The organism is Streptomyces broussonetiae, from assembly GCF_009796285.1.
Taxonomy (GTDB): domain Bacteria; phylum Actinomycetota; class Actinomycetes; order Streptomycetales; family Streptomycetaceae; genus Streptomyces; species Streptomyces broussonetiae.
In genome coordinates this window covers 1,303,992-1,360,187 of sequence record NZ_CP047020.1, presented here as the reverse complement: position 1 = coordinate 1,360,187, position 56,196 = coordinate 1,303,992, and the positions used below count along the sequence as shown (strand labels likewise).

Here is a 56,196-nt window from a genome sequence, read left to right as displayed (position 1 = left end):
GGCGTCGGCCTGCACACCTTCCTGAAGCGGTGGACCACGCTGACCATGATGGTGCTGTTCGTGATGCTCAACTTCACCAGTTCCGGCGGTCTGTTCCGCCCCGAGCTGCAGAACGGCTTCTTCGGCACCCTGCACGCCTTCTGGAACGGCGCCGGCTTCGTCGAGGGCCTGCGCAGCCTGCTGTACTTCGGCGACGACGGCCTTGCCCGCAATGTGTGGACCCTCGTGGTCTGGCTGCTGGTGGGTCTCGCGGTGACCGGGATCGCGGCCCTGTACGAGCGGCCCCGGCACGCCCGGCACGCGGCCGGCCACGACGGGACCACCGCGCAGCCGCAGCCGGCCTCCGCGTCCGTAGCGCCGCACACGGCGCCGGCCCGGCCCGAGGCGCAGGCCACTGCCGAGACCGAGGAAGAGGTCGAGGAAGAGGTCGAGGAGACGGTCGGCGTCTGACCCGATGCCGACCGGGACCTCACCGCGGGCCGGGAACACCGACATCAGCCGGCCCCTGGCCGACGGCCGGAGACCCGAGTCCCGGCCGGGGACGCCGGCAGCGGCTGGAGGTGCTGGTGCCGGTTGGGGATCTCGGTGACGGTGGTGCCGGCTGGGGACCGTCGCCGGTTGGAGACCTCGGCACCGGCCACACGCCCGAGCGCTGATCGAGGACCCGCCACCGCCCACGGACGCCAGTGCTGAGCGGGCCCCGGTGCCCACCGGAGACCTGGCCACCCGCCGGGTTCATCGGTGCTCGCCGAAGACCCCGCCACCAGGCGTTCGGCCCGAGCGCCGCCCTGGGCCCCGTCACCGGCTGGGGGACGCTCGTCACCAGCCAAACGACCACCCGCCACCGCCCAGACTTCACCCTCCACCGGCCAAACCAACCCTCCACCGGCCAGGGTTACGCCCGTCACCGGCCGGAGTGGCACCCCCACCCCGGCCGCAGTCCCGCCCATCACCGGCCGGGGCTTCACTCACCGGTCAGGCTTCTGCTCGGCACTGGCCAGGGTTTCACTTTCCGGTCGGGCTTCCGTTCGTGACCGGCCGGGGCTTCACTCACCGGTCAGGCTTCTGCTCGGCACTGGCCAGGGTTTCACTTTCCGGTCGGGCTTCCGTTCGTGACCGGCCGGGGCTTCACTCACCGGTCGGGCTTCCCTTCGGCACCGGCGAGGCTCCACCCCCACCCCGGCCGCAGTCCCACCCGCCACCGGCCAAGGCCCCCCGTCGGTCACCGGCCCGGATCGGTCCGCGCCGAGGTGGGCGGAGCCCCTGTCGCTCACCTCGATGCCGAGCCGATCGTCACCACCCGTGCCCAGGCCGGCGGTGTGTCCGGCGAGTAGGCGGCATCGTTCTCGTCGTACGCGCTGCCGGTGCGTGCGAACAGTCCCACCACCGTCCGGCAGGCCGGCCGTGCCTCGGGCCAGGGGGTCTGCCCGTCGGTCAGGACCACCACCACGTCGGGCCGCGTGCGCAGGGCCCGGGCGAACCCGGTGCGCAGATCCGTGCCGCCGCCGCCCACCAGGTCGATGCCCTCCGTCCGGCACAGCGGCTGCACGGTCTGCGCCGCGGCGTCGCAGGACAGCACGGAGACCAGGTCCCGCCGCCCGCCCAGGGTCCGGCAGATGGCGGTCACCTCCAGCAGGGCGCTGCCCAGTTCGGCGTCGCTGACCGAGCCCGAGGTGTCGACGACCACACAGACCCGCGGCGGAGTGTGCCGCAGACTCGGCAGCACCACCTTGGGCAGTCCGGCCGAGCGGCGCGACGGGCGGCCGTAGCTGTAGTCGTCGCCCACGCCCGGCGCGGAGGCGGCCGAGCGGAGCGCCGAGCCCAGCAACTGGCGCCACGGCTGCGGCGGATGGAACACCTCCTCGGCCCAGCGCCGCCAGCCCTGCGGTGCGTCGCCCGGTGCGCCCTTGATGCCCTCGGCCACCCGGAACCGGACCGCGTCCCGCTCCTGTTCGCTCAGCCCGTGCGCGCCGTCGGGCCCCAGTTCCCAAGGCCGCTCCAGCCCATCGGCGCCGCTGCCGCAGTCCAGCCACGCCAGCCGTTCCACCCACGGCCCGAGCCGGAAGTGCCGTAGATAGTCCTCCATCAACCAGTCCGGAAGCAGCCCCAGTCGGTGCGGTGTGGCGGCATCCTCGGGGCACCGCAGACCGTCGCCGTACACGTCGTCGTTGATCTCGCAGTCCGCCGCGATGTTGATCCGCAGTCGTTCCGCCGGACCGCTCAGCCCGCGCTCGCGGGCGACCCGGTCGCCGCGCCCGTGATGGTCGCGCAGCAGATGTGCCACCTCGTGCACCCACACCGCGGCCAGTTCCTCCACCGGTGTGCGGTCCACGAACGCGGGGGAGACGTAGCACCGCCAGTACCGGTCGACGCCCATCGTCGGCACCTCACGCGACTCCACCGGCCGCAGCGCGAACAGCGCCGTGGCCAGATACGGCCGCACACGGGCCGCGTGCAGCCGCGCGGCGAACAGCTTGCCGAGGTCCAGCGCCCCGGGCGAGTCCGACGTCATCGCCGGGACCCGACGGTCCGCGCGGCCCGGCGGGCGGCCTCGTCGGCCCGCCGGGACAGGGACACCACCCCGGCCAGCCGCTCGACGGCCGCCGGCACCTCCCAGTCCTCCCGGCGCAGGGAGGCCAGAGTGGTCGCCGGGACGACCACGACGTCCGGTGCGCCGGTCTGCATCGCCCGCACCAGCAACGCCCAGGCCGCGTCCCAGCGGGCCCGCTCCGGCCGGGTGCGGACGGCGGCCACCACCGCGTCCAGCGCGGCCTGCCGCAGATCCCCGCGCTCGGGCAGCGCGGCGTGCGCCGGGTCGGCCAGCAGCGACTCGGGATCGGGCAGTTCCATCCGGGCCAGGCTCGCCAGCAGCTCCAGTCCGGGACCGTCCCCGACAGCGCCCCGGACCAGCAACGACAGCACGTCCCGCGAGGATCCGGCGGCGGTCGCGAAGGCGATCAGCCGCAGGGTCGCCTCCCAGCTGCGGGGCGACGGCCACGCCCCGCCCCGCCGGTTCTCTCCCTGGGGGAGCCGGTGCACCAGCCCGGGGCGGGCTACGAGGAACTCGCACACCGCGCGTCGGGCGAACGCCACCGCCTCCGGCAGCCGCTCCGGGGCGAGCCGGGGCAGCGTCGCCCGCGGCCAGGTCCCGCCGAGGCCGCGTACGACGACGTCGTGATCGTGGGTCCACTGCAGATGCACGAACCGGTTGGCCAGCGGCGGGCTCAGCTCCCAGCCGTCGGCCGCCGAGGAGCGCGGGTTGGCCGCGGCCACGATCCGTACCCCGGCCGGCAGCCGCAGAGCGCCGATCCGCCGTTCCAGCACGAGCCGCAGCAGCGCCGCCTGTACGGCCGGGGGAGCGGTGGACAGCTCGTCCAGGAACAGCAGCCCCCGCCCGGCGCGCACGAGCCGCACCGCCCAGTCCGGCGGAGCCATCGGGACTCCCTGCACGGCGGGATCGTCTCCTACGACGGGCAGTCCCGAGAAGTCGGACGGCTCGTGCACGCTCGCGATGACGGTGGTGAGCGGCAGGTCCACGGCGTCGGCCAGCTGGTTCAGTGCCGCCGTCTTGCCGATGCCGGGCTCACCCCAGAGCAGGACCGGAAGGTCGGCGGCCACGGCCAGGGTGAGCGCCTCCAGTTGGGTGTCGGCGCGCGGCTCGGTGGCCGTGACGCGCAGCAGGTCCAAGAGGGAGTCGCTCCCGACCGGTCGCGCAGCTCGGCGGCCCTGCGCGCGTCCCACAGGTGCCGGTGCAGATCGAGCCGGTAGCGCCGGTTGGGGTGCGGATGAGGATGGCCGCCGGTCCGTGCCCCGGCCGGATCCCACAGGGCGAGGCCGATCCGCTGGCCCGCATCCGCCCAGGCCGGCGGGGTACGGGCCACGAGATGCAGCGGCCCGGCCCGCCCCGAGCCGCCGTACGTGGCCAGCGTCAGAGTCAGCCCCGGGCGCAGCAGCCCGTCGGGCGCGATCCTCGGCATGTGCCAGCGCAGCAGGTCGGGAGCGAGATGGCGGAGGTCGGCGCGGAGCCGGGACGCCGTGTCCCGGCCATGGGCGCGGGCGACGGAGCGCAGATCGAGGTCGACGTCGATCCGGGCGGCGGCACAGGCCCCCGCCCAGTCACCGGCGGCCCGGCGGCCGGTGGCCAGCTCGATCATGGACGGTGGCACGGCGTACGTACGCACGCGCTGCCACAGGGAGAGCCGGGAGTCCCCGTACGCGGTGGAGGAGAGCATCAGCGCTCACCTTCCGCGGACGGGACCCCCCATCCGAACGTGGAGTAAGTCGTCATCGCGGGGATGCTAACCACGGGCCGGGCGGTGTGTCACCCGGTTTCCGGGACAACTCCGCGCGACCGGGCGCCGTTCGGGCCCGGTGCCGGGTGCGCGGCGGCCCGGGCGCGGCCGTTGGGATAGGCTGGCCGCCCGGTCGCGCATCCGTCGCGGCCCTGATTGCCGAGGAGGTGGGACCCATCACCGCTGTGTCAGCCGGGGTGCTCTCTCCTCAGGACGGCGCGGTGCACCGCAAGCGGTGACCGCGGGAGCGCCCACCGGTCGAGCGCTCCCGAAAGGCTTCAGCACCTCGTGCCCTCCCCTTCTTTCCCTTCTTTCCCTTTTCCCTCCCTTTCTGCGGTCGAGGCCGCGCTGCGCGCCGCCGGGTGCGTCTTCGCCGAGGACGAGGCGGAGTTGATCCTCGCCACCGCTCGCGGTCCGGCGGAACTGACCTCGATGGTGGACCGGCGTGTCGCCGGGCTCCCGCTGGAACAGGTCCTCGGCTGGGCCCGGTTCCACGGGCTGCGCGTCCGCGTGGATCCGGGGGTGTTCGTCCCCCGCCGCCGTACCGAGTTCCTGGTCGACCAGGCCCTGGCGCAGGCGCCGGCCGCGTCCGTCGTCGTGGACCTGTGCTGTGGTTCCGGCGCGCTCGGCGCGGCTCTCGCCACCACCCTGGACGGTGCCGAGGTGCACGCCGCCGACATCGACCCGGCGGCCGTCCGCTGCGCCCGCGACAACCTCGCCCCCTTCGGCGGCCGGGCCCACGAGGGGGATCTCTACGACGCCCTGCCCGCCGCTCTGCGCGGGCGCGTCGGTGTCCTGCTGGCCAACGTGCCCTACGTCCCCACCGCCGAGGTCCCCCTGCTGCCGGCCGAGGCCCGCGACCATGAGCCGCTGGTCGCCCTGGACGGCGGCGCGGACGGCCTCGACGTGCTGCGCCGGGTGGCCGCCGGGGCGCCCGAGTGGCTGGCTCCGGGCGGCCGCCTGCTCAGCGAGACCAGCGAGCGCCAGGCGTCGGCCGCCCTGCGGGCCTTCGCCGACGCGGGCCTGACGGCCCGTCTGGCAGTCTGCGAGGAGCTGTACGCGCACGTGGTCGTCGGCGAACTGCCCTGACCCCTACGTCAGTTGCTGTGACCGGGCGATGAGCAGGGCGACGTCGTCGTGGTTGTCGGGGTGGTGCAGGGTCCGCAGGAGGAGGTCGCAGGTCTCCTCCAGCGGGCGGCCCGGGTCGCCGAGCAGGGACAGCAGGAAGTCCAGCCGTTCGTCCAGCGAGTGGCGGCGGGTCTCCACCAACCCGTCGGTGTAGAAGACGAGTTCGTCGCCGGGCTCGAAGTCGACGGTGACGGTGGAGAACCCGATCCCGCCCACGCCCAGCGGCACCCCGGTGGGCAGGTCGAGCAGCTCCGGCGGCCGGCCGGGGCGGACCCGGGCCGGTGGCAGATGGCCCGCGTTGGCGATCCGGCACTGTCGCAGATACGGATCGTGGACGGCGTACACGCAGGTCGCGATGGAGTGGTCCAGGGCCGACGTCGTCTTGTCCAGGTGCTCCAGCAGCAGCGCCGGGTCCAGGTCGAGGGCGGCCAGCGTGGTGGTCGCCGTGCGCAGCCGGCCCATGGTCGCCGCCGCGTTGATCCCACTGCCCATCACATCGCCCACCACGAGCGCGGTGTTGCCGCCCTCCAGCGGGATGACGTCGAACCAGTCGCCGCCGACCTCGCTGGTGGCCCCGGCCGGCTGGTAGCGGGAGGCCACCTCCAGGCCGGTGGTGACCGGCGGATGGCTGGGCAGCAGGCTGCGCTGGAGGGTGAGGGCGGTGTTGCGGGCGTTCTGGTACCAGCGCGCGTTGTCGATCTGCACCGCCGCGCGGGCGGCCAGCTCCCGGGCGAGCACCACGTCGTCCTCGTCGAACGGCGCAGGATTGCGGGTGCGTTTGAGGTCCAGAGCGCCGAGCACCTCGCCGCGCGCGATCAGTGGCACCGCCAGATAGGAGTGCAGGCCCGCCCGGCCGAGCAGCTCCGCGGCCCGGGCGGAGCGGGCGATCCGCGGCAGGTCCTCGTCCTTCACCTGCTGGACCAGCACCGCCTCGGCCGAGCGCACACACTCCGTGACCAGCCGGTCCGGCTCGTACCGGGCGATCGCGCCGGGCGGATCGGCGGCCCGTACGGCCTCCGAGTCGTCCTGCGGGCGCACCGCGAGGGCCCGGATCACCGCCGGCTCCGCCGGACCCAGCGCGCTGCGCCGGCCCCCCACGACCGCGTCCAGCAGGTCCACGGCGGCCACGTCGGCGAGTTCCGGTACGGCGACCTCGGCCAGCTCGCGGGCGGTGCGGTCCAGCTCGAGCGTCGTACCGATCCGGGTGGAGGCGTCGGCGATGACGGCGAGCCGGCGCCGGGCCGCCTCCGCCTCCAGGGAGGCGCGGTGCTGCTCGGTGATGTCGACCAGGGAGGCCGCGACGCCGAGCACGTTGCCGAGCGCGTCCTCCAGGCGGTACAGCGACAGCGACCAGGTGTGGTCCTGCTCCGGGTCGGCGGGGGTGCGGCCGACGACGGGCCGGTCGATCAGCGGCACGCCGCTCTGCAGTACCCGCCGGGCCTCCGCCTCCAGGGTGTCCGCCTCCAGCAGGGGCACCACCTCCCGGAGCGGACGGCCGACCTGCTCGGCGGCCGGGAGCCCGTTGATCCGCTCCAGCGCCGGGTTCACCGAGACGAACCGCAGCTGCGGGTCCAGGACAGCCAGTCCGCTCGGTGACTGCCTCACCATCCGTTCGGACAGGGCCACGTCCTGTTCCAGCCGCCGTACGGTCGACTGGTCGGCGCAGAGTCCGAGCGCGTACACGTCACCGCGGTCGTCCAGCAGCCGCATGTTGCGGAACTCCACCAGACGGGTGCTGCCGTCCTTGTGCCGGACCGGGAAGCCGCCCGCCCAGCTCTGCCCGGTGCGCATCACATCGGCGAAGAGCTTCCCGACCAGCTCCAGGTGCCGTTCGTGGACCATGAGCCGGGCGGCGAACTCGCCGAGCGCCTCCTGCGCGGTGTACCCGAACAGCTCCTCGGCCTGCGGGCTCCACAGCACGATCCGGCCGTCGGTGTCCAGCACCACCGACGCCACGCCCAGCACGTCGAGCAGACCGCTGGGCCGCACCGGTCCGCGCACGGGCTCACCGCCCTGTGCGGCCGGAGCCTCGGCTGCACTCATGCCCTGCACCGCCTTCGCCCGTCGGCACGGTACGTCGTCCGGCGTGCCGACTGCCCTTGGTCCACCGTGCTCACACCCGACTCCCCGGCGCCTTTGCCGGATATCTCCACCATCTCTCACCACAGCCGTACGCGTCCGTCGGAGTCTGCGCGCCCGGCGCCGGCTCCTGATGCGGACATCCTGCACGCCGACCGCGCCGGCCGGGAGAGTTCACGCTCATGTTGCTCTATTGGCCTGTACATGACTACCTGGCCACGCCAGACTGTCCGCCGACCGAGTACCCCCTAAATCCCGCCCGAGGAGTCGGCCATGCCCGCGCCCGCCCGGCAACGTTGTCACGCAGTCCTCGCCGGACTCGTCACTCTGGCCACCGCCGCCGTCGTGTCCCTCGCCGCACCCGTGCCCGCGTCCGCGGCCGACAACTGGACCGAGACCGGCTCCGACCGCGCCGACCCGCTGACCGAGAGCCAGGGGCTGGCCTCCGTCGAGGTCCCGGCGAACAGCCCCAACCGGTACACCGGCATCGGCACCATCCCACTGAGCGTCTCCGTCCGCGGCTGGAACCACGTCGGCGACCCCGACGCCTCGTACAACGGCTACTACATCGAGCCCTACCAGCAGGACTCCGGCAACTCCAAGATGTACCGCGTACAGGCGCCCGACGGCACCTGGTCGGAGTACGTGCACACACTGAGCCCCGGCGAGGCCCTGAACAACTCCTGGGACGCGATCTCTCCGGACGGCCAGTGGATGCTCTCGGGCGAGTGGGGCACGATGAACCGCTTCCTGGTCTTCCCGACCCCCGGCGTCAACCCCGCCACCTCGCCCTCGGCCGATCTCCCGCAGGCCTCCACGGTCAACCTGGACCACCCCGTCCGTGACGTCCAGGGCTGCGACTTCTCCGGGCCCACCACCTTGCTGTGCTCCTCCGACGACCCCGACGGCAGCCTCTTCGGCATGACCAAGCCGCTGCTCCAGATCGACCTGTCGGCCGCGCCGAACGGTTCTTCGGACGTCACCGGCCATGTCACCGCCCTGCGCCAGCTGCCGCTGCGCAGCGGCTGCTCGGGCACCTTCGAGGTGGAGGGCATCGACTACGACCGGCGCACGGGCATCCTGCGCGTGATCGTGATGTCGCCCGGCTTCTGCATCCTCACCGACAGCAAGACGTACAAGTTCTCGCGCGGCTGAGTGCGGCTGAGTGCGGCTGAGTGCGGCTGAGTGCGGCTGGGTGCGGCTGGGTGCCGCCGGGCGCGGCTGACCCCGGCTGGGGTGTGCTCCGCGTCCGGTGGTGCTTTCCTGGGGGGTGGACGCGGTTCGGCGGGGTACCCCGTTCCACCGCAGCGCGGCCACGAAAGGAGCGATCAATGGCACACACGGAGCGGTCGCATCCGGAAACCGTCACGGTGGAGATCAGCGGCTCCAAGGAGGACGCCCGCATCGTCTTCGACGCCCTGAGGTCCTGCTTCGCGTCCGACCGGGGCGCCGAGGAGGTGCCGCAGCAACTGCACGAGACGCGGCCGATGGTGTGGCTCGGCACGTACGACGTCATGGATGAGCACGAAAGGCACTGCCCGCCGGTCCACCTCGGTGCGTCCGTCCAGGCGGACATCCAGGGCGGCTACTGGGCGGTGGACCGGTTCCGGCACACCCTGGACTCGATCTTCACCGTTCAGGAGACCTGTACGGCCTCCGGCGACCAGGAGCGGGACCTGCACCTGCGCCTGGAAAGCGCCTGACAGGGATTGAGGCAGTCCTACGACAGCGCCCCGGCCGGCTCCTCGCCGGCAGGGGCGTACTGCGCCAGCCCGTGCCCGAAGGACCAGTCGACGGACGTGTTCTCGGTGAGGGTGACCAACACGTTCTGCGGGTGCGTGCCCGTCCGCTCGTGCACCAGATCCGCGATCCGCCGGTACAGCGCGCGCTTGCGGTCCGGGGTGCGCCCGGCGCGCAGGGTGATCGCGACGAACACCACCGAGTCGTCCTTGGGTATGCCGAGGTGGTCGTCGTAGCGCAGGGTGCTGGTCACGCCGGCGTGGCCGCTCAGCACCTGGAAGCGGTCCTCGGGCGGGACGCCGAGCGTCTCCACCAGGGCGTCCTGGACGGCCTGGCCGAGCGCGTCGAGCCGGGCGGGGTCGGCGCCGAGCGCGTCGATACGGACGAGGGGCATGGCGGGACATCCTCTCGAAGCGGGTGTCGTTCCGTGCTGCATGTACATACTAGTAGGTACAGAGTGGCTGGTGTCACCCTTCGACGGTTGTGCAACTAGTTGCACAAAGGGCCGGGTGTCCTCTACAAAAAGGAGCGACGACACCCGTGCACGGAGGGCCCGATGAGCCGTTACCCGCATCTGATGACCCCGCTCGACCTGGGCTTCACCACCTTGCCCAACCGCGTGCTCATGGGCTCCATGCACGTCGGCCTGGAGGAGGCCGAGCGCGGCTTCGAGCGAATGGCGGCGTTCTACGCGGCCCGCGCCCGCGGCGGAGTCGGCCTCATCGTCACCGGCGGCATCGCGCCCAACGACGAGGGCCGGCCGTACGAGGGCGGCGCGAGGCTCACCACGGAGGCGGAGGCCGAGCAGCACCGGGCCGTCACCGAGGCCGTGCACCGCGAGGGCGGCCGGATCGCGATGCAGATCCTGCACTTCGGGCGGTACGCCTACCACCAGGACCTCGTCGCGCCGAGCCCGCTGCAGGCGCCGATCAGCCCCTTCGTGCCGCGCGAGATGACCGACGCCGACATCGAGCGGACCATCGACGACTACGCCCGCGCCGCCCGCCTCGCCCGGCAGGCCGGCTACGACGGCGTGGAGATCATGGGCTCCGAGGGCTACCTCGTCAACGAGTTCATCGCCCTGCAGACCAACCGGCGCACCGACCGCTGGGGCGGCTCCTACGAGAACCGGATGCGGTTCCCCGTCGAGATCGTCAAGCGGGTGCGTGAAGCCGTCGGCGAGGACTTCATCGTCATCTACCGGCTGTCCATGCTGGACCTGGTCCCCGGCGGCTCGTCGCTGGAGGAGGTCGTCACCCTCGCCCGGAAGATCGAGGCCGCCGGGGCGACGATCATCAACACCGGCATCGGCTGGCACGAGGCCCGCATCCCCACCATCGCCACCTCGGTGCCGCGCGGCGCCTACACCTGGGTCACCAAGAAGCTCATGGGCGAGGTGTCCGTGCCGCTGGTGACCACCAACCGCATCAACACTCCCGAACTCGCGGAGGAGTTGCTGGCCGGCGGCTTCGCCGACATGGTGTCGATGGCTCGCCCGATGCTTGCCGACCCCGACTTCGTCGCCAAGGCCGCCGCCGGCACGCCCGAGGCCATCAACACCTGCATCGGCTGCAACCAGGCCTGCCTCGACCACACCTTCAGCGGGAAGATCACCTCCTGCCTGGTCAATCCGCGCGCCTGCCACGAGACCGAGCTGGTGCTCTCCCCGACCCGGCTGAAGAAGCGCGTCGCCGTCGTCGGCGCGGGACCGGCCGGCCTCGCCTGCGCGGTGAGCGCCGCCGAACGCGGCCACGAGGTCACGCTCTTCGACGCCGCGAGCGAGATCGGCGGCCAGCTCAACGTGGCCCGCAAGGTGCCCGGCAAGCAGGAGTTCGACGAGACGCTGCGCTACTTCCGCCACCAGCTCGACACCCGCGGCGTCGACGTACGCCTCGGCACCTGGGTCACCGTCGAGACCGTCACCGGCTATGACGAGGTCGTCGTCGCCACCGGCGTCACCCCGCGCACCCCCGACATCCCCGGTGTGGACCACCCGCGCGTCGTCGGCTACCTGGACGTGCTGCGCGACGGCGCGCCCGTCGGCGAGCGGGTCGCCATCCTCGGCGCCGGCGGCATCGGCTTCGACGTCGCCGAGTACCTCACCGACAGCGGCGACAAGGCGAGCGAGGACCCGGCGACGTACTTCCGCGGCTGGGGCGTCGACCTGGGCTACCGGGCGCCGGGCGGCCTGGCCGCGCCCGAGCGGCCCGCCCCGCCCCGCCAGGTCCACCTGCTGCAGCGCAAGACCACCAAGGTCGGCGCGGGCCTCGGCAAGACCACCGGCTGGATCCACCGCACCGAGCTGAAGCACCGCGGCGTGACCATGGTCCCGGGCGTGCGCTACGACCGGATCGACGACGCCGGGCTGCACATCACCGTCGGCGAGGAGAGCACGGTCCTCGAGGTCGACACCGTCGTGCTGTGCACCGGCCAGGAGCCGCGCCGCGACCTGTACGAGGAGCTGGCCGCCGCCGGCCACAGCGTCCATCTGATCGGCGGTGCGGACGTCGCGGCCGAACTGGACGCCAAGCGGGCCGTCAAGCAGGGCACGGAGCTGGCGGCGGCGCTGTAGGGCCGCCCCGGCACGTCCCTAGGATGAGCCCATGTCACTCCCGCACGCGATCCTCACCGCCCTGCTGGAAAAGCCGTCGTCGGGACTGGAACTGACCCGCCGGTTCGACAAGTCGATCGGCTACTTCTGGTCCGCGACGCACCAGCAGATCTATCGTGAGCTGGGGAAGCTGGAGGCCGACGGTCTCATCCGCACACTGCCGGCCGAACAGCCGGCCCGCGGGCAGAAGAAGAGCTACGAGGTGCTGCCCGCGGGCCGTGCCGAACTGGCCCGCTGGACCGCCGCCGCTCAGGACCCCAAGCCGCTGCGGGACACGCTCCTGCTGCGGCTGCGGGCCTCGGCGGTGGTCGGCACCGCGGGCCTTGAAGCGGATCTGCGCCGCCATCTGGAGCTGCACCGGCGGCAGTTGGCCGAGTACCAGGAGATCGAGGAGCGCGACTTCCCGCCGGACCGGGACACCCCCGAGGACCGGCTGCGCCACCTCGTGCTGCGGGCCGGCATCGACCTGGAGACCTTCTGGACCCAGTGGCTCGGCCACGCCCTGGCCCAGTTCGCCGACCTGCCCGACGCCGACTGACGCCTGCCCGGCCGCAACGGCCGCTCGGTGCTGGTCCGGCTGCCCGATGCCGGTCCGGCTGCTCAGAGGTGGTACGGCTTCGAGCGGCGGCGCAGGAACCAGCCCGTGGCGATCACTCCGGTGCTGACCAGGGCCGCGCCGATGCCCAGTGTCAGCGGGCCGTAGTCCCGGGCGGCACCGCCCAGACCGCCCATCACGCCCCGGGACGGCGCAGGCGAGTACGTCGACGAGGTCGTCGGCGCCGAGGACGACGAGACGGTCACCGACTGGGTGCCCGCCGTGCTGCCGCTGGAGCAGACCACAACCACCGTGTACGTCCCCGGGCTCACCTTCGACCAGGCCGCGGACTGGCTGACGGACGTGCCCGTCAGGGCCGTCTGCCGTCCCTGGGCGAAGTTCGCCTGCCGGCTGGTCAGCAGTGCCGCGTTGCCCCAGCTGCCGTTGATCTCGGAGCACGCGCTGGTGACGACCGAGACGCCGGAGCCGGTGGCGCTGACGGAGATGCCCGAGGCCGCGGCGGACGGCCGGGCGAGGGCGGACCCGAGCGTGGCGGTGGCCGCCAGCGTCAGACCGGCGCGGAGGAGAAGTCGCGAGGTGTGCATGGGCTGGCCTCCGGCGGCACGGTCGGCGGTACGTCCCGTGCGCCGCCGAAGGTCGGAAACGTCCGTGCTGCCTGGGCAGCAGCCAACGCGGCCAGGTGCGGGCCCGCAGCCGGGGGGCACCCGGTCGGGTGACGGCTTCCTTCGTGCGGCGCAGGGGACATGCCCGGGGGGTGCGGGCCTCAGCGGCCCGTGGTCACCGTCCGTTCGGCCGACCAGCCGCCCCATGTGCCGTCCGGCAGCCGGGCCCGTAGCCGCACCCGGTGGCCCATCCCGGCGCTGGTGCCGGTGTAGAAGCTGTAGCTCGCCCGACCGGGCGGGGGCGTGCCGCCCCACACCAACGAGGTGGCCACCCTGCCGTCGAGCTGGATCCGGTACTCGGTGATCACCCCGTCCGTACGCGGCGGGTCCCAGGCCAGGTCGATGTAGTAGGCGCCGCCCGCCCGGTGGGTCGTGGCGGTGAAGCCGGTGGGCGCGATGTTCCGGCCGTCGTCGGTGCCCGGGGTGGTGAGGCGGACCGGGGCGCTCGCGGGGGAGAGGTTGTCGGCCGCGTCCCGGGCCCGGACCGTGAAGACGTATGAGGTGCCGGGGCGCAGCCCGGTGACCACCGTCGCCGTCTGACCGCCGCCGACGGTGTGGATCCTCGCCCCGCCCTGGTAGACGTCGTACGACTGCACGCCCCGGTCGTCCCGGGACGCACCCCAGGACAGCTGGACCGCGCGGCTGCCCACGATCCGCCCGGCGGGCGCGGACGGCGGGGTCGGCGCCGAGCGGTCCGCCGTCACCCTGGCCGGTGTCCGCGCCCGCACCGCCTGGCTCGGCGGGCCGAGGCGCCCGGCGCCGTCCCGGGCCCGCACGGTGAAGGCGTACACGGTGGACGGCCTGAGCCTGGTGACGTCCACCATGTGCTGCGAACCCGGCACTTCGGCTGCCTTCGTGGTGCCGCGATATACCTCATAGGTGCGGACACCGGGGGAGCCGGCCACCGCGTTCCACATCACGTGCACGCTCGACGCGCTGCCCGCCTGCGCGGTGACCCCGGTGGGAGCACCGGGTGCCCGGCCGTCCTCGCCGTCGTCGGCCCGGCTCCAGCCGCAGGACGCGACCAGCAGCAGGGCCGTGCAGACCACGGCGAGCGGCAGGGGTACGCGTCGCATGGCTCTGCCTCTCGGGAGACGGCATCGGCGTCACGCAAAGGTCCGGACCAATATGCCCGGCGGGTGCGGCGGCGGCAAGAGGGCCGCGCGGCCGACGGGCCCCGCATGGGTGACCAACCGGGGGTGTTCCGTATGCTGAGGCTCCCTACGGCTGAACTGCCCGCGAGGACAGGGGAGTTCATGCCGACGGCGCGGACACGCTGTCGTCGCCGGAACCGCGCCGACGCGGGTGGCCGGGGGGTCCGGGCAGGCTCCGTCCCGGATCCCCGGCCCCTGCTGTCCCGACCTGTGCGGCCAAGGGGCCCGGGCAGGCTCCGTCCCGGATCCCCGGGCTGTCCCGACCTGTGCGGCTGTCCCTCACGGGGCGTCAGAAGCGTGCTCCATCCGGCCCTTTGGGAGCGGTCCGCACGGCCTGGGGCGCGGGCCGGCACCACAGTGGGCTGGATGTCCGCCCGTCCCCGACGAGAGGGTCCCCCATCGTGCGTGTCCCATCGCTGACGCTGGCCGCGGCCGGTGCAGCCCTGCTCACCCCGGCCGCACTGCCCGGCCCGGCCGCCGCCGTTCCGCCGCGGGAGGGACCCCCGGCCCGGAGCGAGGGCGCCGTCGTCGCGGCCGACCTGCTGACCAGGGTGGGCGCGTGCCACCAGATCTCCCGGGGGCGCTATCGCACCGACGCCGGCCGCCCGAGGACCGTCCGGGTGTGCGGCACGCGGGATGCCGTGTTCTGGAAGGCCGACCTGGACATCGACTGCGACGGACAGGTCACCGCCCGCTGCAACCCCCGTACCGACCCCGGGTTCGCCGCCGCCACCGCCTTCCCGCAGTCCGACGGCCGCGATCTGAATGCGGCGTCACTGCCCTACATCGTCGTCCCGGCCCCGAGCCGGACCTGGAACCCGCGCGACTTCGGTGTGCGGGGCGGCTGCGTCGCCGCCGTCGTCTACCGCGGCCGGGTGCAGTACGCGGTGGTCGGTGACACCGGCCCGCGCGACGTCATCGGTGAGGCGTCCTACGCCACCGCCCGGGGTCTTGGCATCAGCGCCGACCCCCGCGACGGCGGAGCACCCTCCGGCGTCACCTACATCGTCTTCAAGGATTTCCGCGTGCACCCCATCGAGGAGCATGCGGCGGCGGTGGCGGCGGGGCAGCGACTGGCCCGGCTGTTCGCCGCAGACCGGTGACCGCCACCGCTCCCGCCGCCCGCGGCCGTCACACCTTGCGGTAGCCGTACGCCTCCGCCGCCGCGGCCTCCACGGCGTCCAGATCGGCGCCCGTGGCGGCGGTGACCACCGCGGCCACCGCACCCTCGAGGAAGGGCGCGTCCACCAGCCGGGCGCCGTCCGGAAGTTCGTCGCCCTCGGCGAGCAGCGCCTTCACGGTCAGGACGGCGCTGCCGAGGTCGGTGAGCACCGCGACCCCGGCGCCCCGGTCCACCGAGGCCGCCGCGGCGCAGATCAGCTCGGCGCTGGTGCCCAGTCCGCCGCCGTCGGTGCCGCCCGCCGGGGCCACCGGCACCTCCGGGGCCCCGCCCGCGAGCCCCTTCGCCAACTCCGCGACCGCGGCGGCCACCTGCGCGCTGTGCGAGACCAGCACGATCCCGACCCGTTTCTCCTCACTCACGGGTCAGCCCTCCGCCGCCGCTTCCAGCCCGGCGATCAGCAGCGCCGAGGAGGTCGCCCCCGGGTCCTGGTGGCCGATGCTGCGCTCGCCGAGATAACTCGCCCGGCCCTTGCGGGCCTGGAGCGGGATGGTGGCCTCGGCACCCTGCTCGGCGGCCTGCCGCGCCGCGGCGAAGCCGTCCCCGAGCGCGTTCACGGCCGGTTCCAGGGCGTCGATCATGGTCTTGTCACCGGCGACCGCCCCGCCGAGCTTCTTCACCCCTTCCACACCGTCCCGCAGCGCCGCGGCGAACTGCTCCACACCGACCTCGGCGGCTTCGCCGAGAGCCTTGCCGGTCCGGCGCAGCAGGGTGCCGTACAGCGGTCCGGAGGCTCCGCCGACCGTGGAGATCAGCTGCCGCCCGGCCAGGACCAGTACGGCACCGGGGGTGTCCGGCGCCTCCGTCTCCAGCGCGGCCATCACGGCGGCGAAGCCGCGGTGCAGGTTGCTGCCGTGGTCGGCGTCCCCGATGGGCGAGTCGAGTTGGGTGAGCCGCTCCGCCTCACGGTCGACGGACGCGGCGGTCGCCGCCATCCAGCGGCGGAAGAAGTCGGCGTCGAGCACAGGATCTCCTTGCGTGGTAGGGGCCTGATCGGCGTGGCGAGGATGCGGACCGGCATGTCCGCCGTATCACATTCCCCAGCGCAGCGCCGGGGTCTTCACCGGCGCGTCCCACAGCCGCAGCAGCTCCTCGTCGATCTGGCACAGCGTCACCGAGGCGCCGGCCATGTCCAGGGACGTCACATAGTTGCCGACCAGCGTGCGGGCCACGGCGACCCCGCGCTCGGCGAGCACCCGCTGCACCTCGGCGTTGAAGCCGAACAGCTCCAGCAGCGGGGTGGCGCCCATGCCGTTGACCAGGACGAGCACGGGATCGCGCGGGGGCATGTCCTCCAGGATCGCGTTCACGGCGAAGTCGGCGATCTCCCCGGAGGTCATCATCGGCCGCCGCTCCCGGCCCGGTTCGCCATGGATGCCGACGCCCAACTCCAGCTCGCCGTCCGGAAGATCGAAGGTCGGGCTCCCCTTCGCCGGGGTCGTACAGGCGCTGAGGGCCACGCCGAAGCTGCGGGAGTTCGCGTTCACCTGCCGCCCGATGGCCTCCACGCGCTCCAGCGGCTGCCCCTCGGCCGCGGCGGCGCCCGCGATCTTCTCCACGAACAACGTCGCGCCGGTGCCGCGCCGGCCGGCCGTGTAGAGGCTGTCGGTGACGGCCACGTCGTCGTTCACGAGCACCTTGGCGACCTGGATGCCCTCGTCCTGCGCCAGTTCGGCCGCCATGTCGAAGTTCAGCACGTCACCGGTGTAGTTCTTCACGATGAACAACACCCCGGCGCCGCTGTCCACGGCGGCGGCGGCGCGGGCCATCTGGTCCGGCACCGGTGAGGTGAACACCTCTCCGGGACAGGCGGCGGACAGCATGCCGGGGCCCACGAATCCTCCGTGCAGCGGCTCGTGCCCCGAGCCGCCGCCCGACACCAGCGCGACCTGCCCGGCCACGGGAGCGTCCCGACGGACGATCACCCGGTGTTCCACGTCCACGGTCAGGTCGGGATACGCGGCCGCCATCCCGCGCAGCGCGTCCGCCACGACGGTCTCCGGCACGTTGATCAGCATCCTCATCGATGTCTCCTCGAGAGCGTTGCACTGGGGCGCATGACCTGCGTCTTTGCAGGTCACCGGCGCGGAACACGGGTCTTGATCCCAACGGTCCGGTGCGGTCGGGGGCGGGTCGTGGCGGTGCTTTTGCGGACTCGTTGCTGACTTCGCTGACGGGATACCAGGTCTTGACCGCTGCCTTGCCGGGGTGACCGTCCGTCCTCGTCTACCCGCAGTATCGACCTTGCGGAAGTGAAGGTCACCTGTGATCCTCACCTTTCACGGTACGCAGCGATCGGCGGGGGCGGTGCTCGCGCCTGCCCACGGCCGACGAACTGCGCGCCCTGCCGGGCGATCTCGCGACCGGCGCCGCGACGGGCAGGCCACCCTGGGTTGCGGAGGCCGGCTCTGTGCCCGCATATGGGGGGTGTGGCGTGGTGGGTGGTGGCCGACCGCAACCGCGTGCGCGGGAGGTGCGCATGTCCGTGCAGGTCCCCGGTCGGATGCGGCCCGTGACACGCTGGGCGGCGTGGTTGCGCGACCACGATCCGGATCTCGCGGCGACGAGGCGGGCCGGGCGGACCGCGCTGGTGATGCCGGCGCTCTTCGCGCTGTGCACTCAGGTGCTCCACTCGTCGACGATGGCGAGTTTCGCCGCGTTCGGATCCTTCTCCATGCTGCTCCTGGTCGACTTCAGCGGCCCGATGGTGCAGCGGCTGCGGGCGCAGGCGGGGCTCGCGGTCGCCTGGGCGGTGCTGATCTGCCTGGGGACGCTGGTGGCACCGGTGACCTGGCTCGCCGTCGTCTCGACCCTGCTGGTCGGCTTCACGGTCCTGTTCGCCGGTGTCGTCAGCTCCGTCCTGGCGGGCAGCGCGACCGCGCTCCTGCTGGCGTTCGTCCTGCCCGTCACCGCCCCCGTACCGCTGGCGCAGCTGCCCGGCCGCCTCGCGGGCGCCGGGCTGGCGGCAGGGGCGGCGCTGGCGGCCGTGTGCCTGCTGTGGCCGCGCCCCGTCGACGACGCGCTCAGCGAGCCCGCGGCCCGCGTCTGCCGTGCCGCCGCCGCACACCTGCGCACGGACGCCTCCGGCCTGGGCGGGCAGGGCCCCGCGGCCGACCTCGCGCAGCGCCGGGCGGCAGCCGACCGTACCGCCGACGCCACCGCGGACCTGCGGCAGGCGTTCGACACCACCCCCTACCGTCCCACCGGCCTGTCCATGACGTCCCGCGCCCTGGTCCGCCTGGTCGACGAGCTGACCTGGCTGAGCACCATCCTGGCGGACCGGCCCGCGTACACCGACGAGCCTCCGGCCTGCGACCCGGCCGCGCGCACGGTGCGCCTCGCCGCCGCCGACGTCCTCGACCACGCCGCCGAGCTCCTCACGGACCTCCGCCGGGACGTCGGTCCGATGGGTGCCGCCATGACCGGACTGCGGGCGACCATGAACGGGATGGAGAAGAGTTCCACGGTCCGGCTGCCCGCCTACCACCCGGTCGGCGACAGCGCGACGGAGATCTACGGGTTCATCGCCACGCTCGACCTCTCCTTCCGCGCCCAGGAGCTGGGGTTCGCCGTCCTGCAGATCGCCGGCAACGTCGAACTGGCCGCCACCGCATGGCAACGGCACTGGCGCGACCGGCTCCTCGGCCGGGAACCCGGTGCGCTGACCGAGCCGCTGGCCTCGGCGCGCGAACGGGCCGCGGCGCACCTCGGGCTCCACTCGGTGTGGCTGCGCAACAGCCTGCGCGGAGCCGCCGGCCTCGGTATCGCCGTGCTGCTGGCCTACCTGACCGGCGTGCAGCACTCCTTCTGGGTGCTGCTCGGCACCCTGTCCGTGCTGCGCTCCAACGCGCTCAGCACGGGCCAGAACGCGCTGCGCGCCGTCCTCGGCACCGTGGTCGGCTCCTTCGTCGGCGCCGGACTGCTGTACCTGGTCGGGCACCACGGCACCGTCCTGTGGTTCGTGCTCCCCCTCGCCATTCTGGTGGCCGGTATCGCCCCCGCGGCCATCTCCTTCGCCGCGGGGCAGGCCGCCTTCACCGTGACGCTCGTCGTGCTGTTCAACATCGGCCAGAACCCCGACTGGCACATCGTCCTGCTCCGTGTGCAGGACATCGCCCTGGGCTGTGCCGTGAGCATCGTCGTCGCGCTGTTCTTCTGGCCGCGCGGCGCAGGGTCCGAGGTACGCACGGCACTCGCGGAGGCCTACACCGACAGCGCCCGCTATCTCACCGGCGCCGTGGACTACGCCCTGCGCCACTGCATCTGTGCGGCACCCGGCAGTGAACCGGTGCAGCTGAACCGCGAGGCAGCGGCCTCCGCCCGCCGGCTCGACGACGCCTTCCGGACCTACCTGGCCGAACGCGGCGCCAAGCCCGTGTCGCTGGCGGACGCGACCACACTCGTCACGGGCGTGGCCGCCCTGCGGTTGGCCGCCGACGCCGTCGTCTCCCTGTGGCGGGACTGCGGGCCGGTGCGCTCGGGCACCGACCAGACCGATGCCCACCGTGCCATCCTCGGCGACGCGTCCCGCGTCGCGGAGTGGTACCGCGGCCTCGCGGCGAGTCTGGGCCGTGACGAGCCCCTCCCGGCCCCCGTCCGGCTCCGTCCCGAGTCCGCCGCGCGGCTCGTGGAGTCCGTCCGTACGGACCTCGTCGACGGACGGGGCCAGGCCACCGCCACCGCCGTCCGCCTCATCTGGACCGGTGACCACGTCGATGTCGCCCGACGTCTCCAGCTCAGCCTTGCCGAGGCGGCGAGGCAGAGCGCCATCCGCTGACCTGCCGACAGCGCCTGCCGTGCGTGCGGCTCGGGTGCTGACCGCGCTTCGCGCGCGCCCTGGCCCACGCAGCCGTTGTCACCGTGCTGAGCGTGGCCGTCGAGGCCTGGTGGAGCGCGGAGTTGCCGCCGCTCTGCGCGCGCCTGAGCGCAGATGTCGCGGTGGCGCGAGGCGTACGGCCGTTTCCTCACCTCCACCTCCATCTCCACCTCCTCTGCAAGTCCGCCGGCCTGTCGGTCTGCCGTGGAGAGTCGCGTCGGCGGGCCGCGCGCCGGGAGTCTGCCTCGCGCGCACGGGTGCACGCCGGTTGCCGACAACGGTGCGCGGGCGGACGCTGGGTGACCCCTTGGAAACCGCTCTAGCGTGGAGGTTCCCTGTGCCTGGTGGTGTGGCGAAGTGGTTTGATTCCTACCGGGGTTGGGGCCTCATCGCCAGGGGCGGCGGCAGTGAGGCCGTCACCCGGAAGCCGGCTGTTGGAGATGACGCGGCACGCCCTGAGTGGCCAGTGGGTAGGGCCGACGGCGATGCGGTGGACCCCTGCCCCTGGTGCGATCGGATGCGGGAGGCCGATGCCGCGGACCGGCAAACCCCCCTGCGCGCCACCAGCGACCTTTTCCGCGAGGACCCGCTGGTCTGACCAGGCCCGGAGCAGGGATGCCCCCGCGGCGCGCAGCCACGATGGCCCACGCCGTGGGGCGTCCCCTCGTCGCGGTGCACGACCGCCGCTCTCCTGAGGAGGGGTCCGCCGGACGCCAACTCCGCTGTTGGTTGCACGAGTCGACCATCCGCCGGGCCCGCCCAACGCCGCCGTGCCGTCGAGCCCGTCCCCCGGTCGGCGCCGTACCTCACCCGTACGGTGGCGTACCGGGCGGAGGCGCACGGGCGCGACACGCCCGGGGAAAATCGTTGCATCGCGGGGACGCGCGGAGCACAGTGAAGCCCCGGTCAAGACGCGGCTGGCTGATCCTTCCCGACTCAGGAAGCCCGATCCCATGGACAACGGTCAGCCGTCGCCTGCCCGCGCCCGCCGTCGCGGCTCGAGCCTGCTGTTCCTGCAGGCCCTGCACGAGCGGCGGCCCGAGGTCGGCGGGCTCAGCGTCCTGAAAGCATCGGGCACGGTCGACGCCGCCAACGCCATGGAGTTCTCCGAGGTGCTCGCCGCACACATCGCACACGCCGACCAGGCCGGCGAACACCCCGTGCTGGACATGACCGAGATGTACCTCGCCTGCGCCGCCGCGGTACGTTCCCTGGACCGGGCGACCGGCAGCCTGGCCTTCTCCGGCCGCGCCCTGCCCGTCGTACAGCCCCGTCCGCAGATCCGGGAGGCGCTGCGGACCGCGGGCCTGCCCGGCGTACGCGTACATGCCACGATGGCGTCCGCCCTGAACACCCTGGAGGCCCACCGAGACGCACTGGACACGGGAAGAGGCCCCCTGACGACCCTACGACGAGCGGGCCCATGAGCCGGCCGTCCGACCCGGGAACGGGTCAGGCCGCGCCTTGCGGGCAGGGGCCGTCCGCGGGTCAGGTCGCGCCTACCGGGCGGGGGTCTTCCGGCGGTCAGGGTGCGTCTTGCGGGCAGGACTCGTCCGTCGGTCAGGCTGCGCCTGTCGGGCGAGGTGTGGCTGTTGGGCGGGATGTGCCTGGTGGGCCGGGCTCCTCGGTCGGGTGGCCTGTGCCGGTGGAGGGGGACTCTTCTGCCGGGCGGGTTGTGCCTGTTGGGGAGGGCGCTTCGGTCGGTCGGGCTGCGCCCGTCGGCCAAGGACCTTTCCTCTGGCGGGCTACATTCCTGGACCAGGACCCTTCCGGCGTGCAGGCCCCGGCAGTCGGGGAGGCTTCTGCTGCCGTGCGCGCGTCGGTGGCTGCGCAGGTTCCCGCCGTCGAACCTGCCCAGCCTGCCGAGCGGACCCGGCCCGCTGTGCAGGCTTCAGCGACCGAGCAGGGCCTGCACCTCACGCAGACTTCGCCTGCCACACCGGCTGCCCGACCCGCGGGGATGGCTTCGTCGGCCGCACCGGTCCAGCCTGCCGCACCGGTCCAGCCGGCCGGGGCGGTCCAGCCGGCCGAGCCGACTCGGCCTCCCACGCCGGTCCGGCCCTCCGCCCCAGCTCAGCCCTCCACGTCGGTCCGGCCCGTCGTCTGGGCTCAGCTCGCCACATCGGCCCAGCCCCCCGCATCCCCTCAATCCGCCGGGTCGGTTCAGCCTCCCGCCCCGTCTCAGCCTGCCGCCCCGACTCATCCCCTCGGCCAGACTCGACCCGCCGCATCGCCAGAACCCGTTGCGTCGGCCGGGCCCTCCGCCCTGACTCGGCCCTCCGCCCCCACTCGGTCCGCCAGGTCGCCCCAACCCGCCGCCCCGGCCCCGCGACGCGTGCCGTTCCCGCTCGTCATCGAGTCGTCCGTCGTCGAGGGGCTGCTGTCCGAGAAGGCGCTGCTGCTGCGTATGTCCGGCAGTCTCGCCGCCGAGGGCGCCGAGGGCGCCGAGGCCTGGGCCGCGGAGCTGTGCGGCCATCTGGCCCAGGCGGACCTCGCCGGGCTGCGGCCCGTCCTCGACATGGCTCATGTGCAGCTCGGCGGTGCCGCCGTGCTGCGCGCGCTCAGCGAGACGACCCGGGCACGCGCCGGGCGCCCGGACCTGATCATCGTCCGGGCCCGGCCCGGGGTGCGCGAGGCGGTGCACCTCGCCCGGCTGGACGGCGTACGGCTTTTCGCCACCCTTGACGAGGCGCTGCACGAGCTGGCCCGAGCCGCCACCCGCACGGCGGAACTGCCCGCCTGGCGGTCGCAGGTGGCGGACCCCCTACGGCCCAGCTACGAGGATCTGCGCAAGGAGGTCCGCGCGCTGCGTGCCCGGGTGCGCACCGCCCCGGTCATCGGTATGGCACAGGGCCTGATCATGGTGCGCTACGGCCTGCCGGCCTCCGGCGGCGCCTTCCGGGTGCTGCGCGAGGTCTCGCAGCGGTTCAACGTGCCGTTGCGCGTTCTCGCCTCCGCCGTGGTGGTGGCCCGGCCCCCGGACGGCGCGGTGTGGTTCCCGGGCCGCCGCCCCCTGCCCGTCCCGCCGCTGCGGATCCTGGCCCGCGACGGCCGCGACCCCCGCTACCGGCGGCAGATGATCGATGCCGTGCTGTATGAGGCCCTCGCCGCCGGTCAGGCGCCCGCCGGGTACGTGCGGTGCGTCGACCCGGCCGTGAACGCGCTGGTGCTGGAGTCCCACCACGGCTGTGCGGATACGTTTCTTGACCATCTGGTGCGCGATGGGGACGAAGGTACGGCCGACGCGATCGCCCGGCTGCGCGGACGCCGGGTGAGTGTGCCCGACGTGGCTGCCGGCAGCCTGCTCTCCGAGGAGTCCCGGCACGTCCTGCTGGCCACCGGTACCCGCGCCCTGCAGAGCGTCCCCGTCCTGTCCTCGGCCGGCCCCTGCACCGGTGTGCTCACCCTGCTCTGGCCCGATGCCGGGCACCGCCCGACCGCCGATCGCACCGAGGCCCTCGGCCTGCTGGCCTCCGAGACGGCGGCCTGGCTGAGCTGGTACCACCGTTCGGTCCTCCTCGACGCCCTCGAACACCTCCACCGGCTCCTCACCGGGGGCAAGACCACCTCGGACGCCCCTGGTGCCCCTGGTGCCTCGGACACCTCGGACGCCTCGGACCCGCGGACGACGGACGCCCCGCCACGGCACTCCTAGACGAGTCGTTCCGCATGCTGATGGTGCCGGCACTCTCGCACTGCCGCGTTCGGTCTTCACGACGTGATGGGGGCGGGCCCCGAGCCCCGCCCCCGTGCGACAGGCGTCAGCCGACGAGCCGTTCGAACCGCCAGTGCTGAGCCGAAGAGCCGTTGGCGGGCTTCAGCTCGACGTGATCGCCGACGGCGGTCCAGACCGAGGCCTGACCCCGCTTGCTGATGGTGAAGGCCCCGTCGTCTGCCCGCTGGACCACCCAGACCGAACCGCCGGAGTCGAAGTCCGAGGTGCCGAGCACCCGGCCGTCCCGGTCCGTGGCCCAGAATCCGGTCCCGACGTCCCGGATGGCATACCCGCCCACGCAGGGCGTGACGGTCCACCTCTCGTAGACGGACGCGAAGTGATCGTCGAGCAGGACATCCGTCGCGAAGGAACGGCTACGCTCTGCCGTATGCGGATCTCCGTCTCCTCCGACATGGACGAACCCGTCGCCCGGCTCCTCCTCGCCGAGCTGGGGGAACGCGGCCACGAGGTGCGTACGCACGGTGCGCTGCGGGCCGGGTCCGACCCCCAGTGGGCGGTCTGCTCGCAGGCGGCGGCCCGCGACGTGGCCGACGGCGCCGCCGACCAGGCGGTGGTGTGCTGCTGGACCGGCACGGGTGCGTCCATCGCGGCCAACAAGGTGCGCGGCGTTCGCGCTGCCCTGTGCACGGACGCGGTGACGGCGGACGGTGCCCGCCGCTGGAACGACGCCAACGTCCTCGCCCTGAGCCTGCGCCTGACCTCGGGGCCGGTACTGAAGGAGATCCTCGACGCCTGGTTCGCCGCCGAGCCCAGCCAGGACCCCGAGGACCGGCAGAACGTGGCCCGCGTCGGCCGCCTGGACGCCGCCCGGGAGGGCTCTTAGCGGGCTCCGAAGGGGTGGCGTACAGGGACCGGCGCGGGCCGGGGTGTTTGTGACGAACGGGTGTCGGCGCCGATCGGGGCGATCAGCGGGCGGATCGTGATATCCGTGGCTGGACCGTGGACCGTGGACCGTGGACCGTGGACCGGTGCTGGGTGGGCGACCGGATGGCCGTACGGCGACTGGTGGCCGATCGGGACCAGGTGGCCGGATCGGGATTCACCGGCGGGGGCGAGGGGGCATCGCCGGACCGAGGGTCAGTGCGCGCCCAGTCCGCCGCCGCCGAACGAGCCGCTGGACCCCCTGCTCCAGCGCGGGCGGTCCTTCGACTCGCTCGGCCTGGTGTCCATGTTGCTCAGCTCGTACGGGGTGAGCGGGCGACCGCCCTTGGGGATCACGGGAACCTCCTGGGACTCCCTGTTCTCCCGGACTTCGCCCACCGGCCCGTCAGGCGGAAGCGTGGGCTGTTCCTCCGGGCGGGGCCGGGGGGACTCGCGGTACTTCACTCGGGAGTTCAACCAGAAGCCGCCGGCGAGAAGCGCCAGGACACCCACGGCCACGATGAACAGGACGAGGCTCATGAGGCCGCTCGCTGCGGCCAGCTGCGTCGATGCGGTACTCATAGGACAGGAATACCCCGCTCAAACCCGGACGAACCGGACGCAATGCGTAACAGGCGATGGACGGACGGCGACATCGCCGCTCGTCGACCGGGTCGGTGCAATTCGTTGCGGACGCGTCATTCCCTATTTCTGAAACACGTTCTACGGTGTGCGCCGTCAGGACCGCCCTTGGGGAGCCTGGAGGCGCCGTGCATCTCGACCACACGCCCGAGCAGCAGCGACTGCGCGCGGAGCTGCGCGCCTACTTCGCCGAGCTGGTTCCGGACAACGCGTACGCCCGGTACGCCGATCCAGCCGCACAGAAGCGGTTCTACCGCGACACCATCCGACGGCTCGGTACGGACGGCTGGCTGGGCGTGGGCTGGCCGAAGGAGTACGGCGGGCGCGGCATGACGGCGATGGAGCAGTTCATCTTCTTCGACGAGGCCGCGCAGGCCGGTGTCCCCCTGCCGCTCATGGCGCTGAACACGGTCGGTCCCACGCTCATGCGGTTCGGCACCGAGGAGCAGAAGGCGCACTTCCTGCCACGCGTCCTCCGCGGCGAGATCGACTTCGCGATCGGCTACAGCGAGCCCGACGCCGGGACCGACCTGGCGGCCCTCAAGACCCGGGCCGTACGCGAGGGCGACGAGTATGTGGTCAACGGGCAGAAGATCTGGACGACGAACGGCGACACCGCGGACTGGGTGTGGCTGGCCACCCGTACCGACCCCACCGCCCCGCCGCACAAGGGCATCACCATGCTGCTGGTGCCGACCTCCGACCCGGGCTACTCCTGCACGGTGATCAACACGCTCGCCTCCCACGACACCACCGCGAGCTACTACGAGAACATCCGTGTCCCCGTCTCCCGGCGCGTCGGCGAGGAGAACCAGGGCTGGCGGCTGATCACCAACCAGCTCAACCACGAACGCGTCACCCTCGCCGCGCACGGCACCATGGCCGTCCGCGCCCTGTACGACGTCCAGCGCTGGGCGCGGGAGACCAAGCTGGCCGACGGCCGCCGGGTCGCCGACCTGCCCTGGGTGCGCCGGCTGCTCGCCCGCACCCACACCCGGCTCGACGCGCTGAAGCTGCTGAACTGGCAGATGGTCACGGCCGTCCAGGAGGGCACGCTCACCCCGCAGGACGCCTCCGCCGTGAAGGTCTACGGCTCCGAGGCGCGCCGCGACGCCTACGCCTGGCTCATGGAGATCGTCGGCGCGGCAGGACCCCTGAAGGAGGGCTCGGCGGGCGCCGTGCTGCACGGCGAACTGGAGCGCGGTTACCGTTCGGCGGTCATCTTCACCTTCGGCGGCGGCAACAACGAGATCCAGCGCGAGATCATCTCCTGGATCGGTCTGGGGATGCCGAGGGTACGGCGCTAGCCCGCTGCGACCCACGGTCTTCGACAGTTCCCGGGCCGACCTGACGCAGGCGCAAGCCGGTGGCCGTCGCCGCGTCGGCCACCGCCTTCTGTGTCGGACCTCGGCTCTTCAACTCTCCGACAGCACGAGCGTGCACGTCTCGCCCGGCGCGATGGTCACCGCGCGCCCGGCCAGCACCACGCGGATCGGTGACTCCTCCGAGTCGGGCACGCTGATCTCCAACTCCCCTTTCCGATGCCGTACACCGACGCCCCAGTGCCCGCGGTACTGCACCGTGAATCCGTATTCGGAGAGCGCGGGCAGAGGCACCGGGTCCAGCCACAGGGCGTCCTCACGTGTCTCCAGGCCCGTCAGGCCGCGCTGGACGAGGTCCAGGGTCCCGGCCATGGCGCCGAGGTGGATGCCCTCACCGGTGGTGCCGCCCTGGATGTCCGCGATGTCCGCCTCCAGCGCCTCGTGCACGCACTGCCAGGCCTCGGCCCGTCTGGCTCTGGCGAGGACCAGGCCGTGCACCAGCTGGCTGAGGGTGGAGCCGTGGCTGGTACGCCGCAGGTAGTAGTCCACGGTTCGGTGCCAGACGTCGTCGTCGAGGTCGTAGCCGAGACGTGCGAACAACTGCCGCAGCTCGGCGGGTGAGAACAGGTGGCCGAGCATGAGGACGTCGGCCTGTTTGGACGCCTTGTAGCGGTTGACCGAGTCGCCCTCCGCCTCGAGGATCCGGTCCAGCCGTCGGATGCTGCGGTAGCGGGCACGGTAGGCGTCCCAGTCCAGCTCGGCCAGGTCGTCGTAGCCCTCGAACTGACTGATGACGCCCTGGTGGAACGGCACCCGCAAGCGGCGGGAGACGTCCTCCCAGCCGGGCAGCTCGTCCGCGTCCAGCCGCACCCGGTCGAACAGTTCCGCACGCCGCCACGCGGGAAGGCGCCGCAGGAGTTCCAGGGTGCGGGTGAGGACCCAGGCTGCGGTCACGTTCGTGTACGCGTTGTCGTCGAGCCCGGGCCGGGCGGCTCCCGGGTAGCTGTCGTGGTATTCGTCGGGGCCGACCGCACCGCGGATCCGGTAGCGGCCCGTGTCCGGGTCGAGGACGGCGAGATCCGCCCAGAAGCGCGCGATCTGCAGCAGCATCTCCGCGCCCCTGGTGTACAGGTAGTCCGTGTCGCCCGTCGCCTCGCAGTACTGCCAGACGTTGTAGGCGATCGCCGAACCCACGTGGTGCTGGAGCCGTGAGTGGTCCGGCAGCCAGCGGCCCGAAGCGGGGTTGAGATGCCATTCCTGCGCTTCCTCACGGCCGTTGCTGCCGCTCTGCCACGGGTACATCGCTCCGGCCCGGCCGCCCGCGCCTGCCGCCGAGCAGGCCCGCGGGAGGCGTCGGTAGCGATAGTCCAGCAGTGCTCTGGAGACTTCCGGGAAGTGCAGGTTGAGGTACGGCAGGACGAACAGCTCCTCCCAGAAGACATGGCCCCGGTACGCCTCGCCGTGCAACCCCCGGGCCGGGACGCCCACGTCCAGGTCCGCCGTGTGCGGCGACAGCGTCTGCAGGACGTGGAAGAGGTGGAAGCGCAGGATGCGGCCCGCCTCGCCGGGCACCTGGATGTCCACGCGCCGCCACAGCCGCTCCCACGCGGCCAGGTGCGAATCCAGCAGGGCGGGAAAGTCCGTCGCGACGGACACCCTGTCGACGGCTTCGCCGAGCGGGTCGCTGATCGCCGTGTCCCGTGAGGTGTGCACCGCCACGGTCTTGTCCACGGTGACGGGCCGGCCGGGAGCGATCGGGACGACCAGGCGGTGGACGGCACGGTGGCGGACCGGACTCAACACCGATGAGGACGGAGCCTGGTCGGACACGACCGTCGTCCGGGCGGCGAGAGCGACGGAGATGTCCGACGTGCTGGTCCGGCAGCTCAGCCAGACCGTGTGGGGCTCCCGCGCGCCGGTCCGTACGCGGGTCACATGGCGGCGGTTGAGCGCCCGGTAACGGTGCACATTGCCGTTGATCACCTCGCCGTCGAGGGAGCTTTCGATCTCGATCTCTCCCGACCAGCCCTCGGCCGTGAAGACGGTGCGCAGCGCCGCCAGGTGGGGATCGCCCATGTGAACCAGCCGGGTCTGTTCGACGCCCAGCACACCCGTCTCGTCGTGGCGGTGGCGGAAGGACCGGGTGAGCGTGCCGCGCCGCAGATCCAGGACGTGCCGGTGGTCCAGCAGGGCGTGCGTGCCGGGGGACAACCACGCGCCCCATGCTCCCTCGGCTCGGCGCAGGCGGAACCGCAGTAGCAGCCAGTTCGGGAGGTTGACCAGGTCCTCGTTCACCACCTGCCGCCCCGCCACGGTGGACTCCACGCGGTCGTAGCACCCAGCCGCGTACGTGCCCGGGTAGTGCACGAGCCCGGCGCGGTGTTCCGGCAGCGCGCCGCGCGTGGCGAAGTACCCGTTGCCCAGCGTGCACAGCGCCTCACGTAGCTGCTCGGTGGCGGGGTCGTAGCCGGTCCACTCCCATGTCCACTCCGACATCCGTCACCTGCCCCTCTCCTGCGGACACCGCGCGGGCCCGGTTGCGTGCGGCGGTCCTCAGACCGGCTGGGGGACCACGGCGACCGGACACCGCGCGTGGTGCAGCAGGGTGTGGGCGATCCTGCCGAGTTGCAGACCGAAGTGCCCGTGCCGGCGCTGCGCACCTACGACGATCAGGTCGGCCTCGGCCGTCGCGTCCAGCAGGACGCGGTGGGCGGGGCCCTCCACCACATGCCGGCGGATCTCGACCTCGGGGTGCTCCCGTACCGCCGCACGCAGTGCTTCGTCCAGGCCGGTCGAGGCCTGCTCCTCGCGCAGCCGGGCGGCGTCGTCGGCGATCAGTATGTGGTCCACGGGCTCTGCCGTCGGAGTACGCCAGGCCCGCACCGCCGTCAGGGCGCACCCCCGTACCTCGGCCTCGCGCACGGCGAACCGCACGGCGCCCGCACCCCCGCTCCGGGCCCCTGCCCCTACGACGACCCGGTCCCGTGCCCCCTCGTGGCGTTCCCACAAGGAGGCGTGGACCAGACGCAACGGCAGCCCGTGGCGTGCTGTCTCGTCGGCCGCCCAGTCGACCGCCTGCAGGCTGGAGTCCGATCCGCCGACCCCCACGACCAGCGGACGTTCCATCGCCACCACCGCCCTTCTGCGTCCGGACGCCCCGAGGCCCTTTGTGAACACCGTCGCACCGTCCGCGAACCGTCGCGACACGCCGTCCCCGCCTGCCGGCAGCCTCCGGCCGTCTTGTGTGTGTGGGGGCGGGCCGCGCGGCGCCCCGGACCGGGACGCGGCGTGACGTGACGTGACGTACTAGTGATCGGCCGGAGTGATCCGGCGGCCCGTGAGGCTCGTGGGCCGGATCGACACCCACATCTCGCGGTCCCCGCCCGCCCAGGATGTGGTGTGCGCGCGCCGGGTGAGGCCGCGCGCGGTCGCAGGATCGGTCACCACGTTCGCGGGGCCCACGGCGAGGACGCTCCACCCCCGGCTCAGGGCGTCGTCCACGTGGTCGAGCTCGAAGGCGACCTCGGTTGCGGCGGCGGCCGCCGCCGGCACGGAGCCGGGCGGCGTCCGAAAGACGATGGCGTCGTCGACGACCTCGTAATGGACCGGGAGGACCGCCGGGCGGCTCTCGGGCGTCGACACCGCGACGCGCCCCACGCCGTGCGTGGAGAGCCGGGTGCGGCATTCCTCCGGGCTGAGGTCCTGCAGCCGGGGGTGCAGCAGTGCCTGGCCCTGACCGGGCGGGAGATCGATGCCTCCGCCACGGAGCGCGGCGACCGTGGTGCCGAGCGCGTCGGCCGGCCTGATGAGGGTGGCCGTACCGGGGGCGGAGGGCCGTTCCTCCAGGTACGCCAGGTAGTCGGGTGACATCCGGGCCCGGCCCGCCGTCTCCCGCCTGCTGAGTCGTTGCCTGCGGCGTTCGGCGGCCATCCGCCGGCCGATGTCGCCGGGACTCCCGGCTGCATCCAACCTGCCACGCGGAACGCACCGCCGCACGGGGCGGCCGCCGGTGCCGCCCTTCGCGTCCGCCATGGTGCACACGGGCCGTCCAGCCACCTCCCGGATGCCGGGCCGGTGCGGCGCCCTGCCCTGGATGCCGCCTTCGGTGGCCTCCCGCAGTAGGTGACCGAGTCCCTGCAGGGTCATCGAACTCACCAGCAGGACAGTCTGCTTGACGTGGCGTCAGCGAAGCGGTGAGGTGCCTCGGGGTCAGGCGGTCGGCCGTCGGCAGGTCGCCGGCCGGGCCCCAGGTCCTCCCACTGCCGAACGACAGAGGCCTTCGGGTACAGGGGCCGAAGGGGCCCCGGCACCGGCGTCGGCCCGGAGAGCCGACAACGAGCCGCCCCCTCCTCCCGTGGCCTCACACCTGGGGGACGACGGCGACAGGACATGGTGCGTGATGCAGCAGCGCATGGTTGATCAAGCCCAGTTGCAGGCCCGGATGCCCGAGGCGTCGCCGGGCACCCACGACGAGCAGATCCGCCGTCGACGCGGCCTCCAGCAGGGCCGGGCGCGCAGCGTCCTCGACCAGCCGGCGGCTCACGTCGGCGTCCGGATATCCTGCGGCAGGGCGGCGCAGCGCGTCGTCGAGGACCTGCGCCGGCGGGCGCCGGTGGGCCTCCAGGAACCACGACGGTGCCTGCGCGGTCGTGCAGGCACCGGACGGTGCGCTCCAGGCGTGTACCGCCACGAGCCGACAACTGCGCACATGGGCCTCGCGGAACGCGAAGTCCACGGCTGTGCCGCTGCCCTCCCCGTCCTGGACGCCGACGACGACGCTCCCGAACCGGGCATCGAGATGCTCCACGGTGCCGCGGACCACCACGACGGGGCAGTCGGCCCGCGCCGCGACGGCGAGGCTGACCGAGCCCAGCAGCAGACCGGAAAGGTCTCCGAGCCCGCGGTCTGCCAGCACCAGGGCGAAGGCGTTGCGCCCCTTGTCGACCAGGGCGGCGGCCGCGTCCTCGTGCGTCACCTCGCCGGACAGTCGTACGGACGGAGCGCTCGCGCCGGCCCGCGCCGAGGCGGCAGCGATCACGTCGGACGTCTCCCGCTCGCCGGCAGCGGCGTGCAGGAGCAGGAGCGGGACGTCGTGGCGGACCGCCTCGGCGGCGGCCCAGTCGACCGCCTCCAGACTCGCCTCGGATCCGTCGACGCCCACCACCAGGGGAATCGTCACGGCCCCTGTCTCCTCTCGTGCCGCACACCACGGCTTTGGTCCCTCCACCACGGGTCGCTTCCAGCTTCTTACGAGACCGGGGCCGCTGCCACGCCGTGTTGCCCGGGAGTACCGCGGGGGTGACCGTGGAGGAGGGGGAGCGAGGGAGTCACTACCGTGCGAGCACTCGTCTACCACGGCCCGGCACAGACCTCCTGGGACACCGTCCCGGACCCTGTGATCGAGGACGCGGCCGACGCGATCGTACGTGTCGACGCCACCACCGTCTGCGGCAGTGATCTGCACATCCGGCGCGGGCACTTTCCGGAGGTGAAGCCGGGGACCGTCCTCGGCCACGAGGCCGTCGGCGAAGTGGTGGACATCGGTGCCGATGTCCACCACCTGCGCCCCGGCGACCAGGTGATCGTGTCGTCCGTGTCGGCCTGCGGTGGTTGCCCGCAGTGCCGTGCCGCCAGGTACGGCCAGTGCCACGGGGGCGGCGGATGGATCCTGGGGAGCCTGATCAACGGGACCCAGGCCCAGTGGGTGCGGGTGCCCTTCGCCGAGCACTCCACCACACGACGTCCCTCGGACCTCTCCCTCGACGATGCGGTGCTGCTCGCAGAACTCCTCCCGACTGCCTACGAGGTGGGAGTGCGCAACGGACACGTGGGTCCGGGAGACACCGTCGTGGTGGTGGGCGCGGGCCCCGTCGGACTCGCCGTCGCCCTCCTCGCACGGCTCTACTCGCCCCGCCGGATCATCGTCGTGGATCCGGCCGGTGCCCGGTTGCAGGCCGCTGCCCGCCTCGGGGCGGATGTCACCGCGTCGCCGGGGAAGATGATCGCCGACCTGTCCGAGGGGCCGGGAGCCGACGTGGTCGTCGAGGCGTCGGGCGACCCGGAAGGCTTCGTGCTGTGCACGCGCGTCGTGCGCACGGGCGGGCACATCGCCAACGTAGGCATGCACGGCACGCCGGTGACGCTCCATCTCGAGTCCCTGTGGCGCAAGAACGTGACGATCAGCACGGGGCAGGTGGACACATCGTCCATGCCGTGGCTGCTGGAGGTGATGAGGTTCGGACACCTGCCGGCTTCCCGGCTGGTCACCCACACCTTCGGCCTCGGCCGTATGGAGGAGGCCTACGAGGTGTTCGCGCACGGCGCCACGACAGGAGCCCTCAAGGTCGTGCTGCACCGAGAGTGACATCGCCCATGGCGTCGAGCCGGTGCACCTGTGCCGACAGATGGGGCGGCCCCGCCAAAGGCAGTGGGGAACACGACACTTTCCCGGCGGTGAGTTCCGCCACCGTGGTCGCCGGCGGTGGCCACGTGGCCACCGCCATCGGTGTGTGGTGGGCTGCCGGCCGCCGTTGCCCCGGCCAGTGGACCCGCGAGAGGGGGCGGGTGGGGCCCGGCCGGGTGACGCGCTACGGCCGCTGAACGGCGCAAGCGTCGTCATCCGCTGGATGCTCTTCTCTGGCGGTACGCCGGTGTGTCCCGCAGCGTGGAGAGGGGGGCGGGCGCAATCGCGGGAAGAGGTGGCACGCATGGACAGGGATGTCTCCGAGCGCCGCGTGGTGGTCGGTGTCGACGGGTCACCGTCCTCGTACGAGGCCCTGCGCTGGGCCGTGCGCTACGCAGGCCTGGTCGAGGGCACCGTCGAGGCCATCGCGGTGTGGGAGCTGCCGGGACTGTACGGCTGGTCGGCGCCCGCCGTGGACATGGACGTCGACGAGGACGAAGCCCGGCAGGGTATGCGCAGGGAGCTGGCCGACGTGCTCGGCGCGGACGCGTCCGCCTCGGTGCGGACCCACCTGGTGCACGGCAACCCCGCCGACGTCCTGCTGCGGGCGGCCGAGGGAGCCGAGATCCTCGTCGTCGGCAGCCGGGGAAGGGGAGGGTTCGCGCGGGCGCTGCTCGGTTCCATCAGCCAGCACGTGTCACAGCACGCGAACTGCCCGGTCGTGATCGTGCGCTCCTCGTCCACGTGACCTGCGGGCTCGTCGGCGGCCGGGGCCGCCGGGCCCCCGCGGACCGCTGGAAGGCGTGGGGATCTCCCGTCCGGTGGCGTTGTGCGGGACGAGCAGGAGTTGGTCCCCGGTTGCGGGCCGGGCCGGTTCGGCCTCATCCGGGTCGCCCACCACCCGGCCCGCGTCCAGGACGGGGCAGCGGAACGACGGCACACCCGGTCGTACGCCGGGTCACCTCGGTCGGCGCGGCCGCCGGCGGGACCCACACCGGTGGGGCGGTCATCACCTCGAAGAGCTTCAAACGGCGCCTCCTGTCCGTGCGTTCGGGCCGCGAGCCGGTGTCAGAGGACGTCGAGCAGGTCGGCCACCGGTCGCCGTGGGCTCGCGGGGCCCTCGGGGCCGTACCCGAGCCGGATCACCATCTGGACGTGCGCCATGGCCGAGGCGGGATCGCGGACCACCCACCGGAACTCCGGCCACTCCAGGGGCTGGGACGTGAGCGAGGTGACCAGCCCGTCCGCGGTGGCCCGCAGCAGGACCCGTTCGAGTGCCTGACCGGCACGGAGCCAGTCCGCGGGCTCGTCGTGAGCCGTCCCCAGCAGGGCGATGTTCGGGTTCTTCTCGAAGGACGCCCAGCCGCGCCCGGACACCGGCCGGCCGACGGCGAAGTCGCGCACGAGGGCCGCGGTACCGCGCCGGCGAGGACCGAACGCCACGGCGGGGATGCCGTCAACCGCCTCGGCCCTGTCCGTCGCTTCCGCATGCGCCCACCGCTCGACCTCCTCCCGCACTTCCGGGGCGAGTGTTTCCCTGCCCTCGGCGTCCCGCACCAGTTCCAGGATCGAGCGGACATGCCAGGCACCGGGGAACACCAGCTGGGCGTCCTCGGCGCGGGCGGCCTCGTACAGCCGGTCCCGGACGACTGCGGGGATCGGCTCGTCGCGGTAGGGCGCGCGGCTGGAGTGCCGGCGGTGGATCGCGGACTGCAGCCGGGCGAGCTGCCCGTCGGGCGCTCCCGGGCCGGGCAGGTGCGTCTCGGCGAGGAACTCCGGGTGGGCCGGGTCGGGCAGCAGCCGGACGACCGGCGCCAGCCCGGCCGCTGCGGAGGCAACGCGCAGGTTGAACAGTGCGGCGCCGCAGCCCAGGTGCAGGCCCCGGTTCTCCGGGTCGGTCTGCGGCAGGGCGCGCCCGGGGTCGGCATACAGGCGCAGGACGCCGAGGTCCCGCAGGTAACGGAACGCCCATGGCTGCGCGTTGTGCAGCGAGGGCGCCGCGCAGGCCTCCGCCACGAGCGCCGTGACGGTGTCCACGTCAAGCGGTTGTGTGGTCATGGTGGCTTCCCTTCGCGTCGTTCTGGCGGTTCACCCGGGTGTCGCGACAGCGATGACAGGGCAGCGGGCGTGGTGCAGCACGCCCTGGCTGACGGAGCCCAGCAGCATGCCGGTGAAACTTCCGCGCCCGCGGGCCCCCACGACCAGGCCCAGAGCATGGGCCGAGGCGTCGGTCAGCACCTGCACGGGATGCCCGACGACCAGTTCCTGACGCAGGTCCACCTCGGGAAAACGGCCGCCTCGGCCGGCCACGATCTCGGAGAGCAGCCGCCGGCCCTCCTGCTGCGGCCCGTGCTCGTCGAAGATCTTCAGGAGGCCGGGCTCCCAGACGAGCAGGGCCCGCAACTCGGCGCCGCGCCCGGCCGCCTCTTCGAACGCCACGTCGACCGCGGCGGCCGCGTGCTCGCTGCCGTCGACGCCGACCACGAAGTACGGGGGATCCTGAGTGATGTGCTCCGGCTCGGGCACGACCACCAGGGGGCAGCGCGTGTGGGCCATGACCGGCAGAGCCACGGACCCGGAGCCGAGCAGCTCCCGCGCCCGGCTCAGGTGCCGCGACCCCAGGACGACGGCGGTGGCGTCGCGACTCTGCTCGCGCAGCACCCACGCCGGGTCACCCTCCGCGAGCAGGGCGTCCACCGCGAGTTCCGGGTGCCGAGCCGCGACGAAGTCCACGACCTCCGCCAGCACCTGCCTCCCGGCCTGGTGCAGCGCATCGTTCCACCCCTCCCAGGAGGGCGGGACCTCCCGTCCCCGATAGCCCCTGGTCGGCACGCCCTCGACATGGACCGCACGCAGCGGCAGTCGGCGACGGGCGGCCTCGTCGGCCGCCCAGGCAGGCGCCGCCCTGCGGGCAGGATCGGGATCCACGCCGACCACGATCGGCCGGCGGTCACCGAGCAGGGACATGGCCGCCTCCAGTCGTCAACTCGCGGACAAAACACGTCCGTTCGGGGTGCTGCGGCGCAGGTGTCGGGCGTCCGACGCGGGAGTCCGGGACGATCTCGCCGACCCGTGCGATCACCCCGGCCGTGACGCGGCGTACGCTCCTGTCGTCGCCGACGCGAGCGCGCATCTGGACACCGGCCGCCTCGGGTGCGTCCCGGCCGGTCTCCGTCGGCGGTGCGGGAGCGGACATCGCCCTCGTCTCCTCCCTGCGACGGCGCGGTCGGGCGCCGGCGCCGATTCCATGGAAGGCCGATTCCATGGAAGGTGGTGACGGCGCCGGCCTGCCAGGGGCCGATGGTCCCCATGGCGGGCCTGCCGGCCCCGGGCGCCGCGCGGGAACCGGTCACGGTGCGCAGGGCGTGCGTCCGCGAGAGGCGCGAACGGCGGCGTGCCGACGCAGCCGCACCTCGGTGTCGAAGCGCACCGAGCCGGTCGGACGCCCCGGTGGCCGGGACGGGACCGACCGGTCCGGCACGGGGTTCTCGATCCGGCGTGCCGGTCCGGGCAGTGCGGCAATCTCCTCACGGAACCGCCCGTGGGCGTCCTGCCGGGGTCCGGCGGCCCGGTTCCGCCGTCCGCCGGGCAGCACCGTGTGCTGCTGCGGGCGCGCCGAGCCCCGGGGGCTGCTCATGAGCCGGGGCGACGGCGTCGGGCCGGCCGGCGCGCCGGAAGACCTGCCGGCGGCCCAGGTCCGTGACCTTCGCCGTGGACGGCTGCATGACCGGGCGGCCGGCACACTCGACGAGCTTGTACACGCCGTCCGGGTACGGGACTGCGACGGCCACGCCCCCCCGCGTGCCCACCGCGCACACGTCGGCCGGTGCGCCGACGGTCGCCGGCCGCGAGGCCGGCCGGTCGGTGTCGTGGGCCGGGACGCGCGGCTTCAGGCACTGGTCAGGGACGACGCGGGCATACAGGTGGAGGCGCCGAGGACAGGAGCCGGGCCGTGCGCACCCCGGGCGACCGTGAGGCCGTCGAGGCGACCGTGCGCGACGGCGTCGTCGAGCCGGTGGGACGGGCGCGCCGGCAACCGGCGCCCGGCTGGTGGCCGAGGCCGAGAGGATCACCGACGTGGTCGAGGCCGAGAGGATCACCGACGTGGTCGAGGCCGAGAACCTGCCCACCGCGGCCCGGGACAGGCGGCCTGAGCCTCAGTGGTCCGTGTGTCCCGCCGAGCCCTGCGGCTCCAGGTGGGACGCGAGGACCGCCGCCTGGACCCGGCGCTGGACGCCGAGCTTGGACAGCATCCGCGAGATGTGGTTCTTGACGGTCTTCTCCGACAGGTACAGCTTCCTGCCGATCTCCCGGTTGGTCAGGCCCTCGCCGATGAGGGCGAGGATGTCCCGCTCCCGGGGCGACAGGCCCGCCAGCTCCTGCGGCACCGAAGGAGTCGCGGCCGGGGCGCGCAGGGAGTGCATGAGGCGCGCCGTGGTCGCCGGGTCCAGCATCGACTGGCCCGAGGCGACGGTTCGGACCGCCGAGACGAGGTCGGAGCCCTTGATCTGCTTCAGGACGTAGCCGGACGCTCCGGCCATGATCGCGTCCAGGAGGGCTTCCTCGTCGTCGAAGGACGTCAGCATCAGGCACGCCAGCTCCGGCATCTGGCTGCGCAGTTCGCGGCAGACCGTGATGCCGTCGCCGTCGGGCAGCCGGATGTCGAGCACGGCGACGTGCGGGCGCAGTGCGGGGCCCCGGGTGAGCGCGTGCTCGGCGGTGTCCGCGTCGCCGACCACCTCGATGTCCGGTTCGGCGTCGAGCAGATCCGTCAGCCCGCGCCGGACGACTTCGTGGTCGTCCAGCAGGAACACGCGGATCGGGTCCTGCTCGCTGAAGGTGCGTGGCTCGGTCATGACACCCCTCGTTCCCCGGTGAGGGACAGACTGCGCACTGTCCGTGATGCCGATCATGACCTGTCGGCGGGGTGCGCACCAGGGCCGACCGGCCCCCTTGCTCCATGCTCGTCATGGGCGAGGTCGAACCGCACGTCCACCACCCCTTCGACCGCCCGCACCAGACGGGCGGCCACCGGGACCAGAGCACGGTCGCGCATGCGGCCCGCCAGCGTGACGACTGCGTCGTCCACCTCCACCTGCACGGTCGAGGACGACAGCGGAAAGAGGTACGCCACGATCTCGCGTCGGACCTCCTCGGCGATGTCCTCGTCGTCGCGCAGGAAGACCTTGAGCAGGTCGGCACGGCTGACGATCCCCTGGAGCAGCCCGCTCCCGTCGACGACGGGCAGCCGCTTGACGCCGCCTTGCGCCATGATCCGCGCGGCCTCGGCGACGGTGGCGCTCGCCCGGACGGTGAGGGCGGGAGAGGACATCAGGTCGCCCGCGGTCATCCCTCCGGCCTTCGCCACGTCGACGGGCTGGCGCAGTTGGAGGTAGGCCGCGTCGGGATCGTCCCTCAGCTCCTCCTTGGGCAGCAGGTCGGCCTCGGAGACCACGCCGACCACCCGGCCCTCGCCCTCGATCACCGGGAGGGCGCTGACCTGCCAGTCCTGCATCAGCTGCACGATCTCCTTGAAGGGGGCCCGTCGGCCGATCGCGGCGACCGTCTGGGTCATGACATCGCTGACGACGTTCGGGGTGCCGTACATGGTGAACTCCGGGAGATATGTGTCCGTCCGTCCTTCCCCACCAGCCTGCGCCGGTGCGGAAGAGGTGACCATGGGCCACCCGGCCCCTCGGGCGGGCCGACGGGTGTCCGACGGCAGGCGGGGCGGCGGTCACCGGTCGCGGCCCCACACCCGGTACGCCGCCACCGTCGTCCGCACGTTCTCCCGGCACGGAGCAGGCCCGCGGCACCGTCGGCGTGTGGCTCATGCCGTCCGAGCCGGAGGGCGGGTCGGCTCCCGTCGCAGACAGGGCAGCCCCGGGACGGGGTCGGTACCGTCGGCGCGGGGCGCAACCCGCTCGTCTCAACCGGGCCGGTGACGCCGGCCTGGCTCCACCGCATCCCGGTCCCGGTCCCAGCGGGCCATGCGCCGCCGCTCGAGCCGGGCCCGGGCGAACGCCGCAGCCCCGCACACGGGAGCGGCGACGGCGAGGGCGGCCCCGGCCCGAAGAAGGCCGAAGCCCGCGTCACCCGTGACCAGCCGCAGCCGGCCCTGCCGGGCGAGCAACCGGCTGCGGGCGCGGCACAGCACACCCAGCCCGGTGCAGTCGATGAAGTCGACGGCGCGCACGTCCAGCCACAGGTCGAGGCACATGTCCGCGGTGAGCGTGTCGAGCCGTTCCGACAACGCGGGCGCAGTCAGAACGTCGACCTCTCCGCTCAGAGTCACGAGCGTCGCTCCGTCGGCCGCGCACCGGGAAGCAGAGTCTGCGGCGGCCACGTGTGCCCTGTGGTTCTCGGCCATGGGGCGAGTGAACGGGCGCGCCGGACCGGGCAAAAGGGCCGTCCGGCCCTGGCTGTCGGCCCGTCCGGGGTACCCACGCGGCTCGGGACGGGCGCCGTCCGGCTCCGGCGGGCGTCGTCAGGCCGCGGATGAGGGCCGGACGGCCCAAGCGGAACGGCCGACGCACTGGCGAAGCTGTACGTGCGGCGGCTCCCGGCCCGCGCCGGAAACAGCCGACCCCACGACGGACCGACCGACGAGACCTGAGAGGGTGAGGAACGGCATGAAGGGCTTCGTCTTCCACGGCCCCGGGCAGGCCTCCTGGCAGGACGTCCCGGACCCCGCCGTCAAGGAGCCGACCGACGCGATCGTGCAGGTCGGTGTCGTGACGATCTGCGGGACCGACCTGCACATCCTCAAGGGCGATCTGCCCGAGGTGCGTCCCGGCACCGTGCTCGGTCACGAGGCGGTCGGTGAGATCGTCGAGGTCGGCGGCGACGTGCGCGCCGTCCGGCCCGGGGACCGGGTGCTGCTGTCCTGCATCACCTCCTGCGGCCGGTGCCGCTTCTGCCGGGAGCGCCGCTACGGCCAGTGCCGGGGCGGCGGAGGCTGGATCCTCGGCCATCTGATCGACGGCACACAGGCCGAGTACGTCCGCGTCCCCTACGCCGACCTGTCCGTCCACCCGCTGCCCGGCGCCGTCCGCGGCGAGGACGCCGTCCTGCTTGCGGACATCTTCCCGACCTCCTACGAGGTGGGTGTCCTCAACGGGCACGTGCGTCCCGGCGACACCGTGGTCATCGTCGGCTCCGGTCCCATCGGGCTCGCCGCGATCGCCTCGGCCCGGCTGTTCTCCCCCGAGCGGATCATCGCCGTGGACCTGGCCCCGGCCCGGCTGGAGGCGGCCCACCGGCTCGGTGCCGACGCGGTCGCGGACGTCCGGGAGGCTCCCGACCAGCTGGTCGCCGATCTGACCGACGGGCTCGGTGCCGACGTGGTGATGGAGGCGGTCGGCGTACCGGACAGCTTCGAGCTGTGCACCCGTATGGTCCGCCCGTGCGGGCACGTGGCCAACATCGGCGTGCACGGAAGGCCGGCCACGCTGCACCTCGAAGACCTGTGGATCAAGGACGTGACCATCACGACGGGCCTGGTGGACACCTACTCCACCCCGGCCCTGCTGCGGATGGCCGCAGCCGGCCGGCTGCCCACGGAGCAACTGGTCACCCACACCTTCCCGTTGGAGCAGATGCAGGAGGCGTACGACGTCTTCGCCAAGGCTGCCGGGACCGGCGCGCTCAAGGTCGTGCTCGGCGGGGAGCAACACGCGGAAGTGGCCGTTCCCACGGCCTGAGCGGAAAGGACGAGCGGGCCATGACCGAACCACAGACGAAGCCGGGTACCGTGACCGAAGTGCCGCTGGGCGATCTGGGCCGGCGCCTGGCCGCCCGCCGGGAGCAGCTCGGCCTGTCGCGACGTGAGGCGGCCCAGCGCGCCGGAATGACGGGCAGCTACCTGAGGTACCTGGAGGAGCATCCGGGCGCGACCCCTGGCAGCGGCTCGCTGATCAGGCTGGCCGAGGTGCTGCAGACGACGGTGACGGAGCTGACCGGTGGTGCCGTCGACCTGCCGCCCGGTGTGGGACACGCCGTACGGGAACCGGAGTTCATCGACCTGGGACCCGGTGAGTGCCAGGCGCTGCTGGGGTCGCACGGGGTGGGCCGGCTGGCGGTGCCGACGAGCACCGGGCCGGTGATCGTGCCCGTCAACTACAGCGTCGTCGACGGCGCGATCGTCTTCCGCACCGCCCTTGGCGCGACACCGTCGCTCGCACCGGGACACCAGGTGGCCTTCGAAGTCGACCGCATCGACGACGCGTTCAGCCAGGGGTGGAGCGTGCTGGTTCGCGGCGACGCATGGACCGTGACCGACGAGAGGGACAGGCACTGGTTCACCCAGCAGGCGTACAGCGCCCCTTGGGCGGGCGGCTCGCGAGACGTGTGGGTGCGCATCGAGCCCCACACGGTGACCGGGCGACGCATCAGGATCCCCGGGTAGCACCACGGGCCCGGGGTCTGTCGTCGAGGCGGCGGGCGAGAGGGGACGCCGACGGCACCGGAGCGGATGCTGAGGCGGTGCACGTCACGCGACGCGCGACACGTGCACCGCCTCAGCGGTGTCCCGTGCCGGACCCCGCTGGTGCCGCCGTGGCTCGTCCGTGCCGGTGAGCAGGACGCCCGTGACCAGTTCGGGACGGATGCGGACTGCCTGGTCCATGCCCGGCTCCGGCGCCCGGGGTTCCCACAGCGTGCGAATGCGGTCCAGCTCACCGGGGTCGGTGACGAGGCGGGGGTATCCCGTGACGACCACGCTCCACCCGAGGTGGAGTCCAGCGTCGGCCGGGAGCGGAGCAGCGGGGAGGCGCCCTCGGTCCCGCGGGGTGGGCCGATCGGCCCTCTGCGGGCCTGGCCGCGCCGGGCCCTCCTCGCGGGTGGCCGGGTTGCCCCTTACCGCATGCCGCCACCTGTTGGAGAGGGATACCGTGGAGGCGACCCGGCCGGGACGGGTCGGCGAGCCGAGGGACCGGGAGGGGTGCGGTGGAAACTCCCGACAAGCCCCGCGACCTGCTGCCACAGCTGAAGTTCGACGAGCTGCTGGAGGAACTGCAGGTCCGGATCGACGCTGTCCGCAGTACCCGGGACCGTGTGCACCGTCTGCTCGGAGCGGTCCTCGCCGTCGGCCGGGAGCTGGACCTGGAACAGGCCCTGCGCTCCATCGTCGAGGCGGCCGCGACCCTGGTGGACGCCGAGTACGCGGCCCTCGGTGTCATCGGACCCGACGGCAGGACACTCTCGGGCTTTCACACCGTCGGTGTCACCGAGGAGCAGATCGCGCGGATCGGCCCCCTGCCCCAGGGCCACGGCATCCTCGGCGAGCTGATCCGCCACCCGGAACCCCTGCGCCTCGAAAAGCTCTCCCAACACCCGGCGTCGTACGGCTTCCCGGCCCAGCACCCGCCGATGAGCAGCTTCCTGGGGGTCCCGATCCGGGTCCGCGACCAGGTCTTCGGCAATCTGTACCTGACCGAGAAGCGCGGCGGGCTGGCGTTCGACGAGGAGGACGAGTCGGTCCTGTCCACACTGGCCTTCGCCGCCGGTGTCGCCATCGACAACGCCCGCCTGTACGAGGACGCGCGGCTGCGCGAACGATGGCTGCTGGCGAACGCGGAGATCGCCCACAGCCTGATGTCCGGCAGCGAACGTGCCGCGGCACTGGACCTGATCGCCGAACGTGCCCGGGAGATCTCCGGCTCGGCTCTGGCCGCGGTCGCGATACCGCTGGAGGGCAGCCAGGCACTCAGTGTGGAGATCGCCGTCGGCATGGACGCAGAGGCACACCGCGGACTGGTGCTGCCCCTGGACCGCACGCTGATGGGGCTCGCGTTCTCCACCACCGCCCCGGTCACCAGTGGCGACGTCGGCCATGACGAACGGATCTGTCCCGAGCCACCGCGCTTCGAGGGGCTCGGCCCCGCCGTGGCCATCCCCATCGGCACCAGTGAGGGGGGCGTGCGCGGAGTCGTGCTCCTGTCCCGTGAGGCAGGGCGAGCGGCCTACTCGTGCAAGGAGACCGAGATGCTGCTGGGCTTCGCGGCGCAGGCCGCGATCGCCATGGAGCTGGCCGAGCGTCGGCAGGACGCCCAGCAGATCGCCGTCCTGCAGGACCGTGACCGGATCGCCCGCGATCTGCACGACCTGGCCATCCAGCGGCTGTTCGCCACCGGGATGACCCTGCAGAGCGCGGGCCGCTTCATCGAGCACCCGGAAGCCTCCGAGCGGGTGCTGCGGGCCGTGGACGACCTGGACGAGACCATCAAGATCATCCGGTCGGCGATCTTCGGCCTGCGGGCCCGTGAACCCACCATCGGCAGCGGGCTGCGGGCCCGGCTCGTCCAGGTGGCCGGCGAGGCCGCGCCCGTCCTGGGCTTCGCACCCAGCCTGCGCATGGAGGGCCTGCTCGACACCGATGTGCCGTGCGAGATCGCCGACCATGTCGTGGCCGTGCTCTCCGAGGCCCTGGTCAACATCGCTCGGCACGCACACGCCGGCCGGGCGGACGTGGCGCTCACGACCGACGGCCGCGAGATACGTCTGAAGATCTCGGACAACGGCGTGGGCATCCCGGCGGGCGGCCGGCGCAGCGGGCTGCGCAACATGGCCGAGCGGGCGGAACAGCTCGGCGGGCGGCTGGAGGTCAGCGGTCCCGAGAGCGGCGGCACGGTGCTTGACTGGCATGTCCCGCTGCCCGTGACACAGCCCCTGTGACGTGGGCGGCTCCTTACGGGGCACGGGGCACGGGGTCAGGGGCCGACGGGGCCGACGGGGGAAGTGTCCCGGGCCCACTCGGCCCATGACTCGGGCGGATCCGCGCCGCAGCCTGAAGGCGTCCGATGACGGCAGCCCAGTCCTTGGAGGACGCCATGAACGGCACCGCGACCGTCGTGAACGACGTGATGACCCACCGGGTCGTAGCCCTGCGCGCCGGCGCGGTCTTCAAGGACATCGTGCGGGCCATGCAGGAATGGCGGGTCAGCGCCCTGCCGGTGCTGGACGACAGTGGAGTGGTCGTGGGCGTCGTCTCCGAGGCCGATCTGCTGCCCAAGCAGGAGTACAGCGACGCAGACGTCGGGCGATACGGGCAGCCGGCGCACCTCGCCGACGTGGGCAAGGCGGACGCGGTGACGGCGGGTGAGCTGATGACCGCCCCGGCCGTGACCACGCGGCCCGAGGCCACCCTTGCGCACGCCGCCCGCATCATGGCGCGTACCGGGGTCAAACGGCTCCCGGTCGTCGGCCGCGACGGCATCCTGAAGGGCATCGTGAGCCGCTCCGACCTGCTGAAGGTCTTCCTGCGGCCCGATGGCGACATCGCCGCGGAGGTGCGGCAGGAGATCGTCGTACGGCTCTTCGGCCCGCGCTCCGACGCGATCCGGATCGAGGTGCACGACGGCGTCGTCGCACTCTCCGGGCCGGCCCATGAGACCGTGCTGATCCCACTGGCCGCCCGGCTCGCCCGGGCAGTGCCGGGCGTGGTCGACGTCAGGTGCGCACTGACCGGCCCGCCCCGCGCGGCGACGACCGCAGGAACGCCACGACGGTCACCCCGGTGAGGCCGTGGCACTGGCGTCGCAACCCGCCGCGGCGGCACGGCGATGTCGTCGAGGGCTGGACCGCGCTCGTCATCCGAATGCCCGCGGTACTCGTCGGAGTTGGCGCGGCAGTGGTGGCCGCGCAGGCCGTCGACCGGTCGAACCGGCGCCTGCGGTGTCCGCCGTCCTCAGCGGCGCTGTGGCACACACGGGCGGGGCGTAGATCCTCCCGGGCACCGCGGTGGGCAGCCGGGTCGCGGTGTGGACGGCCCCGAGGGACCGGGTGGTGTCCGCGCCCGGCTCATCCGATCATCCGACTTCGTATGGCCGAGTGGGACGAGGAGCGGCAGCGGATCGGGCCGCAGTGGGAGAACCCGAGCGGAGGCAGAGGCCGAACATCCTGACCATCGAACCCGTGCGGTCGCCATCGAACCCGTGCCGTCACCGGCGCGTCGCCGACGACCGCACGGGCGCTGTGTCGGGCGACCGCACGGGCTGTGTCGGGCGGGCCCCGTCCGCGGCCTCACCGCTCCCCGGTCGTGGTGAGCCGGCAGTCCACGCCCACCACGCCCTCGACGCCTCGCACCAGACGGACGGCGAGCGGTATCCGGGAGGCGTCCTCGACCCGCCCGGTCAGCGTTGCCACGCCGTCCACGACCGTGATGTGCACGGGCTCGACCGGAGCCGGAAACAGTTCGTCGACGATGTCACGCCGGATCTCGTCGGCGAGTTCGTTGTCCGGGCGCAGGAACACCTTCAGCAGATCCCCCCGGCTGACCACGCCTTCGAGCAGACCCTCGGCGTTCACCACGGGCAGCCGTTTGACGTGCCGCAGCGACATGATGCGCGCGGCCTCGGCGAGAGTGGCGTCCACCTGCACGGTGACGGCCGGCGTGCTCATCAGCTCCTCGGCGGTCACCGCCCCCGCCTTGGCCAGGTCGGACAGCCGGCGCTGCTGGGTGAACCGGTCCGGATCGCTGCCCCGGAACTCCTCCTTGGGCAGCAGATCGGCCTCGGACACGAGCCCGACCACCCGGCCGTCGCCCTCCAGCACCGGAACGGCGCTCACCTGCCACTGCTCCATGCGCTCGACCACGTCCTTGAACGGGGCCGTGCGGCCTACGGCGACGGCGGCACGCGTCATCACGTCGCACACGCGGTGCGGGCTGTTCTCCATGATCTCCTCCTCACGAGGGGGCACGTCTCATATCAGCCCGCCGCTGCCGTAGGGGGCGTACAGGTCGAGCAGGCGTTCCCGGGTGGCCCGGAGCGGCTGGGCGATCACCCCTGCGACCCGGACGGCGATCGCCCGGCCGGACCCGGCGTCCTCGGCGCACAGCGCCCGCACGGCATCGGCATCGAACTCCCAGGCGCGCACCGGGCTCGTCGCCTCGGCGCCCAGGTGCCAGAGGTACGGCGGGAACTGCCAGCAGCAGCCGACCAGTTCGCCGTACCTGAGGGTGTCGATGACGGCGGCGCGGCGGCCCGGTGCATGCAGATCGAGGGCGACGGCCCCGGTGCGCACGATCCAGAAGCGGTCGGCGCGCCGGCCCTCCTCGAACAGGCGGACCCCGGCCTCGAAGGAGACCTCGCGGGCGAGGCCCATCAACTGCTCGCGGTGCACGGGTTCGAGTGCCGCGCCCAACGTGGTGGTGGGGGCCATCGCACCTGCTCCCTTCAGGGTGTGCGTCTCCAGCCTGGGCGCGTGCGATGCCCGGCACCACGGGCCGCCAGGACCCGGCCGTGGGTCCTTCGGCCCCTGCCACACGGTCCGCCTCACCGCATGCCGGAGGCACGCGGAGGGAGAGGCGCATGGGCGGTGTGGCTTCGGGTGAATGATCCACTGTCGGTATGGGCAGGAACCGGTGGCAGAGTGGTGCTTCGAGGCGCGTGATCAGTGTCGTCGCTGCCGGGACTGGCGCACACGGAACCGTCGGCCTGCACCCACGTGCCAAGAGGGCCCGGTGGCGCGCTGCCACTGGTCGGACAGGTTCAGGTCGGACAGCGACAAGAGGTGGCAACCCATGGCTGTGGTCACACCTGCGGACATCGGTGATCCCGGGCTCTTCACGCCGAACTCCGTGACCTGGCAGATGCACTGCGACCCCATGATGTGGGTCGCCGGCATCCGAGCGCTGTACCTGCAGGCCCTGCACCCGCGAGCGGTGCGGGGCGTGATCCAGAACTCCGACTTCCGGCAGGACGCGTGGGGCCGGCTCAGGCGTACCGCCAACTTCGTCGGCACGACGACGTACGGCACCACCGAAGCCGCCGAGCGGGCCGGCGCCCGGGTGCGGAAGATCCACAGCATGCTGACGGCGACCGACCCGGACACCGCGGAGCGCTACGGCGTGGACGAACCCGCGCTGCTGCTGTGGGTGCACTGCGCGGAGATCGACTCCTATCTGCACGTCCTGCGCCGCTCCGGCTTCCCGCTCACCGACGCCCAGGCCGACCGCTACATAGCCGAGCACCGGGTCGGCGCACGCCTGGTGGGCCTCGAGCCCGAGGCCGTACCGGCGAGCCGTGCGGAACTGGCCGCGTACTTCGAGAAGGTGCGCCCCGAGCTGGCCGCGGGACCCGAGGCACGCGTGGTGGACGACTTCCTGCTCCGTCCGCCGACGCATCCCCTCCTCGTACCGGCGCGCGAGCTGCTGTGGCGGCGCGTGGCGCATCTGGCGTACGCCGCGCTGCCGCCGTACGCCCATGAGCTGTACGGCAGACCGGCCCCCGCACCCGCCGTCGTCACCCGTCGACTACGGGTCACGGGCAGGGTGCTGCGGAGTGTTCCCGCGCGTGTGCGCTGGCAGCTGCCGCCCAAACACGTCCTGCGCGCCGTGGCGAGGCTCGGCCCTGACGCGCGTCCAGCGCCGTACAAACTTGGACGATAGGCCGCCATACTGGACGAGCAGGGGGGTGTGTCGCGGATCGGGCCGGCACGGTGCGGCCAGGGGCGGTCCGGGGCCTGACTCCCGGGGCGGGGCGGGGCGGGGCGGCGACGGGGGCGGCGGATCGCTATGGGGGAGAACAGGCTCATACAGGACCGGTACCGGCTGCTCGAGCTGCTCGGGCGGGGCGGGATGGGCGAGGTGTGGCGGGCCCGGGACGAGTCCCTCGGCCGCCAGGTCGCGGTCAAGTGCCTCAAACCGCTCGGCCCTTACCATGATCCGGCGCTCGCCCGCGTCCTGCGGGAACGGTTCCGCCGCGAGGCCCGGGTGGCCGCCGCGCTCTCGCACCGCGGGGTGACCGTCGTCCATGACTTCGGCGAGAGCGACGGCGTGCCGTACCTGGTCATGGAGCTGTTGGACGGCCGTGACCTGAGCCGGCTGCTCCAGGACAACAAGGGGCATCCCCTGCCCGTCGACGACGTGACCGACATCGCCGTCCAGGTCGCCGCCGCTCTCGCCTACACCCATCAGCACGGCATAGTGCACCGCGACTTGAAACCGGCCAACATCGTGCGACTGACCGACGGAACCGTGAAGATCTGCGACTTCGGCATCGCCCGCCTCGGCGACGACATCGGCTTCACCGCCCGGCTGACCGGCACCGGCGTCGCCCTCGGTACCCCGCACTACATGTCCCCGGAGCAGATCGGCGGCGGCGAGGTGGACCGGCGCAGCGACCTGTACTCGCTGGGCTGCGTCCTGTACGAAATCGCCACCGGCGCGCCGCCCTTCGACCTCGAGGACGCCTGGGCCGTTCTCGTCGGCCATCGCGGCACCCCGCCCCGCCCCCTGCGCGAGCTGCGCCCGGAACTGCCCGGCCGCCTCGAGGAGATCGTCCTTGCCCTGCTGGCCAAACGCCCCGAGGAACGACCGGACGACGCCGACGAGTTGATCCGCCGGATCCAGGGCGGGGGCACAACGCCCGCTGCCGTCACGGCCGTCGAACTGCCGGATCCCAAGGGCGGGTCCCGGCTGCCGACCTGGACCCGGGGCATGACCACCGGCCACAAGGCGCTCGGCGCCGCGCTGGGCGCCCTGTCGCCCGACCCGGGGGCGGCTCTGTCCGGCCGCTGGGACGCGGTACCGGCGGCGCCCAGGAGGACGGACGACGTCCGCCGCGGTCCGATCGCGCCCACAGGAGACGAGGAGCCGTGTCCGGCAGCCGGCTACCGGCCGGTGGGCACGACCGGCCGCGACGGGCCCGCTCGGGTGCGACGCCCCGCCGCTCCCCTTCCCGTGGAGCGCGCGGCGGACCTGGCCGCACGGCATCGCGAGGGCATACGGCTGGCCGGGCAGGGCCGCTGGGCGCAGGCGGGCGAGGCGCACCGGGCCGTCGCCACCGAGCGGGCCGCGCTGCTCGGCCCCGACCACCCCGAGACCCTGGCCAGCCGCTACGAGGCCGCCTTCGCTCTGGTGCGCACCGGCCGGGTCGCCGATGCGCTCGCCGCCTACACGGACATCGCCGAGGCCAGAGCGCGCGTGCTCGGTCCCGACCACCCCGACACGCTCGCCGCCCGCCAGGAGACCGCCTATGCGCTGGGTCGGCTGGGCCGTCACTTCGAGGCTCACCACGTGTACAGCGCGGTGCTGGCCGCCCGGGTGCGGGCCATGGGACCCGACCACCCGGACACTCTGCGCTGCCGGCACAACCTCGCCTGCGCCCTGGGCCGGCTCGGCCGGCTGGACGACGCCTGCCGCACGGCCCGCGAGGTGGCCGCGGCCCGGGCCCGGGTGCTCGGCCCCGAGCACCCCGACACCCTGGTCTCCCGCTGCGAAGTCGCCTACGCGCAAGGACAGTTGGGTCGCTGGGCGGAGGCACTGCGGCAGTACCGCGCGGTCGCCGAGGCCAGGGAGCGCGTCCTCGGCCCGGACCATGCCGACACCCTGGCCGCCCGCTACGAGACCGCGCTCAGCCTCGGCCGCCTGGGCCGCAGCGCGGACGCCCTGAGCCTGTACCGCGACCTGATCGAGGACCGCTCCCGGGTCCTGGGCCCCGCCCACCCCGAGACCCTCCGGGCCCGGCACGGCCTCGGGGTCAACCTCGGCCGGCTCGGCCGCTGGGAGGAGGCCCTGACCGAGGCGCGCGCCGTACGCCTGCTGCGCGAGCACGCCCTCGGCCCCGCCCACCCCGACACACTCGTCAGCCACCGCGAGGTCGCGGTCGCCCTCGGCTGGCTGGGCCGGTGGACGGACGCCCTCGCCGAGTACCGCCGGGTCGCCGCCGCCCGCGAGCGCGTCCTCGGCCCGGACCATGCCGAGACCCTCGCCAGCCGCAACGACGAGGCCCACTGCCTGGAACGGCTCGGCCGGGGAGCCGAGGCCGGCGAGCTGTACCGCCGGGTCGCGGTGGCCCGCCGGCGGCACGCGTCCGGCGGAGCCTGACCGCACCCGGGGCGCACCTCTGGCCGCCGTCGATCATCACGTGTTACGAAGGACCATGGCTGCCAACGAGGGAACCCGTACCTATGACGCCGTGATCGTCGGCGGTGGACACAACGGCCTGGTCGCCGCCGCCTACCTCGCCCGGGCCGGCCGCTCCGTGCTGGTGCTGGAAAGGCTGGACCACACCGGCGGCGCCGCCGTCTCCACGCGCGCCTTCACCGGCGTCGACGCCCGGCTGTCGCGCTACTCCTACCTGGTCAGCCTGCTGCCGCAGAAGATCGTGCGCGACCTCGGGCTCGACTTCCGGGTCCGCGCCCGCACCATCTCCTCGTACACCCCCGCCGAACGCGACGGCCGGCCCACCGGACTCCTCGTCGGCGGCGGCGAGCAGCGCACCCGCGAGGCCTTCGCCCGGCTGACCGGCTCCGAGCGCGAGTACGAGGCCTGGCAGCGCTTCTACGACATGACCGCCCGCGTCGCCGAGCGGGTCTTCCCGACCCTCACCGAGCCGCTGCCCACCCGCGACGAACTGCGCCGCCGCATCGACGACGGCACCGCCTGGCGCGCCCTGTTCGAGGAGCCGATCGGCGTCGCGGTCGAGCGGAACTTCGCCGACGACCTGGTACGGGGCGTGGTCCTCACCGACGCCCTGATCGGCACCTTCGCCGACGCCCACGAGCCCTCCCTCGCGCAGAACCGGTGTTTCCTCTACCACGTCATCGGCGGCGGCACCGGCGCCTGGGACGTGCCCGTCGGTGGCATGGGCGCCCTCACCGACGCGCTGGCCGCCGCCGCCCGCCGTGCGGGCGCGGTCCTGCGTACCGGCCACGAGGCGATCCGGATCGCCACCGACGGCAAGCGCGCCGAGGTCACCTACCGCACGGCCGACGGCGAGGGCGTCGCCGCAGCCCGGCACGTCCTGGTCAACGCCTCCCCGCAGGAACTTGCCCTGCTCACAGGGGACTTGACGCCCGAACCGGCCGAGGGCGCCCAGCTCAAGGTCAACATGCTGCTCACCCGACTGCCCAGGCTGCGCGACCCGGACGCCGACCCGCGCGAGGCCTTCGCAGGCACCTTCCACATCGCCGAGGGCTACCGGCAGCTCGCCACCGCCCACGCCCAGGCCGCCGCCGGCGAACTGCCCGCCGTACCGCCCTCGGAGATCTACTGCCACTCCCTGACCGACCCGAGCATCCTCGGCCCCGAACTCGCCCGGCGCGGCTACCACACGCTCACGCTGTTCGGGCTGCACACCCCCGCCCGGCTCTTCGACCGGGACAACGACGCCGTCCGCGACGAACTGCTCAAGTCCACCCTCGCCCAGCTCGACGCCCACCTCGCCGAACCGCTCGCCGACTGCCTGGCCACCGACGCCGACGGCCGCCCCTGCATCGAGGCGAAGACCCCGCTCGACCTGGAACGGGATCTCGGGCTGCCCGGTGGCAACATCTTCCACCGCGCCCTGTCCTGGCCGTACGCCCAGCAGGGCACCGGTCGTTGGGGCGTGGAGACGGGCCACGCGAACGTCCTGCTGTGCGGCGCGGGGGCCGTGCGCGGGGGAGGGGTGAGCGGGGTGCCGGGACACAACGCGGCGATGGCGGTGCTGGAGGCCGCAGCGTAGCGTCGCCGACCACAAAGAATCTGACGGGACGTCAGAAAAGCTCTTCCGTCGTCCGGCCGGTTGCGGCATCCTGCGCCCATGCAGACGGAGCTGAGCAAGAAACTGGGAGTCGAGCACGCCGTCTTCGGCTTCACGCCGTTCCCTGCCGTCGCCGCGGCCATCAGCCGGGCCGGCGGCTTCGGCGTGCTCGGCGCGGTCCGCTACACCGCTCCCGACGACCTCAAACGCGACCTCGACTGGATCGAGGCACACGTCGGCGACCGCCCCTACGGGCTGGACGTGGTGATGCCCGCGAAGAAGGTGGAGGGCGTTTCCGAGGCGGACGTCGAGGCGATGATCCCCGAGGGGCACCGGCAGTTCGTCCGCGACACCCTCGCCAAGCACGCAGTGCCGGAACTGGCCGACGGCGAGGCCTCCGGATGGCGCATCACCGGGTGGATGGAGCAGGTCGCCCGCACCCAGCTCGACGTCGCCTTCGACCATCCGATCAAGCTGCTCGCCAACGCCCTCGGCTCCCCGCCCGCCGACGTCGTCGCCCGCGCCCACGACCAGGGTGTCCTGGTCGCCGCGCTCGCGGGCAGCGCCCGGCACGCCCGCAAGCACCAGGAGGCGGGCATCGACATCGTCGTCGCCCAGGGCTACGAGGCGGGCGGCCACACCGGGGAGATCGCCACGATGGTGCTCACCCCCGAGATCGTGGACGCCGTCGACCCGCTGCCCGTGCTGGCCGCGGGAGGCATCGGCAGCGGACAACAGGTGGCCGCCGCCCTCACCCTCGGCGCCCAGGGTGTGTGGCTCGGCTCCCTGTGGCTCACCACCACAGAGGCCGATCTGCACGCTCCCGCCCTGACCCGCAAGCTGCTCGCCGCCGGCTCCGGGGACACCGTCCGCTCACGTGCCCTGACGGGCAAACCCGCGCGTCAGCTCCGTACCGAATGGACCGACGCCTGGGACGACCCGGCCGGACCCGGCACCCTGCCCATGCCGCTGCAGGGCCTGCTGGTGGCCGAGGCGGTCTCCCGGATCCAGAAGTACGAGGTCGAACCGCTGCTCGGCACCCCCGTCGGGCAGATCGTCGGCCGGATGAGCAGCGAACGCACCGTCCAGGCCGTCTTCGACGACCTCACCCGCGGCTTCGAGCGGGCCGTGGACCGCATCAACCGCATCGCCGGAAGGAGCGGCCAGTCGTGAGCGCACCCGTCAGCACGCCTCCAGCCGGATTCTGGGCGCAGGCAGCCCAGGATCCCGACCACACCGTCCTCATCGCCCCCGACGGCGAGGAGTGGACCGCCGGACGGCTGCACGCCGCCGCCAACCGGCTCGTCCACGGGCTGCGCGCGGCCGGCCTCGAGCGCGGCGACTCCTTCGCCGTCGTCCTGCCCAACGGCGTCGAGTTCTTCACCGCCTACCTGGCCGCCACCCAGGCCGGCCTGTATCTGGTGCCGGTCAACCACCACCTCGTCGGCCCCGAGATCGCCTGGATCGTCGCCGACTCCGGTGCCAAGGTGCTCATCGCCCACGAGCGGTTCGGCGCCGCCGCACGCGCCGCCGCCGACGAGGCGGGGCTGCCCGCCGGTCACCGGTACGCGGTCGGCGAGGTCGAGGACTTCCGGCCGTACTCCCAACTCCTGGACGGACAGCCGGAGTCGGCCCCCGCCGACCGCGAACTCGGCTGGGTCATGAACTACACCTCCGGTACGACGGGCCGCCCGCGGGGCATCCGCCGCCCACTGCCAGGAAAGACCCCCGAGGAGGCCTACCTCGGAGGCTTCCTCGGCATCTTCGGCATCAAGCCCTTCGACGGCAACGTCCACCTGGTCTGCTCGCCGCTCTACCACACGGCCGTCCTGCAGTTCGCGGGCGCGTCCCTGCACATCGGGCACCGGCTGGTGCTCATGGACAAGTGGACCCCCGAGGAGATGCTCGACCGCATCGACACCCACCGGTGCACGCACACCCATATGGTCCCGACCCAGTTCCACCGCCTGCTGGCCCTCCCGCAGGAGGTACGGGACCGCTACGACGTCTCCTCCATGCGGCACGCCATCCACGGCGCAGCCCCCTGCCCGGACCATGTGAAGCGGGCCATGATCGACTGGTGGGGCCACTGTGTGGAGGAGTACTACGCGGCCAGCGAGGGCGGTGGTGCCTTCGCCACCGCCGAGGACTGGCTGAAGAAGCCCGGCACGGTCGGCAAGGCCTGGCCCATCAGTGAACTCGCGGTCTTCGACGACGACGGCAACCGGCTGCCGCCCGGCCGGCTCGGCACCGTCTACATGAAGATGAGCACCGGCGGCTTCTCGTACCACAAGGACGAGGCCAAGACCCGCAAGAACCGCATCGGCGACTTCTTCACCGTCGGCGATCTCGGCGTACTGGACGAGGACGGCTACCTCTTCCTCCGCGACCGCAAGATAGACATGATCATCTCCGGCGGGGTCAACATCTACCCGGCCGAGATCGAGTCCGCACTGCTCTCGCATCCGGCCGTCGCCGACGCCGCCGCCTTCGGCATCCCGCACGACGACTGGGGAGAGCAGGTCAAGGCCGTCGTCGAACCGGCCCCCGGCCACGAGCCCGGACCGGCCCTCGCCAGCGCCCTCCTCGACCACTGCGCCGAGCGCCTGGCCGGCTACAAGCGGCCCAGGAGCGTCGACTTCATCGCCGAGATGCCCCGCGACCCCAACGGCAAGCTCTACAAGCGGCGGCTGCGCGATCCGTACTGGCGGGGACGCACCCGCCCGGTGTGACCGCGGTGGGACCGGGGTGCTTGACCGGCGCGTCCGGCGGCCCCAGGATCGGCTGTCATGACGCAGGGACACGGCAGCACGGTCGACGGAGTGCTGCGCCGCAGCGCCCGGCGCACCCCGGCGCGGGTCGCGGTGGAGTACGGCGAGCGCCGTTGGACGTACGAGGAACTCGACGACGCCGTCTCCCGTGCGGCCTCGGTGCTGCTCGCCGAGGGGCTCGAGCCCGGCGACCGGGTTGCCGCGTACGGCCACAACTCCGACGCCTATCTGATCGCCTTCCTCGCCTGCGCCCGGGCGGGTCTGGTCCATGTGCCGGTCAACCAGAACCTCACCGGCGCAGACCTGGCGTATCTCGTCGCCCAGTCCGGCAGCACCCTCGCACTGGCCGACCCCGACCTGGCCGGCCGACTCCCGCACGGCGTACGGACGTTGCCACTCAGGGACGCCCAGGGCTCCCTCCTGGCCCGGCTGGCGGACACTTCGCCGTACGACGGGCCGGAACCCCGCACCGAGGACCTGGTCCAACTGCTGTACACCTCCGGCACGACGGCCCTGCCCAAGGGCGCGATGATGACTCACCGGGCGCTGGTCCACGAGTACCTGAGCGCGATCACCGCACTCGACCTGAGCGCCGGCGACCGCCCGGTGCACGCGCTGCCGCTGTACCACTCCGCGCAGATGCACGTGTTCCTGCTGCCGTACCTGGCGATCGGCGCGACCAACCTCGTCCTGGACGTCCCCGACGGGGACCGGCTGTTCGACCTGATCGAAGCGGGCCGCGTGGACAGCCTGTTCGCGCCGCCCACGGTGTGGATCGCCCTCGCGGGCCGTCCCGACTTCGCCACCCGCGCCCTCGACGGCCTGCGCAAGGCCTACTACGGTGCCTCGATCATGCCCGTCCCGGTGCTGGAGCGCCTGCGCCAACGCCTGCCGAAACTCGCGTTCTACAACTGCTTCGGACAGAGCGAGGTCGGCCCGCTGGCCACCGTGCTCGCCCCCGACGAACACGAGGGCCGCCTGGACTCCTGCGGCCGGACCGTGCTCTTCGTGGACGCGCGGGTCGTGGACGACCGGGGACAGGACGTGCCCGACGGCACGCCCGGTGAAATCGTCTACCGCTCACCGCAGTTGTGCGAGGGCTACTGGGACAGGCCCGAGGAGAGCGCCGAGGCCTTCCGGGACGGCTGGTTCCACTCCGGCGACCTCGCGGTGCGCGACGCCGACGGCTACTTCACGATCGTGGACCGGGTGAAGGACGTCATCAACTCCGGTGGTGTTCTGGTCGCTTCACGCCAGGTCGAGGACGCTCTCTACACCCACGAGGCCGTCGCCGAGACCGCGGTGATCGGTCTGCCCGACGACCACTGGATCGAGGCCGTCACCGCCGTCGTCGTCTCCCGTGGCGACGTCACGGAGGACCAGCTCATCACCCACGTGAAGGAGCGGCTGACCCCCTTCAAGGCCCCCAAGCGGATCCTGTTCGTCGACGAGCTGCCCCGCAACGCCAGCGGCAAGATCCTCAAACGCGAACTCCGGGACCGCTTCCGCGGCTAGCTGGTGGCCCGAGCGCCCGGACGGGCCTGCGGTGCCCGGTCGGCCAGTGGGATCGGCCCAGCTCCCGGCAGGGGAGGGAGGGCGGTGTCCATCACGGCTCCGGAGTACCGGCCGCCGCCGACGTTTCGAGGTACGTCGATACGACCGTCCCGCGGCCGGTGACCGGCTCGGTCCGGCGCACGGCCGCGCCCTGCCTCCCCTACCCCGCGTCCCGCGACCGCAGGTCCACGATGCGGCGGATCTTGCCCACCGACCGTTCCA

50 protein-coding genes and 1 pseudogene (2 of these 51 running past the window's edge) are annotated in these 56,196 nt (G+C 73.0%); 25 read left to right on the top strand and 26 right to left on the bottom strand.

Annotation, left to right across the window (positions count from 1 at the left end):
• Positions 1 to 450 carry the 3' portion of an ABC-2 transporter permease gene (locus GQF42_RS06490; protein WP_158918514.1) on the top strand. 666 nt of this gene lie to the left of the window's left edge, so only the last 450 of its 1,116 coding nucleotides appear in the window; its start codon lies off the left edge, out of view; its stop codon occupies positions 448 to 450.
• An 820-nt stretch (positions 451 to 1,270) separates the two neighbouring features.
• Here the strand turns inward: GQF42_RS06490 and GQF42_RS06485 are convergent.
• Together GQF42_RS06485 and GQF42_RS06480 are read right to left on the bottom strand one after the other, a co-directional pair.
• Complete coding sequence (locus tag GQF42_RS06485) at positions 1,271 to 2,512, bottom strand: vWA domain-containing protein (protein WP_158918512.1); 1,242 nt, start codon at positions 2,510 to 2,512, stop codon at positions 1,271 to 1,273.
• Positions 2,509 to 3,741, bottom strand: a complete 1,233-nt coding sequence (locus GQF42_RS06480; protein ID WP_158918510.1) for an AAA family ATPase — start codon at positions 3,739 to 3,741, stop codon at positions 2,509 to 2,511. The genes GQF42_RS06485 and GQF42_RS06480 overlap by 4 nt, the downstream gene beginning before the upstream one ends.
• A gap of 839 nt (positions 3,742 to 4,580) precedes the next feature.
• On the opposite strand from GQF42_RS06480, the gene GQF42_RS06470 reads away from it, so the two are divergent.
• Positions 4,581 to 5,381 (top strand): putative protein N(5)-glutamine methyltransferase, encoded by an 801-nt coding sequence (locus GQF42_RS06470; RefSeq protein WP_158918508.1) that lies wholly within the window; start codon positions 4,581 to 4,583, stop codon positions 5,379 to 5,381.
• A 3-nt stretch (positions 5,382 to 5,384) separates the two neighbouring features.
• Here GQF42_RS06470 and GQF42_RS06465 read toward each other — a convergent pair whose 3' ends face one another.
• A complete protein-coding gene (locus tag GQF42_RS06465; protein WP_158918506.1) occupies positions 5,385 to 7,463 on the bottom strand; it encodes a SpoIIE family protein phosphatase in 2,079 nt (692 codons plus the stop codon).
• Positions 7,464 to 7,772: 309 nt separating this feature from the next.
• Here GQF42_RS06465 and GQF42_RS06460 point away from each other — a divergent pair, with 309 nt between their 5' ends.
• Both GQF42_RS06460 and GQF42_RS06455 read left to right on the top strand, forming a co-directional pair.
• Positions 7,773 to 8,654, top strand: coding sequence for a hypothetical protein (locus tag GQF42_RS06460; RefSeq protein ID WP_158918504.1), 882 nt, complete (start codon positions 7,773 to 7,775; stop codon positions 8,652 to 8,654).
• Between the two features lie 176 nt (positions 8,655 to 8,830).
• On the top strand, positions 8,831 to 9,202 hold the full coding sequence (locus GQF42_RS06455) for a hypothetical protein (RefSeq protein ID WP_158918502.1): 372 nt from the start codon (positions 8,831 to 8,833) through the stop codon (positions 9,200 to 9,202).
• A gap of 17 nt (positions 9,203 to 9,219) precedes the next feature.
• Here the strand turns inward: GQF42_RS06455 and GQF42_RS06450 are convergent, their stop codons facing one another.
• The gene (locus GQF42_RS06450) at positions 9,220 to 9,633 is read right to left on the bottom strand and encodes a tautomerase family protein (protein ID WP_158918500.1); all 414 of its coding nucleotides are present in this window, start codon (positions 9,631 to 9,633) and stop codon (positions 9,220 to 9,222) included.
• Positions 9,634 to 9,795: 162 nt separating this feature from the next.
• Here GQF42_RS06450 and GQF42_RS06445 point away from each other — a divergent pair, with 162 nt between their 5' ends.
• Both GQF42_RS06445 and GQF42_RS06440 read left to right on the top strand, forming a co-directional pair.
• Positions 9,796 to 11,811 carry an NADPH-dependent 2,4-dienoyl-CoA reductase gene (locus GQF42_RS06445; RefSeq protein WP_158918498.1) on the top strand — a complete coding sequence of 672 codons (2,016 nt, stop codon included), beginning with the start codon at positions 9,796 to 9,798 and terminating at the stop codon, positions 11,809 to 11,811.
• A 31-nt stretch (positions 11,812 to 11,842) separates the two neighbouring features.
• Positions 11,843 to 12,388 carry a PadR family transcriptional regulator gene (locus tag GQF42_RS06440; RefSeq protein ID WP_158918496.1) on the top strand — a complete coding sequence of 182 codons (546 nt, stop codon included), beginning with the start codon at positions 11,843 to 11,845 and terminating at the stop codon, positions 12,386 to 12,388.
• Positions 12,389 to 12,450: 62 nt separating this feature from the next.
• Here GQF42_RS06440 and GQF42_RS06435 read toward each other — a convergent pair whose 3' ends face one another.
• Both GQF42_RS06435 and GQF42_RS06430 read right to left on the bottom strand, forming a co-directional pair.
• Positions 12,451 to 12,990 (bottom strand): hypothetical protein, encoded by a 540-nt coding sequence (locus GQF42_RS06435; RefSeq protein WP_158918494.1) that lies wholly within the window; start codon positions 12,988 to 12,990, stop codon positions 12,451 to 12,453.
• Between the two features lie 179 nt (positions 12,991 to 13,169).
• The gene (locus GQF42_RS06430) at positions 13,170 to 14,144 is read right to left on the bottom strand and encodes a fibronectin type III domain-containing protein (protein WP_158918492.1); all 975 of its coding nucleotides are present in this window, start codon (positions 14,142 to 14,144) and stop codon (positions 13,170 to 13,172) included.
• Between the two features lie 479 nt (positions 14,145 to 14,623).
• Here GQF42_RS06430 and GQF42_RS06425 point away from each other — a divergent pair, with 479 nt between their 5' ends.
• Positions 14,624 to 15,325, top strand: coding sequence for a glycoside hydrolase family 75 protein (locus GQF42_RS06425; protein ID WP_158918490.1), 702 nt, complete (start codon positions 14,624 to 14,626; stop codon positions 15,323 to 15,325).
• A gap of 28 nt (positions 15,326 to 15,353) precedes the next feature.
• Here GQF42_RS06425 and GQF42_RS06420 read toward each other — a convergent pair whose 3' ends face one another.
• From GQF42_RS06420 to dhaK, 3 genes are all read right to left on the bottom strand, one after another.
• Complete coding sequence (locus GQF42_RS06420; protein ID WP_158918488.1) at positions 15,354 to 15,764, bottom strand: PTS-dependent dihydroxyacetone kinase phosphotransferase subunit DhaM; 411 nt, start codon at positions 15,762 to 15,764, stop codon at positions 15,354 to 15,356.
• Between the two features lie 3 nt (positions 15,765 to 15,767).
• Positions 15,768 to 16,367, bottom strand: coding sequence for a dihydroxyacetone kinase subunit DhaL (gene dhaL, locus GQF42_RS06415; RefSeq protein ID WP_158918486.1), 600 nt, complete (start codon positions 16,365 to 16,367; stop codon positions 15,768 to 15,770).
• A gap of 66 nt (positions 16,368 to 16,433) precedes the next feature.
• Positions 16,434 to 17,426 carry a dihydroxyacetone kinase subunit DhaK gene (gene dhaK / locus GQF42_RS06410; protein WP_158918484.1) on the bottom strand — a complete coding sequence of 331 codons (993 nt, stop codon included), beginning with the start codon at positions 17,424 to 17,426 and terminating at the stop codon, positions 16,434 to 16,436.
• A gap of 455 nt (positions 17,427 to 17,881) precedes the next feature.
• Here dhaK and GQF42_RS06405 point away from each other — a divergent pair, with 455 nt between their 5' ends.
• The 3 genes from GQF42_RS06405 to GQF42_RS06395 all read left to right on the top strand — a co-directional run bounded on the left by GQF42_RS06405 (position 17,882) and on the right by GQF42_RS06395 (position 23,873).
• Complete coding sequence (locus GQF42_RS06405) at positions 17,882 to 20,179, top strand: FUSC family protein (protein WP_233273267.1); 2,298 nt, start codon at positions 17,882 to 17,884, stop codon at positions 20,177 to 20,179.
• A gap of 992 nt (positions 20,180 to 21,171) precedes the next feature.
• Positions 21,172 to 21,645 carry an STAS domain-containing protein gene (locus GQF42_RS06400; protein ID WP_199272586.1) on the top strand — a complete coding sequence of 158 codons (474 nt, stop codon included), beginning with the start codon at positions 21,172 to 21,174 and terminating at the stop codon, positions 21,643 to 21,645.
• Between the two features lie 908 nt (positions 21,646 to 22,553).
• Positions 22,554 to 23,873 carry an ANTAR domain-containing protein gene (locus GQF42_RS06395; protein ID WP_233273266.1) on the top strand — a complete coding sequence of 440 codons (1,320 nt, stop codon included), beginning with the start codon at positions 22,554 to 22,556 and terminating at the stop codon, positions 23,871 to 23,873.
• Positions 23,874 to 23,979: 106 nt separating this feature from the next.
• On the opposite strand, the gene GQF42_RS06390 is transcribed toward GQF42_RS06395, so the two are convergent.
• Positions 23,980 to 24,231 carry a hypothetical protein gene (locus tag GQF42_RS06390; protein ID WP_158918482.1) on the bottom strand — a complete coding sequence of 84 codons (252 nt, stop codon included), beginning with the start codon at positions 24,229 to 24,231 and terminating at the stop codon, positions 23,980 to 23,982.
• A gap of 90 nt (positions 24,232 to 24,321) precedes the next feature.
• On the opposite strand from GQF42_RS06390, the gene GQF42_RS06385 reads away from it, so the two are divergent.
• Complete coding sequence (locus GQF42_RS06385) at positions 24,322 to 24,777, top strand: RpiB/LacA/LacB family sugar-phosphate isomerase (RefSeq protein WP_158918480.1); 456 nt, start codon at positions 24,322 to 24,324, stop codon at positions 24,775 to 24,777.
• 254 nt (positions 24,778 to 25,031) lie between these two features.
• On the opposite strand, the gene GQF42_RS06380 is transcribed toward GQF42_RS06385, so the two are convergent.
• Entirely contained in the window at positions 25,032 to 25,397 is a 366-nt protein-coding gene (locus tag GQF42_RS06380) for a DUF6479 family protein (protein ID WP_158918478.1), read from the bottom strand.
• 188 nt (positions 25,398 to 25,585) lie between these two features.
• Between GQF42_RS06380 and GQF42_RS06375 the strand changes: the two genes are divergently transcribed.
• Positions 25,586 to 26,764, top strand: a complete 1,179-nt coding sequence (locus GQF42_RS06375) for an acyl-CoA dehydrogenase family protein (RefSeq protein ID WP_158918476.1) — start codon at positions 25,586 to 25,588, stop codon at positions 26,762 to 26,764.
• A 108-nt stretch (positions 26,765 to 26,872) separates the two neighbouring features.
• Here GQF42_RS06375 and GQF42_RS06370 read toward each other — a convergent pair whose 3' ends face one another.
• The 4 genes from GQF42_RS06370 to GQF42_RS06355 all read right to left on the bottom strand — a co-directional run bounded on the left by GQF42_RS06370 (position 26,873) and on the right by GQF42_RS06355 (position 31,958).
• Positions 26,873 to 29,275, bottom strand: a complete 2,403-nt coding sequence (locus tag GQF42_RS06370) for a glycoside hydrolase family 65 protein (RefSeq protein WP_158918474.1) — start codon at positions 29,273 to 29,275, stop codon at positions 26,873 to 26,875.
• Positions 29,276 to 29,332: 57 nt separating this feature from the next.
• Positions 29,333 to 29,905, bottom strand: a complete 573-nt coding sequence (locus GQF42_RS06365) for a universal stress protein (RefSeq protein ID WP_158918472.1) — start codon at positions 29,903 to 29,905, stop codon at positions 29,333 to 29,335.
• A 180-nt stretch (positions 29,906 to 30,085) separates the two neighbouring features.
• Complete coding sequence (locus GQF42_RS06360) at positions 30,086 to 30,925, bottom strand: pyridoxamine 5'-phosphate oxidase family protein (protein WP_158918470.1); 840 nt, start codon at positions 30,923 to 30,925, stop codon at positions 30,086 to 30,088.
• Between the two features lie 214 nt (positions 30,926 to 31,139).
• Positions 31,140 to 31,958: a universal stress protein gene (locus GQF42_RS06355; RefSeq protein WP_158918468.1), complete on the bottom strand. Its 819-nt coding sequence runs from the start codon at positions 31,956 to 31,958 to the stop codon at positions 31,140 to 31,142.
• A 156-nt stretch (positions 31,959 to 32,114) separates the two neighbouring features.
• On the opposite strand from GQF42_RS06355, the gene GQF42_RS06350 reads away from it, so the two are divergent.
• From GQF42_RS06350 to GQF42_RS06340, 3 genes are all read left to right on the top strand, one after another.
• On the top strand, positions 32,115 to 33,143 hold the full coding sequence (locus GQF42_RS06350; RefSeq protein WP_158918466.1) for an alcohol dehydrogenase catalytic domain-containing protein: 1,029 nt from the start codon (positions 32,115 to 32,117) through the stop codon (positions 33,141 to 33,143).
• A gap of 89 nt (positions 33,144 to 33,232) precedes the next feature.
• Positions 33,233 to 33,379 (top strand): hypothetical protein, encoded by a 147-nt coding sequence (locus GQF42_RS06345; protein ID WP_158918464.1) that lies wholly within the window; start codon positions 33,233 to 33,235, stop codon positions 33,377 to 33,379.
• 107 nt (positions 33,380 to 33,486) lie between these two features.
• Positions 33,487 to 33,930, top strand: a complete 444-nt coding sequence (locus GQF42_RS06340) for a universal stress protein (RefSeq protein ID WP_158918462.1) — start codon at positions 33,487 to 33,489, stop codon at positions 33,928 to 33,930.
• Between the two features lie 320 nt (positions 33,931 to 34,250).
• Here the strand turns inward: GQF42_RS06340 and GQF42_RS06335 are convergent, their stop codons facing one another.
• From GQF42_RS06335 to GQF42_RS06305, 7 genes are all read right to left on the bottom strand, one after another.
• The gene (locus GQF42_RS06335; protein WP_158918460.1) at positions 34,251 to 35,240 is read right to left on the bottom strand and encodes an Acg family FMN-binding oxidoreductase; all 990 of its coding nucleotides are present in this window, start codon (positions 35,238 to 35,240) and stop codon (positions 34,251 to 34,253) included.
• Between the two features lie 30 nt (positions 35,241 to 35,270).
• A complete protein-coding gene (locus GQF42_RS06330) occupies positions 35,271 to 36,149 on the bottom strand; it encodes a universal stress protein (protein WP_158918458.1) in 879 nt (292 codons plus the stop codon).
• Entirely contained in the window at positions 36,133 to 36,378 is a 246-nt protein-coding gene (locus GQF42_RS06325; RefSeq protein WP_158918456.1) for a DUF1918 domain-containing protein, read from the bottom strand. The genes GQF42_RS06330 and GQF42_RS06325 overlap by 17 nt, the downstream gene beginning before the upstream one ends.
• 153 nt (positions 36,379 to 36,531) lie before the next feature.
• On the bottom strand, positions 36,532 to 36,819 hold the full coding sequence (locus GQF42_RS06320) for a hypothetical protein (RefSeq protein ID WP_158918454.1): 288 nt from the start codon (positions 36,817 to 36,819) through the stop codon (positions 36,532 to 36,534).
• A gap of 520 nt (positions 36,820 to 37,339) precedes the next feature.
• Positions 37,340 to 38,038 (bottom strand): response regulator, encoded by a 699-nt coding sequence (locus GQF42_RS06315; RefSeq protein WP_158918452.1) that lies wholly within the window; start codon positions 38,036 to 38,038, stop codon positions 37,340 to 37,342.
• A 53-nt stretch (positions 38,039 to 38,091) separates the two neighbouring features.
• Positions 38,092 to 38,790 carry a CBS domain-containing protein gene (locus tag GQF42_RS06310; protein WP_158929838.1) on the bottom strand — a complete coding sequence of 233 codons (699 nt, stop codon included), beginning with the start codon at positions 38,788 to 38,790 and terminating at the stop codon, positions 38,092 to 38,094.
• A gap of 321 nt (positions 38,791 to 39,111) precedes the next feature.
• Entirely contained in the window at positions 39,112 to 39,552 is a 441-nt protein-coding gene (locus tag GQF42_RS06305) for an STAS domain-containing protein (RefSeq protein WP_158918450.1), read from the bottom strand.
• Between the two features lie 262 nt (positions 39,553 to 39,814).
• Here GQF42_RS06305 and GQF42_RS06300 point away from each other — a divergent pair, with 262 nt between their 5' ends.
• Both GQF42_RS06300 and GQF42_RS06295 read left to right on the top strand, forming a co-directional pair.
• Entirely contained in the window at positions 39,815 to 40,885 is a 1,071-nt protein-coding gene (locus tag GQF42_RS06300; protein ID WP_158918448.1) for a zinc-dependent alcohol dehydrogenase family protein, read from the top strand.
• A gap of 20 nt (positions 40,886 to 40,905) precedes the next feature.
• Positions 40,906 to 41,589, top strand: a complete 684-nt coding sequence (locus GQF42_RS06295; protein ID WP_158918446.1) for a helix-turn-helix domain-containing protein — start codon at positions 40,906 to 40,908, stop codon at positions 41,587 to 41,589.
• An 84-nt stretch (positions 41,590 to 41,673) separates the two neighbouring features.
• On the opposite strand, the pseudogene GQF42_RS06290 reads toward GQF42_RS06295, so the two are convergent.
• Positions 41,674 to 41,928: pseudogene (locus GQF42_RS06290) on the bottom strand (hypothetical protein); the annotation flags it as partial.
• Positions 41,929 to 42,128: 200 nt separating this feature from the next.
• On the opposite strand from GQF42_RS06290, the gene GQF42_RS06285 reads away from it, so the two are divergent.
• On the top strand, positions 42,129 to 43,856 hold the full coding sequence (locus GQF42_RS06285) for a sensor histidine kinase (protein WP_158918444.1): 1,728 nt from the start codon (positions 42,129 to 42,131) through the stop codon (positions 43,854 to 43,856).
• Positions 43,857 to 44,011: 155 nt separating this feature from the next.
• Positions 44,012 to 44,701: a CBS domain-containing protein gene (locus GQF42_RS06280; protein WP_158929836.1), complete on the top strand. Its 690-nt coding sequence runs from the start codon at positions 44,012 to 44,014 to the stop codon at positions 44,699 to 44,701.
• A gap of 502 nt (positions 44,702 to 45,203) precedes the next feature.
• Here the strand turns inward: GQF42_RS06280 and GQF42_RS06275 are convergent.
• Positions 45,204 to 45,857, bottom strand: coding sequence for a CBS domain-containing protein (locus GQF42_RS06275; RefSeq protein ID WP_158918442.1), 654 nt, complete (start codon positions 45,855 to 45,857; stop codon positions 45,204 to 45,206).
• 27 nt (positions 45,858 to 45,884) lie between these two features.
• Complete coding sequence (locus tag GQF42_RS06270) at positions 45,885 to 46,343, bottom strand: cyclic nucleotide-binding domain-containing protein (RefSeq protein ID WP_158918440.1); 459 nt, start codon at positions 46,341 to 46,343, stop codon at positions 45,885 to 45,887.
• 361 nt (positions 46,344 to 46,704) lie between these two features.
• Between GQF42_RS06270 and GQF42_RS06265 the strand changes: the two genes are divergently transcribed.
• The 6 genes from GQF42_RS06265 to GQF42_RS06240 all read left to right on the top strand — a co-directional run bounded on the left by GQF42_RS06265 (position 46,705) and on the right by GQF42_RS06240 (position 55,935).
• The gene (locus GQF42_RS06265; protein WP_158918438.1) at positions 46,705 to 47,571 is read left to right on the top strand and encodes an oxygenase MpaB family protein; all 867 of its coding nucleotides are present in this window, start codon (positions 46,705 to 46,707) and stop codon (positions 47,569 to 47,571) included.
• 126 nt (positions 47,572 to 47,697) lie between these two features.
• On the top strand, positions 47,698 to 50,010 hold the full coding sequence (locus tag GQF42_RS06260; RefSeq protein WP_158918436.1) for a serine/threonine-protein kinase: 2,313 nt from the start codon (positions 47,698 to 47,700) through the stop codon (positions 50,008 to 50,010).
• A 55-nt stretch (positions 50,011 to 50,065) separates the two neighbouring features.
• Positions 50,066 to 51,631 carry a phytoene desaturase family protein gene (locus GQF42_RS06255; RefSeq protein WP_158918434.1) on the top strand — a complete coding sequence of 522 codons (1,566 nt, stop codon included), beginning with the start codon at positions 50,066 to 50,068 and terminating at the stop codon, positions 51,629 to 51,631.
• Positions 51,632 to 51,709: 78 nt separating this feature from the next.
• Positions 51,710 to 52,822: an NAD(P)H-dependent flavin oxidoreductase gene (locus GQF42_RS06250; RefSeq protein WP_158918432.1), complete on the top strand. Its 1,113-nt coding sequence runs from the start codon at positions 51,710 to 51,712 to the stop codon at positions 52,820 to 52,822.
• Positions 52,819 to 54,381, top strand: coding sequence for an acyl-CoA synthetase (locus tag GQF42_RS06245; protein ID WP_158918430.1), 1,563 nt, complete (start codon positions 52,819 to 52,821; stop codon positions 54,379 to 54,381). The genes GQF42_RS06250 and GQF42_RS06245 overlap by 4 nt, the downstream gene beginning before the upstream one ends.
• A gap of 57 nt (positions 54,382 to 54,438) precedes the next feature.
• Entirely contained in the window at positions 54,439 to 55,935 is a 1,497-nt protein-coding gene (locus GQF42_RS06240) for an acyl-CoA synthetase (protein WP_158918428.1), read from the top strand.
• A 199-nt stretch (positions 55,936 to 56,134) separates the two neighbouring features.
• On the opposite strand, the gene paaK is transcribed toward GQF42_RS06240, so the two are convergent.
• Positions 56,135 to 56,196, bottom strand: the end of a protein-coding gene (gene paaK / locus GQF42_RS06235; RefSeq protein WP_158918426.1) for a phenylacetate--CoA ligase PaaK. The gene runs 1,243 nt beyond the window's last position; only the last 62 of its 1,305 coding nucleotides appear in the window; its start codon lies off the right edge, out of view; its stop codon occupies positions 56,135 to 56,137.

What these genes read in the sequence shown, in the direction of transcription:
- GQF42_RS06485 (WP_158918512.1), bottom strand. Translation starts at nt 2,512, where the DNA reads ATGACGTCGGACTCGCCCGGGGCGCTGGACCTCGGCAAGCTGTTCGCC.
- GQF42_RS06465 (WP_158918506.1), bottom strand. Translation starts at nt 7,463, where the DNA reads ATGAGTGCAGCCGAGGCTCCGGCCGCACAGGGCGGTGAGCCCGTGCGC.
- GQF42_RS06460 (WP_158918504.1), top strand. Translation starts at nt 7,773, where the DNA reads ATGCCCGCGCCCGCCCGGCAACGTTGTCACGCAGTCCTCGCCGGACTC.
- GQF42_RS06455 (WP_158918502.1), top strand. Translation starts at nt 8,831, where the DNA reads ATGGCACACACGGAGCGGTCGCATCCGGAAACCGTCACGGTGGAGATC.
- GQF42_RS06450 (WP_158918500.1), bottom strand. Translation starts at nt 9,633, where the DNA reads ATGCCCCTCGTCCGTATCGACGCGCTCGGCGCCGACCCCGCCCGGCTC.
- GQF42_RS06445 (WP_158918498.1), top strand. Translation starts at nt 9,796, where the DNA reads ATGAGCCGTTACCCGCATCTGATGACCCCGCTCGACCTGGGCTTCACC.
- GQF42_RS06440 (WP_158918496.1), top strand. Translation starts at nt 11,843, where the DNA reads ATGTCACTCCCGCACGCGATCCTCACCGCCCTGCTGGAAAAGCCGTCG.
- GQF42_RS06435 (WP_158918494.1), bottom strand. Translation starts at nt 12,990, where the DNA reads ATGCACACCTCGCGACTTCTCCTCCGCGCCGGTCTGACGCTGGCGGCC.
- GQF42_RS06430 (WP_158918492.1), bottom strand. Translation starts at nt 14,144, where the DNA reads ATGCGACGCGTACCCCTGCCGCTCGCCGTGGTCTGCACGGCCCTGCTG.
- dhaK (WP_158918484.1), bottom strand. Translation starts at nt 17,426, where the DNA reads ATGAGGATGCTGATCAACGTGCCGGAGACCGTCGTGGCGGACGCGCTG.
- GQF42_RS06405 (WP_233273267.1), top strand. Translation starts at nt 17,882, where the DNA reads ATGTCCGTGCAGGTCCCCGGTCGGATGCGGCCCGTGACACGCTGGGCG.
- GQF42_RS06400 (WP_199272586.1), top strand. Translation starts at nt 21,172, where the DNA reads ATGGACAACGGTCAGCCGTCGCCTGCCCGCGCCCGCCGTCGCGGCTCG.
- GQF42_RS06385 (WP_158918480.1), top strand. Translation starts at nt 24,322, where the DNA reads ATGCGGATCTCCGTCTCCTCCGACATGGACGAACCCGTCGCCCGGCTC.
- GQF42_RS06380 (WP_158918478.1), bottom strand. Translation starts at nt 25,397, where the DNA reads ATGAGTACCGCATCGACGCAGCTGGCCGCAGCGAGCGGCCTCATGAGC.
- GQF42_RS06370 (WP_158918474.1), bottom strand. Translation starts at nt 29,275, where the DNA reads ATGTCGGAGTGGACATGGGAGTGGACCGGCTACGACCCCGCCACCGAG.
- GQF42_RS06365 (WP_158918472.1), bottom strand. Translation starts at nt 29,905, where the DNA reads ATGGAACGTCCGCTGGTCGTGGGGGTCGGCGGATCGGACTCCAGCCTG.
- GQF42_RS06360 (WP_158918470.1), bottom strand. Translation starts at nt 30,925, where the DNA reads ATGACCCTGCAGGGACTCGGTCACCTACTGCGGGAGGCCACCGAAGGC.
- GQF42_RS06340 (WP_158918462.1), top strand. Translation starts at nt 33,487, where the DNA reads ATGGACAGGGATGTCTCCGAGCGCCGCGTGGTGGTCGGTGTCGACGGG.
- GQF42_RS06335 (WP_158918460.1), bottom strand. Translation starts at nt 35,240, where the DNA reads ATGACCACACAACCGCTTGACGTGGACACCGTCACGGCGCTCGTGGCG.
- GQF42_RS06330 (WP_158918458.1), bottom strand. Translation starts at nt 36,149, where the DNA reads ATGTCCCTGCTCGGTGACCGCCGGCCGATCGTGGTCGGCGTGGATCCC.
- GQF42_RS06325 (WP_158918456.1), bottom strand. Translation starts at nt 36,378, where the DNA reads ATGTCCGCTCCCGCACCGCCGACGGAGACCGGCCGGGACGCACCCGAG.
- GQF42_RS06320 (WP_158918454.1), bottom strand. Translation starts at nt 36,819, where the DNA reads ATGAGCAGCCCCCGGGGCTCGGCGCGCCCGCAGCAGCACACGGTGCTG.
- GQF42_RS06315 (WP_158918452.1), bottom strand. Translation starts at nt 38,038, where the DNA reads ATGACCGAGCCACGCACCTTCAGCGAGCAGGACCCGATCCGCGTGTTC.
- GQF42_RS06310 (WP_158929838.1), bottom strand. Translation starts at nt 38,790, where the DNA reads ATGTACGGCACCCCGAACGTCGTCAGCGATGTCATGACCCAGACGGTC.
- GQF42_RS06305 (WP_158918450.1), bottom strand. Translation starts at nt 39,552, where the DNA reads ATGGCCGAGAACCACAGGGCACACGTGGCCGCCGCAGACTCTGCTTCC.
- GQF42_RS06300 (WP_158918448.1), top strand. Translation starts at nt 39,815, where the DNA reads ATGAAGGGCTTCGTCTTCCACGGCCCCGGGCAGGCCTCCTGGCAGGAC.
- GQF42_RS06295 (WP_158918446.1), top strand. Translation starts at nt 40,906, where the DNA reads ATGACCGAACCACAGACGAAGCCGGGTACCGTGACCGAAGTGCCGCTG.
- GQF42_RS06280 (WP_158929836.1), top strand. Translation starts at nt 44,012, where the DNA reads ATGAACGGCACCGCGACCGTCGTGAACGACGTGATGACCCACCGGGTC.
- GQF42_RS06275 (WP_158918442.1), bottom strand. Translation starts at nt 45,857, where the DNA reads ATGGAGAACAGCCCGCACCGCGTGTGCGACGTGATGACGCGTGCCGCC.
- GQF42_RS06270 (WP_158918440.1), bottom strand. Translation starts at nt 46,343, where the DNA reads ATGGCCCCCACCACCACGTTGGGCGCGGCACTCGAACCCGTGCACCGC.
- GQF42_RS06265 (WP_158918438.1), top strand. Translation starts at nt 46,705, where the DNA reads ATGGCTGTGGTCACACCTGCGGACATCGGTGATCCCGGGCTCTTCACG.
- GQF42_RS06260 (WP_158918436.1), top strand. Translation starts at nt 47,698, where the DNA reads ATGGGGGAGAACAGGCTCATACAGGACCGGTACCGGCTGCTCGAGCTG.
- GQF42_RS06255 (WP_158918434.1), top strand. Translation starts at nt 50,066, where the DNA reads ATGGCTGCCAACGAGGGAACCCGTACCTATGACGCCGTGATCGTCGGC.
- GQF42_RS06250 (WP_158918432.1), top strand. Translation starts at nt 51,710, where the DNA reads ATGCAGACGGAGCTGAGCAAGAAACTGGGAGTCGAGCACGCCGTCTTC.
- GQF42_RS06240 (WP_158918428.1), top strand. Translation starts at nt 54,439, where the DNA reads ATGACGCAGGGACACGGCAGCACGGTCGACGGAGTGCTGCGCCGCAGC.